The organism is Pseudomonas sp. FBCC-B1565, from assembly GCF_059133265.1.
This window is the reverse complement of record NZ_CP101438.1, coordinates 1,942,464-2,000,134: the sequence shown is the minus strand read 5'-3', so window position 1 is coordinate 2,000,134 and position 57,671 is coordinate 1,942,464. Positions and strand designations below refer to the sequence as shown.

The window sequence follows — 57,671 nt, the reverse complement described above, 5'->3', positions numbered from 1 at the left end:
TGCGGTTATTCAGCGTCATGGCGTCAATCACGCTGGTGCCAGCACTCGACACTTCGCCGTCGGCATTCAGCCATTCACCGGCCACAGCCAGGGTCAGGTCTTTTGAACTGTTGAGCACGCCTTGCGTATTGTCCAACCGCGCTGCCTGAGCACTAATCCCGGCTGCAGCGATCACGCCCTTGATATTGACCAGAGCCTGGTCAATGGTGAGGGTCAGGGCTTGATCGCTGAGCAGTTTGCCTTCGCTGTTGTCCAGGCTTTGTGCAGCCAGGGAGAATGCGTGTTCGCTGGAGATTTCGCCTTGCTGGTTGGCGACCGTGGAAAGGTTTTTGAGTACCAACGCACCGGGGGTGTTGATCAGGCCAGCGGCGTTGTGGAGTGCGCCATGGTTCATGTCCAGAGTCAGGCTCGCCTCACTGCGCAGAGCGCCCTGCTGATTCAACAGTGGACCATTGAGTACTATGTTCAGGTTGCGTTTGGCGTAGACGCTGCCCTTGAGCTGGTTGTTCAGACGGTCGAGGTTCAGTTGAATATCGCCGTTGGCGAGTACCTTGCCACCGGCACTGTTATCCAGCTGACTGCCGTTGAGCATAATGTCCGTGACGCTGGACACTTCACCGGCACGGTTGTCGAGGCTGTCGCCCCCCAAAGTCATGGTTTTGCCGGAGTTGATCAAACCGCTGCGGTTATCGAGTTGGCCGAGGGAAAGCGCCAGCTCACTCTTGCCGGTGACGCGGCCTTTGTTCTGGTTATCGAGACTGGCGGCCGTCAACTGCAACAGGCCGGCGGAAGCAAACAGCCCGGCCTGGTTGACCAACTGACCGGAGATCAACGCCTTCAGGGTGCCGTCACTGGTGAACATGCCACCGGTGTTGTCGAAGCTGGCAGCACTCAGGTCCGATGCCTGCCCGGCGACCATACGCCCGTTGCGGTTGCTGATCAGGCCTGTGTGATCAAGGGTCAGGCGCTTGTCGCCCTGGATCAAACCCTTACCGTTATCCAGTGATACACCGGTCAGTAAGGTGTTAGCGCCGAGGATCTCGCCCTGGCGATTGACCAGGCTTGTGGTGACACGTGCAGTCAGGTCATCGCGTGCACTGAGTTTGCCTTCGGTGTTGTTCAGGCTATTGGCTTGCAGGTCCAACCCGGTCGCGGCGACCAGGCCCTTGGCGTTGTCCAGCGCTTGAGCAATACGTACCAGCAACCCTTGCTCACTGAGCAATTTGCCGCTGCGGTTGTCGAGGCTGTCAGCCGTGAAACCCAGTGCCTGGGCACTGGAGATTTCGCCGCCTCGGTTATCCACACTGGTCAGGTTATTGAGTAGCAACGCACCTGGTGCATGGATCAAACCGCCCTGGTTGTTCAGGTGGCCGCCATTCAGGTCGAGGCTGACGTCACCGCCTGCGAAAATCCGACCGTCGTCGTGCTGGTCCAGGCCGCTGACGCTGGCATTAAGCGTCTGGCCGCTGGTGATACGGCCGCCTTGACTGTTGTCGACCTCACCGGCTTTAAAATCCAGGCTGACGTTACCGCGCATAGTGCCGTGCTGATTGTTCACCGGCCCAGTCAACTGCAGGTTGAGATGGTTGGCGAAGATCGTGCCATGACGATTATCGAGGCTGGCCAGTTTCACGCGCGCGTCACCTTTGGCGGCGAACAAACCGGTCTGGTTGAGCAGTTGACCCGCGATCACCGTGGTCAGCGCGTCGTCACTGATTAGCTTGCCAGCGGTGTTGTCGAGCGTGTTGCTGACAACATCAAGGCGCTTACCCGCAGCGATGTTTCCGCGAAGGTTGCCGATAGCGCTGCCCTTGATCGACAGCGCGTTATCACCCTGAATCTGACCATCATCGTTAGCCAGAGAGCCCACGGCCAACGTGGCGTCAGTCGCCAGCAGTTGACCCTTTTGATTTAGCAGTTGGCCGGCGGTGACCTCAAGACTTCCTGCGCTAAGGATCCGGCCCTGGTTCTGGTTGTCCAGAGTCGACGCGTTCAGTTGCGCATCGCGCTGAGCGCTCAACGTGCCACCCTGGTTGGCCAGGTTGCCCGTGTTGATGGTCAAGTCACGGCTGGCAATCACCGTCTTGCCGCTGTTGTCGATGCTTTGTGCTTTTAAGCGCACATCGCCTTGGGCATTGCGGCTGTTATCCGCATTGACGCCCGCTTCGATGATTCCGTTGTTGGTCAACCGCCCAGCAGCGTCCAGTGTGATGCTGTCCTTGGCCGCCAGGGTTTGCTGATTGGTCAGTGCGCCTTGGGTGGTCACCGACAAGTCAGTACCGGCATACACGGCGCCCTTGGCCTCTACGCTGGCTGCTTTGACCGCCACTGCCGTACCGGCCGAGGTCTGGCCCATGACCACATTGCCCGCCGCATCAATCTGGATATCACCACCGGCGACCATGTCCCCGGACAGTTTCACCCCTACGCCGGCCTCGGTCCCCACCAACCTGACCGCCCCCACATACATGCCGCCCAGCGCCGACGAGTCAATCGCCAGGTCCGGCGCCTTGCTGCCGTCCGCTGCACGCGCCTTGGCGTTCAACGTGCGCGCGTCCACATCGTTGCGCCCTGCCACGATGGTCAGTTTCTTCGCTTGGATCTGCGCGTTGATGGTGGTGGCACGGGTGATGATTTCGAACTGGTCGACGTTGCTAGCATTCAGGCCGGCGCCGTCAATAGCAACGCTGCCCTGGTCGACTTGGTAGCGAGTGATCTGGCCGTTTTCGATTACGGCCTTGCCGGTGGTCAGCGTAGCCTGTGGGGTGTTGATGAAGCCACAACCGTTGCAGGTGACACCGTACGGGTTGGCTACGATCACGTGGGCCGATTGCCCCGCCACTTCCGTGTAGCCACGCAACTGGCTGGGGCTGCCGCCGTTGACCTCGTTGAGGATCACGCTGGCGGCCATACCGTTGAGGTTCTGGTTGCCGAGGATGATCCCGCCCAACTGGGTCGACTGGGTCCGACCGGTCGCGTTGTTGAGGATCACGCCCTGCTGGCCAACGTTGTAATCCTGGAATTTGTTATGCGACAGCCCGTTGCCATTCGGCGCGGCAATATTGACGATCGGTACGCCATTGCCCGCTTGCCCGAGTGTGGTACCCGGCCCGCTCACTGCGATGCCATCCGCTTGAGCCAGCAGCGGCTGCCAGAACATGGCGTTAGCCAGCACCAACGCCAACCCGCGCTTGGGCAAGCCCAGGAAGGTAGAACGGCTTTTTACGGCCGCAGACGGTTGGCGCGCGAGGAAGGCGAACTGGCGAACATCCATGTCGTATCTCGATGCCCAAAGGGCGATAAAAAATTAAAGGAAAAAATCCATGCGGAAATAGATCGGCGCTTCACGTTCCGTGATCGGGTCCGGTCGTTCCAAAGAGTGTGCAAAGGTCACCGTGGCCGCGACGTTCTTGCCGCGTGCAAACAGTTCCAGGGAATTGCTGGTCATGCGCCCATGCTGTTCGGCGTTGTAGCGACCGTGGCGGATCACGCCTTGGTCGTAGCCGAGGCTGGTGCCGTATTCGTTGAACGCCGGCTGCAGCCACGCCCAGGTCACCGGGCGGCTCCAGCGCAGGTCGTTGCGCCAGTAGCCGCCGCTGTCGCCGGCCAGGCTTTGGTCCTTGTAGCCACGAATCGAGGACTGCCCGCCGAGGCTCATGCGTTGCGGGCTGAACAGCACGTCTTCGCTGCGCTGGCCGGTCATCAAACTGCTGAAGCTGAATGACTCGCCCCACAGCTTGAAGGGGTACAGGTAGCTCACCGTCGCGGTGTATTTGCGGTAGCGCGCATCGGCCTGGCCGGGGCGTGGGTTGTGGTTGGCCTGGGCGTCGAACGCGCCAATGCCGTCCTGCATGCCCAGGTCGATGTTAAGGAACGAGCCGCCAATACGCCGGCCATGGTTGATGCCGAACTGGGCTTCGCTGAGGCGGTTGCTGCTCAGGGCGAGCTTGCTGTCTTCGATGAAGTTGTTGGTGCGCAGGTAGGCAACGCCGGTACTGAGGGAGGTCTTGCTCAGGGCGTCGCGGTGGACGACCCGCTCCAAGCGCAACTGGTGGCTTTGGCTGTCACCGGACTGCTTGAAGTTGAAGCCGCTGGCCTGGGCCAGGGAGCGGTATTCAGTCTCGCTGTAGCTATAATTGAGGTTCCACCAGCCAAACGGCAGGTTGTAGTTGAGCATCGAGTTGCGTGAGGTTTTCTGGTGATCGCTGACGGCATCGTGGCCGCCACGCAGGGAGAGTTGGTCAGCCAGGCCCAGCGGGTTATCCCAATCGAGACTGGCGCCCCACTGTTGTTCGCCGGTGCTGCGTTGGCCGCCGTTGTGGCGAGATAGGCCCACGCGCCAAGGTTTTTGCGAGGTGTTTTTGACTAGCACTTCGCTGCCGCCGACGTCCTTGCCCGGGGCCAACTCCATCTGCGCCTGGTTCGATGGCAGGCGGTTCAACTGGTCGACCATCTGCTCGATTTCGCGCAGGTTGAGCAAGTCGCCGGTTTTGCCGGGGAAGGTCATGGCCAATTGGCGATCGGTGATACCGCTGCCCTCCTCGCTCTTCATTCCTTCCAGGCGGCCTTCAATCACCTGCACCTTCAGGTTGCCGCTGGAGAGGTCCTGTTGTGGCAGGTAGGCGCGGCTGGTGACCAGGCCTTTGCCGAGGTAATGGTCGGTGATGACTTTGAGCAACTCGTTGAGCTGCGGCACGCCGAGGCATTGACCGATGTAGGGTTTGAGCAGGCTGTTGCGCTCGCTTTCGGACAGGGCGTCGGCGCCGCTGAGTTCGATGGTGTTGATGGGGAAGCAGCGGGTGTCGGCAGGAACTGATGGTTTGGCTGGGGCGGCAGTTTTGCCGGGCAGGTCTTTGAGTTCTTCGAGGCGGCGTTGCTGCTCTTCGAGCAGGCGGTCCTGACGGTCGCGGATCAGGTCGGTGACCCCGGGCGTGTTTTGCACAGGTGCGGCGTGGGCTAGCCCAGCGGTCCCCAGACAAAAAAAAGCGGACAGCAAGCCGAGCCTGGTCCGACGTACAGAACGCCACATTTCTAGATCCCTCTATATGGCATAGCGCCATTATTCGGCGGCGATGGTATGATGGCGATTTAGTGGCGTCAATTAAATGTACAATTTTGTTCAAATGCCGATACAGGACCCGAGAAAGAATGCCATCGCACAATCATGGCAATTCAAAGGCAGCCAGATCGCCCATCAAGAAAGCGTTGTTGAGATGGGCAGGGAAACGAATCTACTGGGATGAAAGCGCCAGAAATATAGGAGCATTCCTAAAAAAACAGAGACATTTCCTACATGACTAATCGACTGGGCGGTGGTGAAGGTAGCGTTGAATTCAGCCACCAACCCACGCAAAAAAAGCATGCATCGCTGCACGCTTTTCTCGATACTTTACGACCTCAACTCAAGTATTGGCGGCAGACGTCTACGGTGCCGGGGGCAGTCCACTTCCCTCTGAATCGTAGGATCAGAGACGGCTTCATGCGGGTCACGCTGTGCGCTTTGATCACCTCGGCCAAATCCAAGGCAAAAAAAAGCCTGCATCGCTGCAGGCTTCTCTTTATGTCGCTATCTGGCTCCACGACCTGGACTCGAACCAGGGACCCAATGATTAACAGTCATTTGCTCTACCAACTGAGCTATCGCGGAATGCGCCGTATGTTACTGATTGAAAAGGAGAAGTCAAGCTTTCTCTGGCATTCGGCGTGATTAAACCGGATGGCCGGTTGAAACCCTGTGCTCCCTGGCCAGTTCCAGCCAGGCCAGGGCGGCGGGTGGCAGGTGGGCGCTGGCGCGCCAGGCCAGGGCGATGTGCCAGTCGGTGTGGGGTTCGTCCAGGGGGATCAGGGCGATGCCGGGGTGTTGGTGTTTGTGCGCCAGCATGCGCGGTACGAAGGCTACGCCCAGGCCGGCGGCGACCAGGTCGATGATGAAGTCGATCTGCCCGCTGCGAGCGGTCACCTTCGGGTTGACGCCTTTGCGCTCGCAGGCAGCGAGGATCTTGGCGTTGAGGGCAAAGCCGGCTTCGAACAGGATGAACGGCGAATCGGCCAGGTCGGTAAAGTCGATACGTTCAAGGTCGGCCAGCGGATGGCTGATGGGCAGCACGGCCATCAACGGTTCGTTGCGCACCGGCTGGTAGTCGAAGTCTTCGTCCACCGGCAGCAGCAGCGCTGCCAGGTCGACCTCCCCCGCTTCCAGGCACTCGCGCAGTTTTTTGCTGCCGTATTCGGTGAGTTCGATGTCGATGTCCGGGTAGCGGCTGCGGTAGGTGGCGAACATGGTCGCGAACAGCACGCCGCAACCCACCGGCGGCAGGCCGATACGCAGTACGCCGCGCTTGAGGCCACACAGGTCGTTGATCTCGGCCACCAGGTCATTGCGCTCGGCGAGCAGCACCAGGGCGCGACGGTAGGCGATTTCGCCGGCGGCGGTGAGCTCATTGCGGTGGCCGAGGCGATTGAGCAGCGGCGTACCCAGTTCGTCTTCCAGGGTCTTGACCGCCTTGCTCACGCTGGATTGGGTCAGGGACACCACCTCGGCAGCCTGGGAAAAACCACCCTGGCGCACCACTTCGACAAAGGCACGCAATGTTCTCAGGTTCATCAGTATTCCTTTGGCGACTGGCTGCCAGCGATAAAAGTTGTTTTTATCATGCCAGAGAATTGCCTATCCTGACGCCACCTTGCCCGTGGAGCCTCTAATAATGATCATCTCGTCCGCCTCCGACTACCGCGCAGCCGCCAAGCGCAAGCTGCCGCGTTTCCTGTTCGACTACATCGACGGCGGCGCCTACGCCGAACACACGATGCGCGCGAACAGTTCGGACCTGGCCGAGATCAGCCTGCGCCAGCGCATCCTGCGCAATGTCGACAACCTGAGCCTGAAGACCAGCGTGTTCGGCCAGGAACTGGACATGCCAGTCATCCTCAGCCCGGTCGGCCTGACCGGCATGTACGCGCGGCGCGGTGAAGTGCAGGCGGCCAAGGCGGCGGCGAACAAGGGCATCCCGTTCTGCCTGTCGACGGTGTCGGTGTGCCCGATCGAAGAAGTGGCGTCGCAAAGCGCGCAGGCGATCTGGTTCCAGTTGTATGTGCTCAAGGACCGCGGCTTCATGCGCAACGCGCTGGAGCGCGCGCAAGCAGCCGGTGTGACGACGCTGGTGTTTACCGTGGACATGCCCACGCCTGGCGCACGGTATCGCGATGCCCATTCGGGCATGTCCGGCCCGTTCGCCGCACAGCGACGCATGCTGCAAGCCGTCACCAAGCCGCAATGGGCCTTCGACGTGGGCCTGATGGGCCGTCCCCATGACCTGGGCAATATCTCCAGGTACCTGGGCAAACCCACCCACCTGGAAGACTACATCGGCTGGCTGGCGAACAATTTCGATGCATCCATCAGTTGGAAAGACCTGGAGTGGATCCGCGAATTCTGGAAAGGCCCGATGATCATCAAAGGCATCCTCGACCCCCAGGACGCCAAGGACGCGGTGAGTTTCGGCGCCGATGGCATCGTGGTCTCCAACCACGGCGGCCGCCAATTGGACGGCGTGCTGTCCACCGCCAAAGCCTTGCCGCCGATTGCCGATGCAGTGGGCGATGACCTCACCGTATTGGTGGATTCCGGCATCCGCTCCGGGCTGGACGTGGTGCGCATGCTCGCCCTGGGTGCCAAGGCCTGCCTGCTGGGCCGCGCCACCGCCTACGCACTGGCCGCCGATGGCCAGCACGGCGTGGAAAACCTGCTGGACATCTTTGCCAAGGAAATGCGCGTAGCCATGACCCTCACCGGCGTCACGTCCATCGCGCAGATCGACCGCTCGACCCTGGTCTAACCTTGCTGTTCGACAATCCCGCGCGCCTTGAGTTGGGCCAGTTGCTCCGGTGACAAGCCCAAGCGCTGGCCGAGGATGTCGTCGGTATGCTGCCCCAGCCTCGGCGCCGGCCGGTGATACTCCACGGGGGTGCCGGACAGTTTGATCGGGCTGCCGACCATGGCGAAATCCGGGTTCTGCGGATGGGGGATCTTCACCATCAGGTTGCGCGCGATCACCTGGGGTTCTTCCAGGGATTGCGCGATGGAGTTGATCGCCCCCACCGGCACCTTCGAGGCATGGATACATGCCACCCACTCATCGGCACTGCGCCCCAGAAAGTGCGCCGAGAGCAGCGCGACAATCTCTTCGCGATGGGCCACGCGGTCGGCGTTGCGGCGAAAGCGCGGGTCGTCCGGCAGATGCGCCAGGCCGATGCTCTGGCACAGCGCGACAAACTGGCTGTCGTTGCCGCAGGCGATGATGAAGTCACGGTCGGCGGCACGGAACACCTGGTAAGGCACGATATTGGCGTGGGCATTGCCATAGCGCTGCGGCACCTTGCCCGAGGCCAGGTAGTTCATGCTTTGGTTGGCCAAGGTCGCGACCTGCACATCCAGCAACGCCATATCAATGTATTGGCCCACGCCGGTGCGCTCACGGCTGAGCAATGCGGCCTGGATCGCCACGGTGGAATACAGGCCGGTCATCAGGTCGGAGAACGCCACGCCGACTTTTTGCGGGCCGCCGCCGGGCAGGTCATCGCGCTCGCCGGTGATGCTCATCAGGCCGCCGATGCCCTGGATGATGAAGTCGTAACCCGGCTCCTCGGCACGCGGGCCGGTCTGGCCGAAACCGGTGATGGAGCAATACACCAGGCGCGGGTTGAGCTCGGCCAGGGTCGCGTAGTCCAGGCCGTAGCGGGCCAGGGAGCCGGCTTTATAGTTCTCGATCAACACATCGGAACTCGCCGCCAATGCGCGTACCAACTCCTGGCCTTCGGGAGTGGCGATGTCGATGGCCACGGACAGTTTGCCGCGGTTGGTCGACTGATAATACGAAGCCTCGCCAGACGACTCGCCGGTGTCGGTTTTCATCCACGGCGGGCCCCAGCCACGGGTGTCGTCGCCGCTTTTCGGGCGTTCGATCTTGATCACTTCCGCGCCGAGGTCAGCCAACACTTGCCCACACCAGGGGCCGGCCAACACACGGCTCAGATCCAGCACCCGCAAACCTGTCAATGCACCCATTGTTCTTATCCTGTGAGGTTGGGAAATCAGCCGAGGCTCGGCTCTTCATGGCGCAGGGAAACCCCCAGCAGTGCCCGCCGCCGCAGCCACGGGCTGGGGCGATAGCGCGGGTCGTGGGTGAGTTCGCTCATGCGCTGCAAAATCGTGAGCAGGCGCCGTGGCCCGAGGGCATCGCCCCAGGCCAGCGGGCCGTGGGGGTAGCCCAGGCCGAGCTGCACGGCCTGGTCGATATCCTCGACGCTGGCGATGCGCTGCTGGGCAATGTCGCAGGCGAGGTTGACCACCATCGCCAAGGTGCGCTGGGCCACAAAGCCGACGCTGTCGCCGATCACCGTGACGCCCACGCCATCCGCTGCGAGCAAGGCGTGAGCGGCATCGCGCATCGCCGGGGCCGTCAGCGGGTTTTGCATCAGCGTGCGGTGGCGTGACAGGTCCGTCAGCACATCGATGCACAGCGTGCGCGCCGGGTCGGTATCGAAGCGCACGCAGGCGCTGCTGGCATCGCGGCCGTAAGGCGCCAATAGGCACAACGCCTGCGGCGACGGTTGCGCAGCGTGTTCCAGATGGGCGCCCAGGTCGATCACCAGGGCACTCAAGCGCTCGTAGTCTTGGCTGTTTTCCGTGGCGATCCACACCGGGGGCAGCGCTTGCACCGTGGGCACCGCCTGGGGGTGCGGGGCGTTGATGAGTTGGCCGTTTTCATACTGATAGAAGCCGTGGCCGGTCTTGCGTCCCAGGCGACCGCCTACCAGCATCTGCCGGGTCAGGGGCGACGGTTTGTAGCGTGGCTCCTGATAGAACTGGTTGTAGATCGACTCCATCACCGGGTGCGACACGTCCAGCCCGGTGAGGTCCAGCAGCTCCAGCGGCCCCATGCGAAACCCCGCGCCGTCGCGCAGGATGCGGTCGATATCGCCGCGCTCGGCGATGCCTTCCTCCAGCATCTTCAGGGCTTCGGTGCCGTAGGCCCGGCCCGCGTGGTTGACGATAAAACCGGGAGTGTCCTTGGCGCGCACGCCGCGATGGCCGGTGCGCGCCACCAGCGCCAGCAAGGCTTCACCGACCTTGGGCGCGGTGGCCAGGCCATCGATCACCTCCACCACGCGCATCAACGGCACCGGGTTGAAGAAGTGCAGGCCGGCCACGCGCTCGGGGTGCCGGCAACCGGTGGCGATGGCCGTGACGGAGAGTGACGAGGTGTTGGTCGCCAGGATGCAACGCGGGCTGACAATGCCTTCAAGCTGTTGCAACAGGCCGCGCTTGGCGTCGAGGTTTTCCACGATGGCTTCCACCACTAGGTCGCAATCGCGCAGGTCGTCGATGCGCTCGACCACCTGCAAGTTGGCCAACGCCGCGTCCATCGTCGCCTGACTGATCTTGCCCTTGCCCACCAGTTTGGCAAACGTGGTACCGAGGGTGTCACGGGCCGTTTGCGCTGCGCCGTCGCGAGAATCGAACAGGCGCACCACCACACCGGCCTGGGCGGCGATTTGCGCAATGCCCGCCCCCATCACACCGGTGCCCACCAGGCCCAGCGTATTGATAATGTCGGTCATGCTTATTCCCCCCGGTATTGCGGCGTGCGCTTTTCGAAGAACGCCGCAGCGCCCTCCTTCTGGTCCTTGGAGTCGAACAACAATTGGAACGCCTTGCGCTCCAGCACCAGGGCGCTTTCCAGCGGCAGGTCGGCACCGGCCAGCATCACCTCCTTGATCTGCTCCACCGCCAACGGCGGCAGCGCGGCGATCTGCGCGGCCAGTTCCAGGGCGCGGGGCAGTGTCTGGTCGTCGCTGACCATCTCGCTGAGCATGCCCATGGCCAAGGCTTCCTTCGCGCTGACCATGCAGCCGGTGAGCGCAATGCGCATCGCCTGGAATTTACCCACCGCACGCACCAGCCGCTGGGTACCGCCCGCGCCCGGCATCAAACCCAACTTGACCTCCGGCTGGGCAAACCGCGCCGACTCGCCCGCCACAATCAGGTCGCAATGCATCGCCAACTCACAGCCGCCGCCCAAGGCAAAACCGTTGACGGCCGCAATCACCGGCTTGGGGCAGCGGCTGATGGCTTCCCACAAGTATTCGGTGTGGCGGCGGTACATATCGATCGCGCCGGCAGCGGCGAACTCCTTGATATCCGCACCTGCGACGAAGAACTGTTCGCCCCCGGTCAGCACAATGGCGCGCACATCCTGGCGGCGAGCCAGTGCACGGAAATGCTCGGCGAGCGCTTCACGTACCTGGGCATTCAGGGCGTTCTTGACGTCGGGACGATGGATACGCACCACGGCCACGCCATTGTCCTGGACGTCGAGGGTCACCACGGGTGGGTTAGCGTTGGTCACATTCACTCCTGCTGCACTGTTCTTGTTAGTTGGATTACGCTAGTTTCGCTGTGCGAAATAACATTCCGCATTTGTCGATAATCATAAGTATCGACCCCGCAGGTGTAAACGTAAAAACCCGAGCTCATTCTAAAACAGTGACTAACTCGCTGTTTTACTGGGCTTTATCGCATTAAAAAATCACAACCCAAAAAGTTGCTTAGTTTCGCTGTGCGGAATACTATTTTGTTTTGTTGATTTTATAAAAAAATGAGGCTTAACATGCGCCGTCGAAACCCGGACTCGGACAACAACGAAGTCCCAGCAGGCAACAACGCTTTCGAGCATTTGTTGATTGACCCGATGCACAACGAGGAGGAGGAAGACAAGGACCGCCAGTTCGTCACCGCCCTGGCCCGCGGCCTGGAACTGCTGCGCTGTTTCACGCCGAGCGAGAGTGTGCTGGGCAACCAGGAACTGGCGCGCAAGACCGGGTTGCCGAAACCGACGATCACCCGCATGACCCACACCCTGACCCGCCTGGGTTACCTCAGGCACTTGCCCCAGTCGGGCCGGTACCAGTTGGACGTGGGCGTGATGGCCTTCGGTTACGCCATGTTGTCGAACCTGTCGATCCGCGCCGTGGCCCACCCGTTGATGGAGACCATGGCCAAGTACGCCCAGGCGGCCGTCGCGATGGCCACCCGCGACCGCCTCGACGCAGTGTACCTGGACGTGGTCCAGGGTGAAGCCAACATGACCATGCGCCGCCAGGTCGGCACACGGTTGCCGTTGCACTTGAGTTCAGCAGGCCGCGCCTGCCTGGCAGCGATGCCGGAAAACGAGCGGGAGTTCATTCTCGACCACATCCGCCAGCGTCATCTGGAGGACTGGCCGAACATCCGCAAGGGGCTGGAACGCGCCTTCCGGGACTACACCGATTTCGGCTATTGCATGTCGATCGGTGAGTGGCACCGCGATGTCAATGCCATCGCCGTACCGCTGCGACACGCACAACACGGCTTGCTGGCGTTCAACTGTGGCGGACCGAGTTTCCACCTCTCCCGGGAGAAACTCGAAGACGACATCGGCCCCCGCCTCAAGCACATGGTGAACAATATCGAGGCCGCCACCCGTTAGCTGGACCGGTGCATGGCCTCGGCAGATTGACGATAACAGGCCCGCCGGACGGGCCGCTGAGGGCTGCACATGATCCGAGACGCACAAACCCTGCATATCCTGGTGGACGCCATTGCGCAGTTCGTCGATGAAGCGCTGATCCCACGGGAAAACGAAGTCGCCGAGACCGATGAAATCCCGGCCGACATCATCAGCCAATTCCAGGACATGGGCCTGTTCGGCCTGACCATCCCCGAAGCCTACGGCGGCCTTGGCCTGACCATGGAAGAAGAGGTGACCATCGCCTTTGAACTGGGGCGCACCTCCCCGGCCTTCCGTTCGTACTTCGGCACCAACAATGGCATCGGCTCCATCGGCATCCTGCTCGACGGCACCGAGGCGCAGAAGGAGCACTACCTGCCGTTGCTGGCCAGCGGCGCACTGCTTAGTTCGTTCTGCCTCACCGAACCCGACTCCGGCTCCGACGCTGCCTCGCTGAAAACCACCGCCGTGCGCGATGGCGACCACTACGTGATCAACGGCACCAAGCGCTTTATCACCAACGCACCCCACGCCGGAATTTTCACGGTGATGGCGCGCACCGACCCGGCGATTCGCGGCTCGGGCGGTATCAGCGCGTTTATCATCGAACGTGACACACCAGGCCTGTCCCTGGGCAAGCGCGATCACAAGATGGGCCAGCAAGGCGCGCACACCAGCGACGTGATCTTCGACAACGTGCGTGTGCCGGCCAGCCAGTTGATCGGTGGCGTGGAAGGCGTGGGTTTCAAGACCGCCATGAAGGTCCTCGACAAAGGCCGCCTGCACATCGCCGCTGTCAGCGTCGGCGCCGCCGAGCGCATGCTGGGCGACGCGCTGAACTACGCGATCGAACGCAAGCAATTCGGCCAGCCGATTGCCGAGTTCCAACTGATCCAGGCCATGCTCGCCGACAGCAAGGCCGAAATCTATGCGGCGCGCTGCATGGTGCTCGACGCCGCGCGCAAGCGTGACGAAGGCCAGGACATTGGCACCGAAGCCTCCTGCTCGAAGATGTTCGCCACCGAGATGTGCGGCCGCGTGGCTGACCGCTGCGTGCAGATCCATGGCGGCGCCGGCTATATCAGCGAGTACGCCATTGAACGTTTCTACCGGGATGTGCGCCTGTTCCGCCTCTACGAAGGCACTACGCAGATCCAGCAACTGGTGATTGCCCGCAACATGATTCGCGCGGCGCAACGCTAAGCACCACCCATACCCAATGCCCTAACAACTACAACAAGGTATCGCTATGGAAGTCGCCGCATCGGCGGGCGCGTTGTCGCCTGCAAAAAGCAAACTGTGGATTGTCGTGTTCATCTTCTGCTTCCTCGGCCTGTTGATCGATGGCGCAGACTTGATGCTGCTGTCCTACAGCCTCAGCAGCCTCAAGGCCGAATTCGGCCTGACCAGCGTCGAGGCCGGCAGCCTGGGCAGTTTCACCCTGGCCGGCATGGCCATCGGTGGCATTTACGGAGGCTGGGCCTGTGACCGCTTCGGCCGGGTCAAAACCGTGGTATGGAGCATCGTGCTGTTCTCCGTGGGCACGGCGATCCTGGGCATGACCCACAGCTATTGGCAGTTCGCGAGCACGCGGTTCTTCGCCTCCCTCGGCCTGGGCGCGCTGTACGTGGCGTGCAACACGTTGATGGCCGAATACGTGCCGACCCGCTATCGCACCACCGTGCTCGGCACCCTGCAGGCCGGCTGGTCGGTGGGCTATATCGTCGCCACGCTGCTGGCCGGCTGGATCCTGCCCGAGCACGGCTGGCGCTGGTTGTTCTACGTGGCGATCATTCCGGTGATCCTCGCCGTGTTGATGCAACGCCTGGTGCCCGAACCTCAGGCCTGGCTGACCGCAAGGGCCGAGCGCGCGCAGGAGAAAGCCAATGGCACCCGTCACGCCCTGAAGAACAAGCCCGACGGCATGTTCAAGCTGATCTTCAGCGACCCGAAAGCCAGCCGCATGTTCCTGCTCTGGGCCCTGACCGCAGGCTTCCTCCAGTTCGGCTACTACGGTGTGAATAACTGGATGCCCTCCTACCTGGAAAGCGAACTGGGGATGAACTTCAAGTCGATGACCAGCTACATGGTCGGCACCTACGCGGCGATGATATTCGGCAAGATCCTCGCCGGTCTCGCCGCAGACCGCCTGGGACGACGCACCGTGTTCGCCGTCGGCGCCCTGGGCACGGCGGTCTTCCTACCGGTGATCGTGCTGTTCCAGAGCCCGGAGAACATCCTGTGGATGCTGGTGGTGTTCGGCTTCCTGTACGGGATTCCCTATGGTGTGAACGCCACCTACATGACCGAAAGCTTCGAAGCGAAGTTTCGCGGCTCAGCGGTGGGTGGGGCCTACAACATCGGCCGTATTGGTGCGGCAGTGGCACCGGCAGCGATCGGTTTCCTGGCGTCCCATGGCTCCATCGGCATGGGGTTCCTGGTAATGGGCGGCGCGTACTTCATCTGCGGCGTCATTCCTGCGTTGTTTATCCGCGATAAACAGTTCGATCCGCAAAAACAGTAAGCGCGGCGTCCGTTTGCCAAATAACTGGCGTCATTCTTCGGCGACTGTTTTTAGCGATAAAAACAGTCGCTTGATTTGTAAGGCTTTTTATTTAATTGAACGAATGTGGCATGAATCTCGCTCTAACCCTGTTCAAGCAGGTTAAGCGATGACAAGACGTGCGGCAGTGCCCAGGGGTTATAACCCATGGTAAAGCGGTCTAAACTGTAACTCATGTTTTACGGAACTGAAGGAACAGTAAGACGCTTGGCATTCGCCACTCTCATCGAGCCTGTAAGACAGTTGAGTGCTTAGAGGCGAAACGGTTATGAAAACACCTACCCAGACCCATGCAATTGACTTTGACAGTGCCAAATTGCAACGCCTGGGCTTTGGCCAACCCGCCCTCCTGCCGCGCCGCCCCACCACCGTTATCGAACTTCGCCAGCAACTGGGCCAGCAACTGCAAACCAGCCTGGAACCGGAGCGCATTCTCGCGGTGTTCTTCCGTGAGATCCAACGCCTGGTGCCCCTGGACGCCCTGCACTACCGTCACCAAGCCAGCGACCTGCGCCTGGAGTTCGGCCATCGCGGTCATCACTCGATGAGCTACAGCCTGAGCCATGAAGGCGAGCACCTGGGCGAGCTGATCTTTCGGCGCAACCAGCGCCTGCAGGAAGAAGAACTCGGCCAGCTTGAATCCCTGTTGGCGACCCTGCTCTACCCGATGCGCAACGCCCTGCTCTACCGCGCCGCCACCCGCAGCGCGCTGCGTGACCCACTGACCGAGACCGGCAACCGCATCGCCATGGACCAGACCCTGCAACGGGAAATCGACATGGCGCGCCGCCACCTCAATCCACTGTCCTTGCTGATGCTGGATATTGACCACTTCAAGAGCATCAACGACACCCACGGCCACGCCGCCGGCGATAACGTGCTGCGCAATGTGGCGACATCGATCAAGAGCCAGTTGCGTAACGTAGACATGGTGTTTCGTTATGGCGGGGAAGAGTTTCTGATCCTGCTGTCCAACACCGGTCGCGATGCGGCGGCGATGGTCGGCGAACGCCTGCGCCAGGCAGCACAGGCCCAGGATTACTGGGCGGACGGAACACGGATCGAATTGACGGTGAGCCTGGGTTGCTCGACCTTGCTGGCGGCCGAATCTGCCGAAAGCCTGCTGCGCCGGGCCGATAGTGCGTTGTACGTGGCCAAGCGCGAAGGCCGCAACCGCCTGGCGATGGCGGGGTAACCCCCGCCATCTGCTCTGCATCAGGCCTCGCTGGCAACCCGCGCCTGACGCTCACGCATCACCGCAGGGGCTTTTTCTTTCTCCAGACGCATGCAGCTTTCCAGGAACAAATACATGTAGTCATAGCTTTTGCACACAGCCTGGCGCAGTTCTGCCTGCAATGCCTTGGTCGGGTTCATCCCGGCCAGGGTGCAGATGATCTCCAGCGCTTCCCACGGGTGGGCGTCATCGTACTGGGCATGCATCTTCAACCACTTCATCGCACGCTTGCGCTCTTCCTCGGGGAAGGCCGCCGCGTAGACACCGGTGGAACACACCACGGCGGACCACTCACCGGTCGCGCCTTCGATCGCGTAGTTGGTCGCGGCAATGGCCACGATCAGCGAATCGGCAGAACTGGTGTGCCAGCACCAATGGCTGAGGGCGTGCAACTCCGGCGGCACGTCCTGGGCCTGTAACTCGTCCAGGCTCACGCCGTGGGCACGGGCCCAATTGACCCAATAATCGGCGTGGTTGAGTTCCACACGAATATTGCGCATCAGCCAGCGGCGCGCCATGTCCTCCCCAGGATGGCGGGCAAATTTGGTCTTGGTCAGGTTCTGTGCCATGTACAAGGCAAACTGTTCCACCACCGGCCAGCCACCGATCAGGTAGTGGCGCAGGGTCTTGGCGCTGAGCGTGTTGTCGCGCATGCGCTGGTACAGTTCGTGTTCGACAACTCGGCGCTTGCTCTCGCTACAGTCCAGGATCAGTTTCTGAGCCCAGGCGGGGTAACTCGAGGCTTCCATAAGCGGGCCGGTTCTGTTGAATGTGTCGATCACTGTAAGGCTCCTTTTTAAGTGTGATTGTACAGACCAGCAAAGTTTTCAGCGGAATGTGCCGGGCGCCTTGAATAACAGAGGCTGCGGCCGCACAGGTCGACACTGCAAGCTATCAAAGGTAAACAATTGCGGTCGTTCAATCAGGTAGCCCTGAGCGTAATCCACACCAATTTCGAGTAACGCCTGTTCGATGTGCGGTGTCTCGACAAATTCTGCAATTGTGCGCTTACCCATGACATGGCCGATGTGGTTGATCACTTCGACCATCGCGCGGTTAATCGGGTCGTCCAGCATATCCTTTACGAAACTTCCATCGATCTTCAGGAAGTCTACAGGTAAATGTTTGAGATAAGCGAATGAGGACATTCCGGCACAAAAGTCATCCAGCGAGAAATGACAGCCTAAGGCTTTGAGTTCATTGATAAAGCGGATCGCACTGCCCAAGTTTGCAATCGCACTGGTTTCAGTGATTTCAAAACAGATCATGCCCGGCGGAATATTGTATGTATGAAACTTCTCACGCAAAAACCCGAGGAAGTCATCATCACCAATGGTGATGCCTGACAGATTGATCGCACACATGGCCATGGGACGCCCCGGGCGTTCCTGCATGCAGCGGTTGATGATCTTGAACACATTCTCCACCACCCAGCGGTCCAGCGACGTCATCAAGCCATAGCGTTCGGCGGCCGGGATGAAGCTGTCCGGCAGGATGATACGGCCAGCCTCGTCATGCAGGCGCAGCAGGATCTCGATATGCCCATTGCCGCCGTCGGTGTGCCCCAGGGGTGAGATTTCCTGGGCGTAGAGGCAGAACCGGTTCTCCTCCAGGGCCATGTGCAGGCGCTGCACCCAGGCCATTTCGCCAAAGCGCACGGACAGTTCCGAATCGTCGGCGTGGTACACCTGCACACGGTTACGGCCCTTTTCCTTGGCCATGTAGCATGCCATGTCGGCGGCGCGCAGTGAGGTTTCCAGGGTTGTCGGGGTATGCCCAAGGTGCACCAGGCCGATGCTGACGGTGGTCATGAACGGCCGGCCCTTCCATACGAAGTGCAGGCTTTGCACGGTGTGGCGCAGGCTCTCGGCGATTTTTTCGGCCACCGCCGCCGGGCAGTTCTCCAGCAGGATGCCGAATTCATCGCCGCCCAAACGTGCCAGGGTGTCACCTTCGCGCAGGTCCGATTGCAACAACGCACAGATGTGCCGCAACAGCTCATCACCTGCGGCATGGCCACAGGTGTCGTTGACCAGCTTGAACTGGTCGAGGTCGAGGAACATGAGTGCATGCCGCCCGCCCTGCTGCGACCCCGTGGGGTGAAGCACCTGTTCCAGGCGATACTCGAACTCACGACGATTGGCCAGGCCAGTCAGGGCGTCGTGGGTCGCCTGCCAGGACAGGTTGGCGATGTATTGACGCTCCTGGGTCATGTCGTGCAACACCAGCACCGCCCCGGTCACCTTGCCGGCGCTGCGGATCGGCGCGCCCACCAGGGTCACCGAGACCGTACTGCCATCCAGGCGCTGGATGGTTTTCGAGTGCTCGCTGCCGCCGCCAAGCTGGCCCTTGACGATATGTTCGATCAAGGTAAAGCCATCGGGCTGGGCATTGTCATCCAGCAGGTTGAACAGGGCCGCCAGGGGCAGCCCCTGGGCCTGGGCAGAATTCCAGTGGGTCAGCGCCTCGGCCGCCGGGTTCATGTAGGTGATGGCACCGTCGACATCAGTGGTAATCACCCCGTCGCCAATCGACTCCAGGGTGATCTGCGCCCGCTCCTTCTCTTGTTGCAGGGCGTCGGCAAAGGCGTGGCGTTGGGCCAGCAGTTTATGCGTGCGCAACAGCGCCAGCACAATCAGGCCCAACGCCGTGGCCAGGTTGGTGATCACCAGCAGCCGCAGGATCATCCGCGAACCTTCGCCCAGGGCATCGCTGAACGCCTTGGCAGCGGGCGTCACACCTTCGTTGATGGCAGTGATATGTGCCTTCCATTGGCGCACATCGTTGGCGCTGACCTGGTCGCGGCTGATTGCACCGTGCATCTCGCGGGCCAGGTCATCCAGTTGCACCAGATAGCCATCGCCCACGGTCCACAGCTCGATGGCTTTTTCCAGGTAGCTGAAATGGCGGAAGTTGAGGTACAGCCAGATCAGGCTGGAAACGTCATCCGGGTGGTTACCGCCCTTGAGGATGCCCAGGCGCGCGGCAGCAAGATCAGGGGTGGAGCGGTCCAGGGCAATACGCAATTCATGCCCGCCCTGGGGCACGGCGATCGCCTGCTGGTATTTGAGATAAGTGGTTTCGTCGCGGTTGTCGGCATACAGCGTCAGGTAGTAGATCGCATCTTTCTGGCCCTTGGACCACAGGCTTTCGCCAGCCACATAACCACGCACCGCCGAGAGCACGTAGAGGCTGACGCAACCCAACAATGCCTGGAACAGCACCACGGCGATAAAGGGCCAGACAATGCCCAACAACCGTGGCGTTCCGAGAGTCCGCTTTTGCTTCATGAAGCCCCTTGCACATGCACTGCTGGATACGCACGCGAAACACCGCTTCCGATAGCTCAGCCTAGGCTAAATCAACGTACTTGTTGCAAGTGCCCGTAGAGTTTGGCGTACAAACCACCGTCAGCAATCAATTGCTGATGGTCGCCATCCTCTGCAATGTGACCGCCGTCGAACACTAAGACTCGATCTGCCTGCTTAACCGCCGACAGGCGGTGGGCGATGATCAGTGTAGTACGGCCGCTGAGGAAGCGCGCCAGCGCCTGGTGCAGGTTGTACTCGGTGGCGGCGTCCAGGGCGGAAGTCGCTTCGTCGAGGATCACCACTTTCGGTTCGGCCAACACCATGCGCGCAATCGCCAGGCGCTGACGCTGGCCGCCGGAAAACCGCACCCCGGAACGCCCCACCACGCTGTCCAGGCCCATGGGCAACGCTTTGACGGTCGCCTCCAACTGCGCGATTTCCAGTGCCTGCCAGCAGGCCTGGTCACTGCGATCGCGGCCCATGGTCAGGTTGGCGCGCACGGTGTCGTTGAACAGCGCGGGGTGTTGCAGCACCACGGCGACGTGCTCGCGGATGGTCTCCAGGCCGATTTCCTGCTGGGTGGCACCGCCAAAGCAGATAGTCCCGGCCTGGGGCGTGTACAGGCCCAGCAGCAGTTGCACCAGGGTGCTTTTGCCACCGCCGCTGGCGCCGACGATCGCGACCTTTTCCCCCGGCGCGATGGCCAGGTTCAACTGGTCGAGGACCAGGTCTTCGCCATAACCGAAACTCAGGCCACGCACTTCGATGCCGACGGTTTCGCGCCCGGTGAACGGGTCTTCGCCGCCCGCGTATTGCGGCTCATCGGCCCGTGCCAGCAGCTCATTGATCCGCGTCAGCGCCCCGCCCGCCGCATAGTAGGCATATTGCAGGTTCAGCAATTGCTCCACCGGGCCGATCATGAACCACAGGTAACTGAACACCGCGAGCATCTGGCCGATGGACAGGTCGGAAAACAGCACCGTGAGCATGGCCGCCGCACGGAAGATGTCGATGCCGAACTGGAACAGCAACCCGCTGGCGCGGCTGGAAGCATCGGTTTTCCACTGGGAGTGGATCGCGTAGTCGCGCACTTCCTGGGCCCGCTGGCCGAGGCGCCCGAGGAAGAAGCCCTGGCGGTTGCCGGCGCGCACTTCCTGGATGGCGTCCAGAGTTTCGGTGAGTGCCTGGGTAAAGCGGGAGGTGCTGTCGTTTTCCAGCTTCTTCAGGTGTTTGACGCGTTTGCCCAACTGCACCGTGGCGTAGATCACCAGCGGGTTGAACAGCAGGATCAGCAGCGCCAGTTGCCAATGCATCCACACCAGGATCGCCGACGTGCCCACCAGCGTGAGCATCGCCACCAGGAACCGGCTGAGGGTTTCGCCGACGAATTTATCCAGGGTATCCAGGTCGGTGACCAGGTGGGTGGTGACCGTGCCACTGCCCAGGCTTTCGTATTCGCCGAGGGAAATACGCTTGAGCCGTTCGATCAGGCGCACGCGGATGCGGTACACGATGTCCTTGGCCAACCGCGCAAACAACCGCGCCTGCACCACGTTGAACACCAGCGCGCCGCAGCGCAGGAACAGCGTCACCAGCAACATCAGGCCGATATAGCCGGCGGCCTTCTGCCAGCCCAGGGGCAAGGCGTGGTTCATCACTTTGAGTGCGGCATCGCCACGACCCAGCAGCACTTCATCCACCAGCAACGGCAACAGCAGAGGAATGGGCACGCTGCACAGGGTCGCCAGCACGGCGACGCCATTGGCGATCCACAGGGACTTCTTGTGGCGCAGGGCCAGGCGGCGAATTTCCGCCCAGGTCAGGCGGTCAGTGCGTTGAGGTTGCTCATGCACAGGTGGCTCGCTCCAGCCATCGGCCCAGTAGCGGCGATAGCTCGGACAGCGGCTGGTAACCGTTGGTCAGCAACGCCAACTGGCCATTGCGCTCGGCCAGCAGCGTGGGGAAACCGGCGATGCCCAGGTCCTGCACCCAGATAAAATCGGCCGCTGTGGCGGCGTGCTGCTCGGCGCGGTCAAATTCGCCGGCAAACTCGATGCGCGGGATACCCGCCTGCTCGGCTAGCTCCACCAGCACACTGGCGAGGGTCACATCGCGACCTTCGACATAAAACGCACGCTGGATCAGCCCCAGCAGCTTCCACGCGCAATCCGGCGCCAGGCTGCGCGCCGTGACGATGGCGCGGCACGCCGGCTCGGTGTCATACACAAAACCGTCGGGCAGTGCGCCGTCACGCTTGAACGGCTGGCCGGTGGCGTCGGTCACCGCCTGCCAGTGCTCCAGGATGTACCGTCGCGTGGTCGGCTCCAGCGCCGCGCCGCTGCCGGTGCGCAAGCCGCCCACCACCAGATGCAGCTCCACGCCGGCCGCCTGGGCCTGCTCCACCAACGCCTCGGCCACCGGGGCAAAGCCCCAGCACCAGGAACACATCGGGTCCATTACATAGAGCAGGCGCGCGGACATGGCTCAGGCCTCGGAAGGAGTTTGCTTGTAATTGAAGCCAATCGGGTGCGGCATGTTACGGGCCTTGGCCAGCTCGATCTGCTTCTGGCGGTCAATCGCACTGCGGCGGGTCTTCTCCGGCAGCTTATCCCAGCAGTGCGGGCAGCTGATGCCTGCGACATAGTGCTCGGAGGCGCGGTCCTCAACACTCACGGGTGTGCGGCAGGCATGACATTGATCGTAGTCGCCTTCGCTCAGGTCGTGGCGCACGGTGACGCGATTATCGAAAACAAAGCAGTCACCCTGCCATTTGGTTTCTGCCTGCGGCACCTCTTCGAGGTACTTCAGGATGCCGCCCTTGAGGTGGTAGACCTCATCGAAACCCTCGCTGAGCATGTAGCTCGAGGCCTTCTCGCACCGAATGCCGCCGGTGCAGAACATGGCGACCTTCTTGTGCTTGGCCGGGTCGAAGTTGGCTTTGATGTAGTCGGGAAATTCGCGAAAACTGGTGGTTTTCGGGTCGATTGCGCCTTCAAAGGTGCCGATCGACACTTCGTAGTCGTTGCGAGTGTCGATCAACAGCACTTCCGGGTCGCTGATCAGCGCGTTCCAGTCCTGCGGGTCGACGTAGGTGCCGACCTTCTTGTTCGGGTCGACGCCTTCGACGCCCAGGGTCACGATCTCTTTCTTGAGCTTGACCTTGGTGCGGTAGAACGGCTGGTCGTCGCAGTAGGATTCTTTGTGGTCGATGTCGACCATCCGCGGGTCGTTCTTCAGCCAGGCCATCAAGCCATCAATGCCTTCGCGGCTGCCGGAAACGGTGCCGTTGATGCCTTCTTCGGCGATCAGCAAGGTGCCTTTGATGCCGTTGTCGACCATCGCCTGCAGCAGTGGCTCGCGCAGGGCGACGTAATCTTCAAGGGTGACGAACTTATACAGTGCCGCCACGACAATCGGTTGAGTCATGGGTGTTCTCTCCAGGTGGCTACCCTCGTAAGGGGTGAACCGGATGCAAAAAAAACGCGCCGGCTAGGCGGCGCGTTGCGGATTCTAACAAATGCCCGGTGTCAGAGACACCCGATCATCAATCATGCCCGCCGGCGCAGGTCGGCGAGGCCGGGGCTGCGTCGATTTTCGCCCATTCATCAGGCGTGTAGGTATGCAGCGCCAGCGCATGAAACTCGCTCATCAGGTCACCCAGGGTGGCGTAGACCTTCTGGTGGCGCTTGACGCGGTTGAGCCCCTCGAACTGCGGGCTGACCAGCACGGCCTTGAAGTGGGTCTGCAAGCCACGGCTGTGCATGTGGCTTTCATCCAGCACGCTCAAGTGGTCGGTGCCCAGGGCGGCAAGCGCCGTTTCGATACGCTGTTGCATGGTCATTCCTGCTTACTTCTTCTTGGCCGGTGCGGCGGCTTTAGGTGTCAGCTCGTTGGTCATGTCTTCCAACAGCTTGTTCACCACCGGCACGGCGCTTTCCAGCTTGGCCTGGGTCATCTGGGCCGATTGCTGGGTCAGTTGCGGCATTTTTTCCAGGACTTTCTTGCCCAGTGGCGACTGGTAGAAGGCAACCAGGTCCTTGAGCTCGGATTCGCTGAAGTTGGTGGTGTAGAGCTTGACCATGTCCGGCTTCAGCTTCGGCCAGCCGATGGCCTGGTCGAGGGCGGCATTGGCCTTGGCCTGGTAGCTGTCCAGTACGGACTGCTTGGCGGCAGGCGCCTTGGTCTGTTCGAAACGCTGGGCGAACATTTGCTGCACTTGCATGTACACCGGGGTACCCAGCTTGTCGGCATGGGCCAGGGTAAGGAAGGCTTCGGCACTGGCGTTGTGGCTGGCGGTATCGGCAAGAACCTGGCCGCTGGCGCAAACCAGAGCAACCGCGGTACAGATGGCACGAAGACGAGTCATCGAGTTTCCTTTTCTAGCAGGCGAGGTAAGACCCCAAGGGCGCCCATTCTGCGCCTAAAAAACCTTGGGGCTCAACCCCGGGCCTTGTCGGACAAGGATTGCCCGATGAAAAGTCTTTCAGGGGAACCCCCAAGGCTGATCACAGCCTAAACTGCGCAAACGAACCTGAAGGAGTGTGCCCGATGAGCCGTATCGAAACCGACAGCCTGGGAGAAGTCCATGTCCCGGATGACGCTTACTGGGGCGCCCAGACCCAACGCTCGCTGGTGAACTTCGCCATCGGCGAACAGCGCATGCCTTTAGCGGTATTGCATGCCCTGGCCCTGGTCAAGAAGGCGGCGGCACGGGTCAACGACCGCAATGGCGACCTGCCCGCCGACATCGCCCGCCTGATCGAACAGGCCGCCGACGAAGTGCTGGCCGGCCAGCACGACGACCAGTTCCCCCTGGTGGTGTGGCAGACCGGCAGCGGCACCCAGAGCAACATGAACGCCAACGAAGTGATCGCCGGTCGCGCCAACGAACTGGCGGGCAATAAACGCGGCGGCAAGAGCCCGGTGCACCCCAACGATCACGTCAACCGTTCCCAGAGCTCCAACGACTGTTTCCCCACGGCCATGAGCATCGCCGCCGTGCAGGCGGTGCATCAACGCTTGCTACCGGCGATTGCCAGCCTGTCCGGCGGGCTGGCGGAGCAAGCCGCCAAACATATGAAGCTGGTGAAGACCGGGCGCACCCACATGATGGATGCCACGCCGATCACCTTCGGCCAGGAGCTTTCGGCATTCATCGCTCAACTCGACTACGCCGAACGTGCGATCCGCGCCGCCCTGCCCGCCGCATGCGAGCTTGCCCAGGGCGGCACCGCCGTGGGCACCGGGCTCAATGCGCCCCATGGCTTCGGCGAGGCGATTGCCTCGGAGCTGGCGGCGCTGTCGGGCTTGCCGTTCGTCACCGCGCCGAACAAATTCGCCGCTCTTTCCGGCCACGAGCCGCTGGTAACGCTGCACGGCGCGCTGAAAACCCTGGCCGTGGCCCTGATGAAAATCGCCAATGACCTGCGCCTGCTGGGCTCCGGCCCGCGCACCGGGCTGGCCGAGGTGAAATTGCCGGCCAACGAACCGGGCAGCTCGATCATGCCGGGCAAGGTCAACCCGACACAGTGCGAAGCACTGTCGATGCTGGCCTGCCAGGTGCTGGGCAATGACGTGACCATTGGCATTGCCGCCAGCCAGGGCCACTTGCAGTTGAATGTGTACAAGCCGGTGATCATCCACAACCTGCTCGAGTCGATCCGACTGCTGGCCGACGGCTGCAACAACTTCCAGGAACACTGCGTGGCCGGGCTGGAGCCCGACCCGGTGCAGATGGCCGAGCACCTGGAGCGTGGGTTGATGCTGGTCACCGCGCTCAACCCGCACATCGGCTACGACAAATCGGCCGAGATCGCCAAGAAGGCCTACGCCGAAGGGTTGACGCTGCGGGAGGCCGCGCTGGAGCTGGGCTACCTCACCGATGCGGAGTTCGACCAGTGGGTTCGCCCCGACGACATGCTGGGCGCCTAGCCTAGGATGCCATGCGCAACCGCCGGGCCTTGAGCCCGGCGAGCAACGACGGCGCCAGCGCCACGGTCGCCGAGCCCAGCACCACCACCAACGCCCCGGCATAGCCCAGGGCGTTGATCTCTTCGGCCTGCACATAGTCGGGCCACAGCCAGGCCGCCAGGGCCACCGCCACAAAGGTCACCAACGGCGTGAGTGCCAGGGTCGCACTGACCCGTGAGGCCTCCCAATGGGCCAGCGCTTCGGCAAAGGCGCCGTAGGCCACCAGGGTATTCATGCAGCACCCGAGCAACAGCCAGCCTTGCAGCGGGCTCAGGTCCAACGCCTCCAGCGGATGCGCCCAAGGCGTAAGCAATATGGCGCAGGACAGGTAGATCACCATCATCACCTGCAGCGAGTTCCACACCGTCAACAGTTGTTTCTGGCCGAGGGCATAGAACACCCAGATCGTGGTGGCGAGCAGGATGGTCAGCACGCCGGCGGTGTAGGCGCCGAGCGAGGTCAGCAGTTCTTCCAGGCGCTGGTTGAAGAACAGGCCGAATCCCAGGATCAGCACCACCAACCCCAACCCCTGCCCCAGGCTGAAGCGCTCCTTGAAGACGAACACACTGGCGACCATCAAAAAGATCGGCCCCATCTGTACCACCAATTGCGCAGTGCCGGGGCTGAGCAATTTCAGGCCCACCAGGTACAGCACGTAGTTGCCCACCAGCCCGCACACCGCCATCGCCACCAGCCAGCCGCCCTTGGGGCCGAGTACCTTGCGGCTGGGCAGACGTTTGGTCAGCGCCAGGTAGATGAACAGGCAACTGCCGGCCACGATCAGGCGAAACCAGGTGACGGTGATCGGGTCCATCACCTGCAGCACCTGCTTGAGTTTGATCGGCAGAATGCCCCACAGGAACGCGGTCAGCAGGGTCAGGAGAAAACCATAGACCCAGCGGCCGGAAGAGATGTGCATGAGTACCCCAGAAGCCGGAGGAAGTGGAGCCGCATTCTAGGGGCACCCGATGCACTTTGTGTAGCGAACACTTAACTTGCCGATCAGCGCACCGCTTCGAACAACCCGGTGGCCCCCATGCCGCCGCCCACGCACATGGTGACGATGCCGTAACGCAGGTTGCGTCGCTGCAACTCACGCACCAGGTGCCCCACCTGCCGCGAGCCGGTCATGCCGAATGGATGACCGATGGAAATCGAGCCGCCGTTGACGTTGTACTTGGCATTGTCGATTTCCAGGCGATTGCGCGCATACAGGCACTGCGAGGCGAACGCTTCGTTCAGCTCCCACAGGTCGATATCCGCCACCTGCAAGCCCTTGGCCTGGAGCAACTTGGGCACCGAGAACACCGGGCCAATGCCCATCTCGTCCGGCTCGCAACCGGCCACGGTGAAGCCACGGAAAAACGCCTTGGGCTTGAGCCCCAACGCCAGGGCTTTTTCCAGGCTCATCACCAGGGTCATCGAGGCGCCGTCGGAGAGCTGCGAGGAGTTGCCCGCCGTCACCGAGCCATCTTCGGCAAACACCGGCTTCAAACCTTGCAGACTCGCCAGGGTAGTGTCCGGGCGGTTGCAGTCGTCACGGTCAACCACGCCATCAAGAATCTGCACTTCACCGGTGTGCTTGTCCTCGACCTTGTACTTGACCGCCATCGGCACGATTTCATCGTTGAACAGCCCATCGGCCTGGGCCTGGGCGGTGCGCTGCTGGCTTTGCAGGGCGTACAGGTCCTGTTCTTCGCGGCTGACGTTGTAGCGACGCGCGACGATCTCGGCGGTCTGGCCCATGGGAAAATAGATACCCGGCACCTGCTCTTTGAGCAGCGGGTTGATCAGGTTGTCGGTGTTGACGCTTTTCATGGTCAGGCTGATGGACTCGACACCGCCGGCGACGATGATATCGCTGCAGCCCGACGCAATCTGGTTGGCCGCAATGGCAATCGCCTGCAAGCCCGAGGAACAGAAGCGGTTGAGGGTCATGCCGGCCACGCCGGTGCCCAGTTGCGAGAGCACCGCCACATTGCGCCCGATGTTGTAGCCCTGGGCGCCCTCGTTGGAGCCGGCGCCGACGATGCAATCCTCCACCGTCACCGGGTCGATGCCGTTGCGGGCGAGCAGCGCGTTGACGCAATGGGCCGCCATGTCATCCGGGCGGGTCTGGTTGAACTTGCCGCGAAAGGACTTGGCCAGGCCGGTTCGCACGCTGTCGACGATCACTACTTCACGCATGGGCTACCTCGATCTTGTGGTTGTTGGATCGAGCATAGATCCCACCCTGCGCCATCGCGACGATCATTCACCCCATAGATACAAAACCATGGCGGCCCGGCTCACCGTGGCGAGCAGGCTTGTTGTGGTGGGTCGGTTTGTTGTGGTGAGTCGGCCTGTTGTGGTGAGCAGGCTTGCCCTGCGTTGGGGCGCGAAGCGGCCCCGAATCAGGCACCGCGGTTCTTCAGGCACGACTGAGTTGGCAGGTTTTAGGGCTGCTTCGCAGCCCAACGCGGGGCAAGCCCGCTCGCCACAACGAGCTGCATCATTATTTCTTTTTCTTTTTGTCGTGCTTGTCGGACTTGGCGAACGCCTCTTCCAGCGCCAGGTTGATCGTGCGCAACACCTTGACCCGCGCCCAGCGCTTGTCATTGGCCTCCACCAGGGTCCAGGGCGATACCTCGGTGCTGGTGCGATCGACCATATCGCCTACCGCCGCGCGGTAGTCGTCCCATTTGTCGCGGTTGCGCCAGTCGTCTTCGGTGATCTTGAAGCGTTTGAAAGGGATTTCCTCGCGGGCCTGGAAGCGCTCCAGTTGCGTGTCCTTGTCGATGGCCAGCCAGAACTTGACCACGATCACACCGGCATCGCGCAGTTGCTCTTCGAAGTCATTGATCTCGCCATAGGCGCGCATCCAGTCGGCAGGGGTGCAGAAGCCTTCGATGCGCTCCACCAGCACGCGGCCATACCAGGAGCGGTCGAACACGGTGAACATGCCGCGTGCCGGAATCTTCTGCCAGAACCGCCATAAATAAGGCTGGGCGCGCTCGTCTTCACTGGGCGCGGCAATCGGCACGATGTGGTACTGACGCGGGTCCAACGCCGCTGCCACCCGGCGGATCGCCCCACCTTTGCCCGCCGCGTCGTTGCCCTCGAACACCGTGATCAAGGCGTGCTTGCGCATGCGCTTGTCGCGCATCAGTCCGGAGAAGCGTGCTTGTTCGGTGATCAGTTGTTCTTCGTAATCGTCCTTGTCCAGGCGCTGGGACAGGTCGAGGCTGTCCAACAGGCTCTTCTTGTCCACCGAGGCGATCAAGGGCGCCGGGTTCATGCCGCTGGCCTTGCCCTTGGGCAGCTTGAGCGCATTCTGCAGGCCTTCGAGCAGGAGTTTGCCCACGGTGAGGCTGCGGTAGTTGCTGTCCACGCCTTCGATCACATGCCACGGCGCATAGTCGCGGCTGGTGCGGCGCAACACTCGCTCGCCGAAGTGCACGAATTTGTCGTAAGTCTCGGATTGCTGCCAGTCCAGCGGGCTGATGCGCCAGCTGTGCAGGGGGTCATCGGCCAGGGCCTTGAGCCGCGCTTTCATCTGCTTTTTGGAGAGGTGGAACCAGAACTTGAAGATCAGCGCGCCTTCATCGCAGAGCATCTTTTCCAGGCGTTCGGCGCCGGCGATGGCCTGGTCCAGGCGGGCGTCCTTGATCTGCCCATGCACGCGGCTTTGCAGCATCTGGCTGTACCAGTTGCCAAAGAAGATGCCCATGCGGCCTTTGGCAGGAAGTTGGCGCCAGTAGCGCCAGGCCGGCGGGCGCGCCAGTTCTTCGTCGGTCTGCTGGTCGAAGGTGCGCACTTCGATCAGGCGCGGGTCCATCCATTCATTGAGCAGCTTGACCGTCTCGCCCTTGCCGGCGCCTTCGATACCGTTGATCAGGATAATCACCGGGAAGCGCTTCTGCTGCTGCAACTCGTACTGCACCTCCAGCAAGGCTTCTCGCAATGCAGGCACTTCGGCCTCAAAGGTATCTTTGTCGATGGCGTGACCGATTTCGGCGGATTCGAACATGGGCAGCTCCGTTTCAAGATGGCTCAAGACTAGCGGATTGGGCAACAACACGCGGGAGGAAATTCCACCGGCGCTTGCCGTGCGTCAATTCAACGTCGGTTGATCGGCTAGAATGGCGGCCTTGTCTTTACCGAGCCGCCCATGAACCCCATCACCCACGCCCAGCTCGACTGGGATGACCAAGGTCGCCCGCACTCGCGAATCTTCGACGATGTGTACTTTTCCGATAAGTCGGGCCTTGAAGAAACCCGCTATGTGTTCCTCGAACAGAACCGCTTGCAGGAGCGCTTTGCCGCGCTGCCCCCCGGTGGGCGGCTGGTGATTGGTGAGACCGGGTTCGGCACGGGGTTGAATTTCCTCTGCGCCTGGCAACTGTTCGAACAACACGCGGTAGCCGGTGCGCGCCTGCATTTCGTCAGCGTGGAAAAGTATCCGCTGAGCCATGCCGACCTGCGACGCGCCCTGCTGCTCTGGCCCGAACTGCACCCCTTCGCCGAACAACTGCTGGCGCAATACATTGCCATCCATCAGGGCTTCCAGCGGCTGGTGCTGGATAACGGCCGCGTGACCCTGACCCTGCTGGTCGGTGATGCCCTGGAGCAACTGCCGCAACTGGATGCGCAAATCGACGCCTGGTTCCTGGACGGCTTCGCCCCGGCGAAAAACCCGGATATGTGGACCGCCGAGCTGTTTGCCGAGCTGGCACGCCTGGCGGCGCCGGGCTCGACCATCAGCACGTTTACCAGCACCGGCTGGGTACGTCGGCTGATCAACGCCGCCGGGTTCAAGATGAAACGTACGCCGGGCATTGGCCACAAGTGGGAGATCCTCCGTGGGGAGTTTCTCGGTTGGCCGGCCGACACACCGGTACCGGCCGCGACCAAGCCGTGGTTCGCCAGGCCGCCCGCCCTTGCGGGTGAGCGTCACGCACTGGTGATCGGCGCCGGCCTGGCGGGCTGCGCGACAGCGGCCAGCCTGGCGGCCAGGGGTTGGCAGGTCAGCCTGCTGGAGCGCCATGACGGTGTGGCGCGGGAAGCCTCCGGCAACCCCCAGGGCGTGCTGTACCTGAAACTGTCGGCCCACGGCACAGCCCTGTCGCAGTTGATCGTGGCGGGGTTTGGCTACACCCGCCGGGTGCTGGAGCACCTGCATCGCGGCGTCGACTGGGACAGTTGCGGCGTGCTGCAGCTGGCCTTCGACGCCAAGGAAGCCCAACGCCAGGCGCAACTGGCCGCTGCTTTCGCGCCAGACTTGCTGCACCTGCTCGACCGCGACCAGGCCCAGGCCCGCGCCGGTGTCGCGCTGGCGCACGGTGGGCTGTTTTTCCCCGAAGGCGGCTGGGTGCACCCACCGGCATTGTGCGAATGGCAAGCACACCAGCCGGGCGTGACCCTGCTGCCCTACCACGATGTGCTCGACCTGCGGCATGTCGACGGTCAGTGGCAAGCCTGGGACGCTGAGCGCCTGCTCGCCAGCGCCAGCGTGGCGATCCTGGCCGGCGCCGCCGAGGTCCAGCGCTTCGCCGACCTGCCCCTCAAGCGCATTCGCGGGCAGATCACCCGTTTGCCGCAGACCGCCTACAGCCAGGCCCTGGCCACGGTGGTGTGCGCCGAAGGCTACGTCGCCCCGCCACGCCTGGGCGAGCACACCCTGGGCGCCAGTTTCGACTTCAAGAGCGATGACCTTACGCCCACCGCCGCTGAACATTCCGGGAACCTGGAGCTGCTCCAGGGCATTTCCGAAGACCTGGCCCAGCGCCTGGGCGCCGACAGCCTGGCGCCGGAAGCCCTGGAAGGCCGCGCCGCGTTCCGCTGCACCAGCCCGGACTACCTGCCGATTGTCGGGCCATTGGCTGACCGCCAGGCGTTCGACCAGGCCTACGCCGCGCTGCGCAAGGACGCCCGGCAAGTGCCTGGCGCCGCCTGCCCGTGGCTGGACGGGTTGTATGTCAACAGCGGCCACGGCTCAAGGGGGCTGATCACCGCCCCGCTGACTGCGGAGCTACTCGCCGCCTGGCTGGACAACGAGCCGCTGCCGGTGCCGCGCGCGGTGGCTGACGCCTGCCACCCCAACCGTTTCGCCGTGCGGGCGCTGATCCGCACCACCACCGGCAAGGCCGAATGATCAACCGGCCGGGGCCTCACACACGGGGCCCAGCCCTTCGGTTCTGATGGCGTCCTCGGTCAAGCGCTCGATCAGCACGCTTTCAGCCTGCTCCCGTTCACTGAGGACGGTGTGCATGCGACTCCGGTAATCGGCATCGCTCAGTACCAGGCTTTGTTCGAAGATGTCATTGAGGCGCTCATCATAGGGCGTGTTCAAGGCCTCGAAGCGAGCTGCATGGGCACGCTTGAGGTAGTCGGTCCAGAACGGCAGCTTCTTGAGATACGTCATCAGCTCGGGGGACAGCTCGGCCAGCGTGACTTCGGCCTTGGCTTCATCCAGCGCCAACTGAGTGACCTCCCCCAGCCGCGAATAGCGCATGTGTCGAGGCTGGCCGGGCAAATAGAATTCGCCGACCAGGCCTGTGCGGAACGCCAGGCTGACCTCCAATGGATCGGCGGCAGGATGCAGGCCACTGTGACGGCGCGCAATCGCCTCCAACTGCTCCAGGCGAAACAGGCCACGACCCAGTTTCAACAGCGGCTTGGGCGTCAGCGCACGCCCCTGGATGAGGGCCTTGGCATCGCTGATTTCCACCAGGACTTCCAGGCTGCTGAAGTTGACGGCGGCGGCATCGTCACAATTGATCGGCGTGGCGGCCCGGTCGAATACTTCCTCACGCAGTTCGCTGTTCATCGCGGCAGCCTCCAGCACCCGCCAGACGCGGCGCTGCAGGTCCTCACGCACGAACTCGGCGTCTTTGGTGCCGCCCAGTTCCGCGAGCAACTTGAACAGGGCGTCCGACCGGTGATCGTCCTTGAGGCCCGTCCACGTGAGTTTCTTCGCCGCATAGCCCGCCATCCGTTCGTCCGCCAGCCACAGTTCGCGTGCGCTCTGCTCGTTCAAGCGGGCAATGTCATCTTCCAGGAACCCCATGCCCGGACCGTACGCCTGCCGGTAGTTTTTCAGGGCCAGCTGGCTTTGCGCGGATAACGGGTTGTGCCGCAAGTTGACACCCTGGGCAAAGTTTCGCGGCACGCGTAACAGCCAATCTGGCAGCACGCTGATGTCATTGGCGCGCAAATTGATATGTTCAAGATAAGGCAGGCGCCACAGGTCCTTGGGCAGTTCCTTGAGTCGGCAGTTGCGCAACACCAGGCTACGCAGCGCGAACATACGGCTGATATCCGGCGGGTCCAGCAGCGGGTTATCCGTCAGGCTCAACACCTTCAGGCGCGTCAGGTCGGCCAGCTTGGCACGGGTGTATTCGGTGAGCTGGAGTTTGTTGTTGGTCAGGTACAACCGCTCCAGGCCCGGCATGTGCGACAGGGCTTCAGGTAGCCGGGTCATCTGGTTTTCACCCAGTTCAAGGGTGCGCAGCCCCTTGAAGTGGCTGAGGAAATACGCCACATCGTCAGTCAGGTTCAAACGGCGCAACGACAAATGCTCGACGTGATCGAAGCGTACCTGGGCGGGCAATGTCGGCAGAGGGCCGATGACCATATCATCGAGCAACAGCCCAGGAACCTGGCTGGCGTGCTCATCGGGCAGGGTCGACATCCGTCGCCAGCACTTTTCGATGCTCTTCGCCGCCTGGTGGCGGCTCAATCGATAGTCCCACAGGGGGTCGGCCTGCACGATACTGGCAGACTTCTCGGCACGCCAGCGTTTGAGTGCCGTGTGCAGCGCTTCAAACTCCTGCTCGCGCGCCTGGACGGCCTTGGCACGCGACAGGTGATCATGGCCCGCATCGCGCAAGAAATCGTTGACCTGCGACGGACTGAGCAAGGGATAGAGCTTGTTGACTTTACGCACCAACGCCGCCGGGAAATGCCCTGCCTCGGCGCGCGCCGCCTCGGTACAGATCAGCGGCTCTTCGTCCAGCAGCCCGCGTTCCGGCCACAGGTAACGGGCGACCCTGTCACGCTCATGCACCGTGGTAGCACGCAGGCGGCCGCGCAGGTCGGCGGCCTCGTTCTCGGCCTGAAGCTTCAATGCAATGCGCTGGCGTGGCAGCAGGCTATCGAAAAGCGCCGTGTACAAGCCGTCCGCGCCTGTCGCGACCGGCCCGAGGGCCTTGCCGTTTTGATCGAATGCCTGATACCCCTGGGGCATACTGACCAGGGTCCTCTGCGTTGCGGCTGGTGACGCGCCCGCCTCGGCCAGCACCTCCCCGCTCAGGGTTTGCCTGCGCACCTGCAACGCCAGGTCTCGGGGCCAGCCGGGCATTTGCTGCAGCATACCGACGGCCACGCGTCGGGTGCCGTCCCCCGCCAATTCCGGCCAGTACAGGCCCATCAGTGCGCGGTCCTGCTCCAACAGGTCCACCGTCTCGCGCGCCCGCTGGGCAAGCACCAGCGGTACATGGCCGGTGGTGCGCAAATACCGGCGCTCCCATAATGTGGCCTGTGAGTACAGCTCCCACGCCATGCGGGGCGGCAGTTGTTTGAAGCGCTCGCACAACGGCACCAATTCGTTCAGGGCAACACCGGCGTAATAGGTGTACAAATGGTCGAACACGGCTTGATGCCGGCTACGCAGCGTGTCCAGCAGACGACGCTCCAGCGTACTGCGCATGTCGTCTTCCGCCACACCCTTGCCCAACAGGTCGCCACGTTCCTCGTCGCTCAAGTGCTCCAGCAAGGTGTCCATGACCCGCCCGTCCCTCAACTCCTTGCGGGTGATATGGATGCTCAGGTCCTCATAATCGAAAGGTGCTGTTTCCGGATGCCTTTCCAGCAGTTCGCCCTCCTCGTCCAGCACCTCGAAAAAACGCCCTTGGGGCCAGCCTGGCACCAGCGGCAATGCAAACAATTGCGCGCGTGCGGTACTCGCATCGGGACGTTCACCACGCTCCAGGTACTCCATCAGCTCACGAACCCTGTCGTTTTGCTTATAGCGCAGCACTGCGTCATGAAAACGCTCGGGTAACGGCTCGTAGGCACTGCCCAACGCCTGCAGGTGTGGCAGGGTCATTCCTGTGAGGGTCGCCAGGTTCGACAATGGCTCAGCGGGCAATTCGTCAAGGCTTGGATCCAGTCGCCTGAGGCTGTAGACGGGGTCTTCCCATTGCAAGGGGCGCTCGTAGACATGCTGCCAGCCACCACGGAAGTTGTGCTCCAGCGGCGGGCGATAAGCCTGCGGACGCCGTGGATGGATGACCCGCCACTTCTGCAATCGGGTATCGAACGCAACCGAATAGTGGTTTCCCCCCATGCGGATGTAGGAGCGGCCGTTGACTTGGTACACCCCTCGAGAACTGGCCACGGCCTGGCGTGCGACCGGCTCAGGCTGTCGATAGGCATTGAGCCTTGGCCGCCAGAGTTTCTGGCCCTGATCGGCAGTGTTGACGGCTTCGAACTTCTCGAAGAACTGCGCAGACGTTGTCAGGGTGCGCTTCAACGTCCCCACTACCCGCCCGCCCGCCACGAACAACGCCATGGCCGCGATATTTTCAGCCACATTCACCAGATGCTTGAGGGCCTCGGTATGCTCATCGTGCTGCCAGTCCTCGACGGCCTCGAACACTTCACCCAACAGCTGTCCGACGGCGACCCCGAGCATCAACTGCCCCAACACCGGCACCACCAACGACGCCACATTCAGCAGGTCCAGCCCCAGGTCCAGATAGCGCTGCATGCGCTCTTCACTGGCTTGCTGGTCGACCTGGGCCTTGGGTACCGCCAGTACCAGCGCGTCCAACTGTATCTTGCCGACAAATGCCTGAAAGAAGAACCCGGTCAGGCTGGTCGTGACGGGTAAGGCACGCAGCTGGCCAACCTTGCGCGTCATGTCGAACGAGTCGAAAAAATCCAGGCGGTTGCCCTCATCCACGTACCCTTCGAAAAACGTCCGGTAGCTCTTGATTTGCAGCTTCAAGGACAAATACACCTTGAAGTCTTCCAGCGTCGGATACTCGTACCAGGGCCTGGAGGGCTCGTTCGGCATGTAGACAATAAAGGGGCCGGTATCCAGGCTGCCCGGTGCGCTGTCGGAAAACACCAATACACTCCACACGCAGGTGCCATCGATGTTCAAGCCCTGCCAATTGATCAGGCCGTTGCCCGGCAGCTTGCTCTTGAGCTCACTGGCCGGACGGTCGAACCCGATCAGCTTGAGCAACCGTGCGTAGGTCCCGGCTTCGATATGCCCCTTGCACAAGGCAATATGCAGATCCATGCGCATGTCCATGAGTTTGCCCAGGCCAATACTGACGGCAACCTGGTTGTAGGAGCTGACTTCCTCTTTGCTTTTCGGGTCGGGCAGGTCGAAGACCTCTTCGATGTGCTTTTGATAGAGCGCCCCCAGGTCCAGCTCCCGGCAATAACCGACAAATTCAGGCACCGTCATCCCCACCATCGGCTGCCTGGTGGCCGCAGAGCGCACTACAGCTGCGACGGACATGCCCCCGGGCTCAGCGCGCTCTGCAGAGAAATTCTGCATCGCCGCATGCAGCAGGCTTTGCTTGGTATAGGTAACGGTCTGGAGCAAGCCGCCGCCCAGGTCCGGGCTCACCCCAGTGAGCTTGCGCCTGGGCAACTCCAGCAGGTCTCGCCTGACATCCGGCGACTCCACCCCTTTGGCCCGCAGAAAATTGGTCAAGCGCTCTGCGCAGTATTGATCCAGCGGTTCCAGGCGGCTCAACAGGTAACGGACATTCTCACGAATCACCTTGCTGTCGATATGCGTCTGTTCAAGGGCGGTGAGTGTCGAAGCGTCGGCTTCAACCAACCAGTGCGGCACGGTTTTGCGCAAAACCTGCGCCTTGTCCAGGTCGGCGGTGATGTCGAGCAATGCCCTGTCCAGTTCATCTTGAGTCGCTCCTGCGGCGACCTCACTCAAATCGCGTTTTTGCGTCATCGGCATGTTTCCTCAGCCAGCTGAACATGACGCCAAACGATAAGCCTGGACCGGGCCGCATCCGGGTATCTGTCTACCGCCCTGCAACCACCTTCATCCGCTTATAACCGATTGATCTAAAACTCCACGAATAGCCCCGTGTCAGTTTCTGGGTACGCGCCCTGTCGGGCGTATTGAGTTTTATGCTCCCCAACGGAAAAACCGGTAAGGAATTTATGTGCGGATTAGCTGGAGAATTACGTTTCGATGCCCAACCTGCCGACCTGGCAGCGATTGAACGCATCACCCATCACCTGGCCCCGCGAGGCCCAGACGCCTGGGGCTTTCATGCCCAGGGGCCGATAGCCCTGGGCCATCGGCGCCTGAAAATCATGGACCTGTCGGACGGTTCAGCCCAACCGATGGTCGATTCGCACCTGGGCCTGAGCCTGGCGTTCAACGGCGCGATCTATAACTTCCCGGAATTGCGAGAAGAGCTGGAAGCCCTGGGCTACGCCTTCTATTCCGGCGGCGACACCGAGGTGCTGCTCAAGGGGTATCACGCCTGGGGCGAGGCACTGCTGCCCAAGCTCAACGGCATGTTTGCCTTCGCGATCTGGGAACGCGATGCCCAGCGCCTGTTCATTGCCCGCGACCGCCTCGGCGTGAAACCGTTGTACCTGTCGCGCGCCGGCCAGCGCCTGCGCTTTGCCTCGGCCTTGCCGGCGCTGCTCAAGGGTGGCGATATCAACCCGATCCTCGATCCGGTCGCCCTGAACCACTACTTGAATTTCCACGCCGTGGTACCGGCGCCACGCACCTTGCTGGCGGGCATTGAAAAACTGCCACCCGCGAGCTGGATGCGCATCGATGCCAGCGGCAAGACCGAGCAGAAGACCTGGTGGACCCTGCCCTATGGCCCACGCGAAGATGAAAAAAACCTGAGCCTGGAAGACTGGACCGACCGCGTGCTCGACAGCACCCGCGAAGCCGTGGCCATCCGTCAACGTGCTGCGGTGGATGTGGGGGTGCTGCTCTCCGGTGGTGTCGATTCGAGCATGCTCGTCGGCCTGCTGCGTGAAGTCGGCGTACAGGATTTGTCGACCTTCTCCATCGGCTTTGAAGACGCCGGTGGCGAAGCCGGCAACGAGTTCCAGTACTCGGACCTGATCGCCAAGCACTACGGCACGCGCCACCATCAATTGCGCATCGCCGAAAGCGAGATCATCGAGCAACTGCCGGCGGCCTTCCGCGCCATGAGCGAGCCGATGGTCAGCCATGACTGCATTGCTTTCTACCTGCTGTCGCGGGAAGTGGCCAAGCATTGCAAGGTGGTGCAAAGCGGCCAGGGCGCCGATGAGCTGTTCGCCGGTTACCACTGGTACCCGCAGGTGGACGGTGCTGCCGACCCCTATGCGGCCTATCGCGATGCATTTTTTGACCGCAGCTATGAAGACTATGCCGCTACTGTCGCGCCCAAATGGCTGACCGCCAACGACGCGGCAGGCGACTTCGTGCGCGAACATTTCGCCATGCCCGGCGCCGATGCGGCGGTGGACAAGGCCCTGCGCCTGGACAGCACAGTGATGCTGGTGGACGACCCGGTCAAACGTGTCGACAACATGACCATGGCCTGGGGCCTGGAAGCACGCACGCCGTTTCTCGACTACCGCTTGGTCGAGCTCTCGGCCCGCGTGCCGGGTAAGTTCAAGCTGCCCGACGGCGGCAAGCAAGTGCTCAAGGAAGCGGCGCGCCGGGTCATCCCGAGCGAAGTCATCGACCGCAAGAAAGGCTACTTCCCGGTGCCGGGCCTCAAGCACTTGCAGGGCGATACCTTGAACTGGGTACGCGAACTGTTGCTCGACCCGAGCCAGGATCGCGGCCTGTTCAACTCCGCCGCGCTGGACCGCTTGTTGACCGACCCGCAGGGCCAACTGACGCCGTTGCGTGGCTCCAAACTGTGGCAACTGGCAGCGCTGAACCTGTGGCTCAGCGAACAAGGAATCTGATTGATGAAACCTCTCGCAGCGGCCTATAGCCAACGCTTGCTCAAGGGCCAGGCGCCGACCTACGAGCGCCTGCAGGCGCGCCTGGCGGAAGACGGCAGCCCCCTGGGCGCCGAGCCGATTGCGGTGCATTGCGGCTGGGGCCGGTTGTTGATCGGGCATACCTTCCCCGACCCGGCCAGCCTGGCCCAGGAACTGCTCCATGAGCAGCCGGGTGAGCGTGATATCGCGTTGTATGTGGCGGCGCCCCAGCAGATCCTGGGGATTGATCCCCAGCAGCTGTTTCTCGACCCCTCCGACACGCTGCGCCTGTGGTTCAGCGACTATCGCCCGGCTACCCGGGTGTTTCGCGGCTTCCGTATTCGACGGGTGCAGACCGAGGCCGATTGGCTGGCGGTGAATCAGCTGTACCAGGGGCGCGGCATGCTGCCGGTCGACGCCGAACGCCTCACACCGCGCCATCAAGGCGGCCCGGTGTACTGGCTGGCAGAAGACGAAGACAGCGGCGCGGTGATCGGCAGCGTGATGGGCCTGAATCACCAGAAGGCGTTTCATGACCCGGAAAACGGTTGCAGCCTGTGGTGCCTGGCGGTCGACCCGCAATGCACGCGACCCGGCGTGGGCGAAGTGCTGGTGCGCCATCTGGTGGAGCATTTCATGAGCCGTGGCCTGAGCTACCTGGACCTGTCGGTGCTGCACGATAACCGCCAGGCCAAGAACCTTTACGCCAAACTCGGTTTCCGCGCGCTGACCACCTTTGCGATCAAACGCAAGAATGGGATCAACCAGCCATTGTTCCTCGGCCCTGGCCCGCAGGCGGGGTTCAACCCCTATGCGCGGATCATTGTCGAGGAGGCCCACCGGCGCGGTATCGATGTGCAGGTGGATGACGCCGATGCCGGCTTGTTCACATTGAGCCATGGCGGGCGACGTGTGCGTTGCCGTGAGTCGTTGAGCGACCTGACCAGTGCCATCAGCATGACCCTGTGCCAGGACAAAAGCCTGACGCACAAGGTGTTGAAGGCCGCCGGATTGAAACTGCCCGCGCAGCAACTGGCGGGCAGCGCGGATGACAACCTGGAGTTCCTCGATGAGCACCAGCGCATCGTGGTCAAGCCGCTGGATGGCGAGCAAGGCCAGGGTGTGGCAGTGGATTTGCAGAGTATCGAGGAGGTGCAGCAAGCCATTGAAGCGGCGCGGCAATTCGACAGCCGTGTGTTGCTGGAGAGTTTCCACCAGGGGCTGGACCTGCGCATCCTGGTGATCGGCTTCGAGGTGGTGGCCGCCGCGATCCGCCGCCCGGCGGAGGTGACTGGTGATGGTCATCATTCCATCGGTGCGCTGATCGAAGCCCAGAGCCGCCGCCGCCAGGCTGCGACCGATGGTGAAAGCAAAATCCCCCTGGATGGCGAAACCGAACGCACGCTGAAAGCCGCTGGCTATGACTACAGCAGCATCCTGCCCCGTGGCCAGGTCCTGTCCGTGCGCCGCACCGCTAACCTGCACACCGGCGGCTGCCTGGAAGACGTCACCGCCATCCTGCACCCCACGCTGGTGGACGCCGCCGTGCGCGCCGCCCGCGCCCTGGACATCCCCATGGTGGGCCTGGACCTGATGGTGCCCGCCGCCGACCAACCCGAGTACGTGTTTATCGAAGCCAACGAACGGGCCGGCCTGGCCAATCATGAACCGCAACCGACCGCAGAAAAGTTTGTGGATTTGCTGTTTCCCCATAGCTGAACGATCCGACCTTAGGAGTCTTTATGAGCCGAACCATCCCCGAACCGGATCTGAACTACCTGCAAAAAGTGCTGCTGGAAATGCTCGCCATTCCCAGCCCCACTGGGTTTACCGACACCATCGTGCGCTACGTCGCCGAGCGCCTGGAAGAACTGGGCATCCCCTTTGAAATGACCCGGCGCGGCACCATCCGCGCCACCCTCAAGGGCCAGAAAAACAGCCCCGACCGTGCAGTTTCGGCACACTTGGATACCATCGGCGCCGCCGTGCGCGCCATCAAGGACAACGGCCGCCTGAGCCTGGCGCCGGTAGGCTGCTGGTCGAGCCGCTTTGCCGAAGGCAGCCGCGTCAGCCTGTTTACCGACAACGGCGTGATCCGTGGCAGCGTGCTGCCGCTGATGGCCTCCGGGCATGCGTTCAATACCGCTGTGGATGAAATGCCGGTGAGCTGGGACCATGTGGAGTTGCGCCTGGACGCCTACTGCGCGACCCGTGCTGACTGCGACTCCCTGGGCATTGGCATCGGTGACTATGTCGCCTTCGACCCACTGCCGGAATTCACCGAGAGCGGGCACATCAGCGCCCGACACCTGGACGACAAAGCCGGCGTCGCGGCGTTGCTGGCCGCACTCAAGGCCATCGTCGACAGCGGCGAGCCGTTGCTGATCGACTGCCACCCGCTGTTCACCATCACCGAGGAAACCGGCAGTGGCGCAGCGGCCGCCCTGCCCTGGGACGTCAGTGAGTTCGTCGGCATCGACATCGCGCCGGTCGCCCCCGGCCAGCACTCCAGCGAACACGCGGTGAGCGTGGCGATGCAGGATTCCGGCGGGCCGTATGACTATCACCTGTCGCGGCATTTGCTGCGCCTGGCGTCCGACCACGAGTTGCCGGTGCGCCGCGACCTGTTCCGCTACTACTTCAGCGACGCCCACTCGGCTGTCACCGCCGGCCACGATATCCGCACCGCGTTGCTGGCGTTTGGGTGCGATGCGACCCACGGCTACGAACGCACGCATATCGACAGCCTGGCGGCGCTGAGTCGTCTATTGGGCGCCTACATTCTCAGCCCGCCCGTGTTCGCCAGCGATGCACAGCCGGCACAGGGTTCCCTGGACCGGTTCAGTCACCAGATCGAGCACGAGACGCAGATGGAGAGCGACACGCGAGTGCCGTCGGTGGACAGCCTGGTGGGCAACAAGTCCTGAGACTGGCAACTACGGTCCCGGCGCAGTAGGATCGCCGGGATCCATCACCCGAGGCTTGTATGCTGATTCCCTACGATGCACTTGAAGTCGACACGCTGACGCGCCTGATCGAAGACTTCGTGACCCGCGACGGCACCGACAATGGCGACGACACGCCCCTGGAAACCCGCGTGCTGCGCGTGCGTCAGGCGCTGACCAAGGGCCAGGCGCTGATCGTGTTCGACCCGGAAAGCGAGCAGTGCCAGTTGATGCTCAAGCACGACGTGCCCAAGCATCTGTTCGACTGACGTCAGAGATTGGGCACCGGCACCGGATGGGTGCTGGGGTCCTGGCGATCGCGGATTTTCTGATGCACCTCCGCGCGATGCACATGCACCCCGGCCGGCGCTTCAACGCCGAGTTTCACCTGGGTACCGTTCAACTCGAGGATATGCACGGCGATGTCATCGCCGATGGAGATGACTTCGCCTATGGCGCGGCTTAAGACCAGCATGGCGGTTGTCCTTTTAACAGTGAAAGGACCTCGACCATGCGCGCAGGCTGTGCTGCGCATCAATGGCTTGCCGTGAAATCAGGCACTACTTACATGTGTAGGTAAAATACCTGACAGACCACTACCCGATCAGCCCTTGGCAGCCTGTGCCTTGGCGCGCATTTTGTCGGCCATGCTGGTCATTTCGTCATACAGCAATTGCGGGTTCTTCTGCTTCAACGCCCATGCCATGCGCCCCTGCTCGTGGGGCAGGATCATGAACTCGCCCTCCGCGACCCGCTGATAGATGTAGTCGGCGATATCCGCCGCCGAAATCGGCGAGCTTTCCAGCAGCTTGCCCACCTGGGCCTTCATGGCGGGGGTCGGCCCACGGAACGAATCCAGGAGATTGGTCTGGAAGAACGATGGGCACACCACATGCACACCGATTTCCTGCTGCTTGAGTTCCACCAGCAGACTCTCCGACAACGCCACCACACCGGCCTTGGCCACGTTGTAGTTACTCATGGCCGGCCCCTGCATCAGTGCAGCCATGGAGGCGATGTTGATGATGCGGCCCTTGCTCTTTTCCAGCAGCGGCAGGAACGCCTTGCAGCCCTTGACCACGCCCATCAGGTTGATTGCGATCTGCCAGTCCCAGTCCTCCAGGGACAACTCGGCAAAGAAGCCGCCTGACGCCACGCCCGCGTTGTTGACGATCACATCGATACCACCGAGCTTGACCTCACAGGCCTGGGCGAATGCGGTGAGCTGGCTGTAGTCGCGCACGTCGCAGCGCTGGATAAAACCTTCGCCACCGGCCTCGCGCACCAACCTGAGGGTTTCTTGCAGGCCGGGCTCGCTGACATCCGACAAGGCCAACTGCCAACCCTCACGGGCCCAGCGCAGAGCGATTTCACGACCCAGGCCGGACCCGGCGCCAGTGATCATCATGCGATTTTGCATAGGAAGCTGCCTTGTGGTTCACGGAAGAAGTGATCGGCAGTGTAGCGAAGGTTTTTCCTGCCCCCATCCACCATCAGAGTGATGAATGCCCCTGGCAAACCGTGGGCCGGGTCGGATGTTTGCGTATAGCCTAAGTTCAATATTTTTCAACTAATAGGTTTTAGTTGCGAGCGCATTAAAAGAAATAAGCACGTTTGCGAAATGCTTTAAAAAAATACTGAATTTTCTGCGAGGGGCCATAGTCGGAGTTGTTAAGGCGTCTGTCTTTAATATGCGGGCCTATCGTTAAACAACCGGTCTTTGCAGAAGGCCAATAAGGAAAAAAACCATGAGCCTCATTCTGATCATTATCCTGATCCTGCTGCTGGTCGGCGGTTTGCCAGTGTTCCCTCACTCACGCAACTGGGGTTACGGCCCGTCGGGTATCCTGGGCGTTGTCCTGGTGGTGCTGCTGGTACTGTTGTTGCTTGGGCGTATATAAACGCCAGGCAAAAAAAAGAGGCCCTTTAAAGGGCCTCTTTTTTATGGCCGATTAATTAGTCCGGCTTGCCGTTGACTACACCCGCGGTGTTATCCAACAGACTCTTGGTGGCCGTCTGCAGGAACGACTCAAGTTTCTGCTTCAGCGCCGCCTCGTCCGGCGACTCGGGGATCACTTTACCGGTCGGGTTGGCGCCCAGTTCGTATTCCCACAACTTCGGTGGCATTTCCTTCGGCAGCACCAGAATGCGGTCTGCGGTCACCAACGCCACGGTCTGATCGCTGCCCGATGGCTTGATCACGCCAAAACCCTTATCGCCTTCCGGCAGGTTCAACAGGTCACGGCCCCAGCACTGGTGCAGGGTATCGCCACCCAGGCGGCCCATGATGGTTGGCACGATGTCGATCTGGGTGCCCACGGTGTGGTCACGCTCGCCGAACTTTTCCTGCATGCCTGGCGCGATCATCAGCATCGGCACGTTGAAACGGCCCAGGTCCATTTCGGTGATCTGCTGCTCGTTGCCGAAGCCATGGTCACCCACGATCACGAACAGGGTTTCCTTGAAGTACGGCTCCTTGCGGGCCTTCTCAAAGAACTGGCCCAATGCCCAGTCGGAGTAGCGCATGGCAGTCAAATGCTCGTTGAGGCTGCCACGGTCGGTGACTTTCTCTACCGGCAATGGCGTCGGCAACGCATACGGCGTGTGGTTGGACAGGGTTTGCAGCAACGCATAGAACGGCTTGCCGCCTTCACGCGCCTTGAGCTCTTCCAGGCCACGGTTGAACATATCCTGGTCGGACACGCCCCACGTCGGGTCGGAGAACACCGGGTCGACGAAGTCATTGCGACCGATGAAGTTGGTCATGCCCTGGTTGCTGAAGAAGCCCGACTGGTTGTCCCAGGCGAAATCGCCGTTGTACACATACACGTCGTCAAACTTGCGCGCGCTGAGCAACTGCGGCAGGCCCGACAGCTTGTGGCTGCCTTCGGGGGTCTGCATCAGGTATTCGAAGCCCGGCAGGTTCGGGAAGCACGCCATGGTGGCGAACATGCCCTGGTGGGTATGGGTGCCGTTGGAGAAGAAACGGTCGAACAGCAGGCCTTCCTTGGACAGTTTGTCGAAGTACGGCGTGATGTTGCCTGGACGACCCAAGGCGCCGACCGAGTGACCGGCGAAGCTCTCCATGAGGATCACGACCACGTTCTTGATCGGCAGGGTCTTCTCGGCCGGCGGCATGTAGTCGCGGCGCACGGCAGCGATGTCGGTATCCACCAGCTTCTCTTGCGGCAGCACCAGCATGTCACGCACGGTCTGGGTAGCCAGCGGCTGGTCGAGGGTGGCCTTCCAGATGTTGGAACGGTCTTCGCCGAAGCGGGCCTTGGCCGCCGCAATCAGTGACAAGGTGCCATTGAGGCCCAACTGGTTGGCGAAGTTGGAGTCGGTGGTGTACACATCACCCCAACGCAGTGGCGGGCCTTGGCGCAGGGTGCCACGGATGGCGACCACGGCGATCAGCAGGCAGACCACGAACACCGCGATACGCGTGTACCAAGGCGCCACCTGGCGCGTGCCGATGCTGCCACCGCTGAACGGGCCACGCGGACGTGTGGCGCGGTCGGCGCCTTTGAACGCCATGCTCAGGATCAACGTACCCACGGCCCAGGCCAGCAGGTAGCGCACCACCGGAAAACCGTACCAGAGCATGCTCATCACGGTCTTGGGGTCTTCCTTCACATACTGGAAGACCAGGCCGTTGAGGCGCTGGTGGAACTCGCGGTAGAAGTCCATCTCCATCAGGCCCAGGAACAGGGCAATGCTGGACGCGACGGTCAGCCACAGACGGAAGAACCCACGCGCGGCCATGGCGCGGACGCTGAACAAGGCCAGCAGCAGCGGGACCAACGCATACATCACGAAGCGGATGTCAAAGCGCGTCCCATTGCCGAACGCTTCGAGGAAGGTCGAGGCCGGCGTGTCGAGGATCATTTCGCGGTTGTACACCAGCAGCGCCAGGCGCAGCAGGGAGAACATCACCATCATGACCAGTGCGCAGAGCAGCGTGTACGCCAGATGGGATTTGACGGTCGGTTGCAGCAGGCGATTAGAAGCTCGCTGCTGACTCAGGGCGTCCGGGTTTGCCATGTCGTTTCAGGACCCATTGGAAGTTTAAGTGACGAAGTAGTGCAGTGGCGCGAATGGTGCCCGATCAACGGCGGCAAGGCTATTAATTACTGAACGTGCACCGGCGCTCCGCCTTTAGCGGCTCTTGGGTTAGGGCCTTGGCAGGAAGATAAAGCCGGCGAATTGTCTTGGACGGGATGTGAAAATTTTGTGCAGCGAATATTTCGAAACACAAAATGAATTGAAGGGAAAAGCCATGGCCTGGCAGCTGTCGAGCCGGGGTTCGACAGCTGCCAGGTCGGGCGCGCGATCAGATCCGCACATTACCCCGTGGCCCGGCAATCGCCCAGATGATCAGGCCCAGCACCGGCAGCAGCAGGATCAACAGGATCCACAACACCTTGGCGCCCGTGCTTGCGCCGCTTTTGAACACGTTGATGATCGCCCAGATATCCAGCGCGAGGATGATCAGCCCGATCAAGCTATTGAACGTGGAACCCATGGTGTCGCTCCTAAGTGAGGGCATGCCCTTGTAGGATAGTCAGCCCTGGCGGGGGTTCCGTTTTATTTCAGACGTGAACGGCGACTTTCAGCGCTTCCAGGGACGGTTCGCCCTTGATGCCCACTTCAGCGCACAGCTCCAGCACGCGCGGCAGGTCGTTGCCGTAGACCAGCACCGCCTGGATTTCGTCATCGAGCAACTGGCTGAAGTTGAGCAATACGTAGCCGCCATCCTCGGGGCTGAGGGCGCTCATCTGGATCTGGATGCGGTTGAGTGCGGTCAGGTCTTCGGTCTTGGCCAGTTGCTTGGGCTTGAGGTTGAACGCCACGCCGGGGCCGAACGACGCGACGATCTGCGCGAACAGGTCACCATAGGTGTCGGCCTGGAACAGTACGGTGTCCGGCAGGCTGCCGACCACCACCCACTCACCGAGTGGGATGGGGAAGGTGTCGTCGTAGTTGATATCCGGGTTGGCCGCCAGAAACGCGGCCGGGTCGGCGTAGGCCTGGGCTGCTTCATCGGCGATCCGCGCCACCTCGTCCTCGCCCATGACGCCGGCGCTGATTTTGCTGATGAGTTCGACGAGGGCGGTTTTCATGGAAATGATCCTGTAGCGGGCTGGCTTTTGAGGGCGCGTAGCCTACACCAGTTTCTGCAACTGCGCCGCCGTATCCACCGCGCCCATGGTCTGCGCGGCAGCCAGTGCGGTGGCGCCATTGGCGTCGGTGGCCTTGGGGTTGGCGCCCTGCCCCAGCAGGTAATCGACCATCGCCACGCGGTTGAACATCGCCGCCATCATCAACGCCGTACGGCCGTCGGAAGACGCGGCATCCACCGGCGCGCCCCCTTCGATCAGCGCCTTGACCACGTCCAGGTTGCCCTTGAACGCTGCACCAGCCATCGGCAGCTGATTCTTGTCGTTGGCGATCTGCGGATCGGCCTTGAACTCCAGCAGCACTTTTACCGCCTCGGCGTGGCCGTGGTAGGCCGCGAGCATCAGCAGGGTGTCGCCGTTATGGTTGCGAAAGTTGGCCGGCAAGCCTTTGGCCAGCAGCGCAGCGAGCATGGCGGCGTCGCCTTTACGGGCAACGTCGAAGACCTGTTCGGCAAATTCGGCAGCTTCGTCTTCGGTCATTTGTTTGGCTTGGTCTGACATGTGGGGCTCCTTGTCTGGTGCTTTATATGGCGCCCAGTGTCGCGAGGGAGTTCCCCGCTGTCATGGCTTTTTTGTCAAAAGCGGCCATAGGCAGAATCAATAGCGCTCCTTTAATAGCGGAAATGCCCACCCTGGATCTGCGCCAGCAACTGCCCGGTGACCGGCACATAACTGTCCGACCCCGGCAGCCAGGCATAGACCGGGTCATTGCCGGCCTTGTCCGGGTCGAAGGCTTCCTCCTTGAGCCGCACCTTCTGGTATTTGAAGGTGCCGGTGGTTTCCATCTTCACCTTGATCCGCAGGAACAACGGCACGGCATAGTGCGGCAACTGACCATGAGCGAACTGCAGCAACTCGCGCATGTCCAGGGCAGCCAGCGATTCGCTCGGGGTGATGGCGACCATACCGGCGCGGCCATTGGTGTTTTCGATTTCCACGCCATAGGCCACGACTTCAGCGATCTGCGGGTGTTGCAGCAGGATGTTTTCCACTTCGGTGGTCGAGACGTTTTCTCCCTTCCAGCGATAGGTATCGCCCAGGCGGTCGACAAACTGTGCATGGCCGAAGCCGATGCTGCGCACCAGGTCGCCGGTATTAAAGTAGCGGTCGCCCTTCTCGAACACATCCGTGAGGATCACCTTGCGGTTTTTCTCCGGGTCGGTGTAACCGTCATAGGGAGACTTTTCATCGATCCTGGCCAGCAACAAGCCCTGCCCGCCGGTCTTCACTTTGTGCATGAAGCCATCGCTGCCACGGATCGGCTCACCGCTGTCGTGGGCGTAGTCCACCAACGCCCAGTGCTGCAGGCAAAAGCCGACGGTGTTGTCGAAATTCAATATGTTGGTGAAACCGATATTGCCGTCGCTGGCGGCGTACAACTCGCAGACATGCTCCACGCCGTAACGCGCCTTGAACTGTGCCCACACACCGGGGCGCAGGCCATTGCCAACCATCTTGGTCACGCGGTGGTCACGGTCGTTTCCGGTGGCCGGCTGATCGAGCAGATAGCGGCACAATTCGCCGACATAACCGAGGGTGGTCGCTTTGAATTTGCGCGCATCCTCCCAGAACTGGCTGGCGCTGAACTTGCGCCGGATAGCGAACCCGGACGCGCCGACAATCGCCGAGCCCCAGCAGACGCAGAGGCCGGTGGCGTGATACAGCGGCAGGGTGCAATAAAGAACATCCTCCGGCCCCATGTCCAGCGCAATGCTGCCGAAGCTGACCGCGGTCTTGGTCCAGCGGCCATGTTTCATGATGCCGGCCTTGGGCAGCCCGGTGGTGCCGGAGGTATAGATATAGAAGCAGGGGTCGTTGAAGAAAATCTGCGCGGTACTCGGCGGGTTGTCCACCGGGCATCCGGCGCTGGCTGCCATCAGGTCACAGTAACCGTCGGGCAGCGCATTGACCTGCTGGTCCGCGACAAACCAGGTCCGTTCCACAGGAATGCTCACCTGCTCACGTACCGCGTCATAAGAAGCCACCAATTCTGCACCGGCCACAATCGCCACCGGGTTCACCAGGTTGAGGCTGTGCAGCAGCGCCGCCTGGGTTTGCGCGGTATTGAGCATCGCGCAGATGCCGCCCAGCTTGGCCACGGCCAGTACGCTCAGCAGCAACTCGGGACGGTTTTCAATAAAGATCGCCACTACGTCGCCCTTGCCGATGCCTTGGGCTTGCAGATGGTGGGCCATGCGGTTGGCCTGTTGGTTGGCTTCGCTGTAGCTGACTACGCGGTCGCCGTACAACAAGGCCGTGCCATGCGGGTTACGCAGGGTGGCTTGTTCAAAATGCCAGCCCAGGCCACAGGGCTGCGCGGGGTCGGTGACATTGGCGGCCCGCATGCCGCGCACCACGCGTGGCAAAGCGCGAACAATGGCCGGCACCTTCCGCAGCATCATGCCCCAGGTAATCATGTCGTTTTGCGCGTGGCTCATGGGAACATCCTTTTTCTTATTGTGCGTAAACCTTGCAGAAAAGTACGTCAGGCCCTCTTCGGCTGTACACGCAGGATTTGAAAAGTTTTGTATCCCGATAAGCGAGCGCTGAAAAAAGGAATTTAGCCAGGCAGAGGGAGTCTTTATGAGTAATGGCCTGCATGCTCGACCCTGCCAAGCAACGCAAAATGCAGGATGCATGATGGCCATTCATGCAAATTGCACGAATTCGAAAATTTAGAGTTTTTATAAACTATTGATTTATAACGATATTTATTTAAATCACTAGCTGGCACAATCACTGCACCTATCTCTCCATGCTTGCCAACTTGAGCCAACGGAGCTGATAGACATGAGCCTGATCCAAGATAAATTCGCTTCAGTATTCTCCAACTACGATGTCACCACCCAGCCTCGTCCAGATGGCGGCATCCTGCTGACCCTGCGCAACAGCGAGGGTAAACAGGTCAAGCGTTCGATCTCATACCAGCAATTGCACACTGCCGACCAGCTGACATGGGTTATCAGCGCCATTCGCCGCGACCTGGCAGAACAGGCCAGCGAGCTGCCGCAGATTTCGATGCTGCAAAGCCAGAACCGCTTTGCCTTGCCGACCTACCACTCGGCTTAAGCTCCAGATACCCAAAAGGGCCGCGACGCCTCTAGCGTCGCGGCCCTTTTTCATGGGTTCAACACAGCCCTTGTCGGCTGGCTTCGTTGACGGCCTGTACCCGATTGGTCACTTCCAGCTTGCAGTAGATATTGCGCAGGTGGAACTTCACGGTTGCTTCGGACGTGGCGCGTATCTGGCTGATCTCCCAGACGGTCTTGCCTTCCGAAGCCCAGCGCAGGATTTCCAACTCCGCCGGGGTCAGTGCCTTGCCCGCCAGGTTCAAACGTCGCCTGATTGCATTAGGCACTGAATACGGCGGTAGATACGATTCCTTGGGGCCGCTCATTAGATCCTCTCCTTTTTCCTGGCTCATGCCGCACCACCTTCGGATTCCTCCTATTGACAGGTGACATAAACATTGATGCCGCAGAGGGTTACATAACGAATGGTATTAAGGCGCAGGCCCGCGCATAAACATCCGGGCCTTACAGAAGTTTAAGTTTCTTCCCACAGCAACTTCCAACCTTCAGGGGTTGTAGTTTTTGATAGGTGGGGATTAGTCGTCGAGGCCGGGGAAACGACTGGCAATATCGTCCTCGGTGAACTCCGGTATACATTCTTCAGCCGTACTGCACAGGCGCAGCGTGACGAAGTGCGGGTTCTCACCCATATCAATCCAGTGCGCCATACCGGCCGGGATCACCAGCAGGTCGTTTTTCTCACAGCGCACGGCGTATACGTAATCGCCTATGTGCAGGGAAAACAGCCCCTGGCCAGCAATGATGAACCGCGCGGTATCTTCGCTGTAGCGGCGCTCAGCAAGAAAACCCGCACGCACTTCGGCCTTCTGGAGATGATCCTCCGTCACCTTGAGCACCCGCGCATCTGCGTAGCCCAAGGCCTGAATCTGCGCCTTGTACGCCGCAATCAATTGCGCATCTGTGGCCCCCTTCTCGATGGGGACAGGCTGCCAACGCTCAAAACGCACGCCGTGTTCGGCCAGGGTCGCAGCAATATCCTCGTAGTGGGTGAGGACCTTGTTCGGGGTGTCCGGTGAAGCAACGGAGTAGACGGCGACATAGCTCATTGAAGGGTTCCTTGGTTCTGCTCGTGCAATCGAAGACCGATGATAAGGGCGGCGGCCAGGGCCGCGACGCTCGCGATGCTGAACGTCAGGGTCGGCCCCAACAGGTTCCAGCTGTAGCCGGCATACAGCGCACCCAGCGCACCGCCGGTACCGGCCAGGGCGGCGTAGAGCGCCTGGCCCTGGCCTTGTTGCCGGTCACCAAAACTGCGTTGCACAAAGGCAATCGAGGCCGCATGAAAGCTGCCGAACGTGGCGGCGTGCATCACCTGCGCCAGCAACAGCACCCAGAAATACTCGGCAAACGACCCTAGCAGCAACCAGCGCAGCGCCGCCAACAGGAAACTCGCCAGCAGTACCCGACGTACCGAAAAGCGCGTGAGGATGCGGCTCATGCCGAGGAACATCAACACTTCCGCCACGACCCCCAGGGCCCACAGCATGCCGATCACACTGCGGCTGTAACCCAGGTGTTCCAGGTGCAGCGTCAGAAAGGTGTAATACGGACCGTGGCTCAGTTGCATCAATGCCACGCAGGCATAAAACGCCAGCACGCCGGGGCTGCGCAATTGCTTGAGGAAGCCGTCGCCCACCAGACGATTGCCGTGGGTGGTGGGCTGCGCATTCGGCACCCACAGGCTGGCGCCGATAATGCCCGCCATGATCACCACGACCACCACCGGGTAGATGTCCAGGCTCAGCCAGTCGAACAGGCGGCCCATGATCACCACGGTGAGGATAAACCCGATGGAACCCCACAGGCGGATCTGGCTGTAGCGCGCCGTCTGCTTTTGCAGGTGCGCAAGGGTGATCACTTCAAACTGCGGCAGTACCGCGTGCCAGAAGAACGCATGCAGCGCCATGACCAGGGCCAGCCAGGCGTAGGTGTGGCTGACGAAGATCAGCGAAAAACTCGCCAGGGTGCATACCGCGCCAAAACGCACGATGGCCAGGCGCCGGCCGGTGTAATCGCCCAGCCAGCCCCACAGGTTGGGCGCCACGCAGCGCATCAGCATGGGAATGGCCACCAGCTCGCCGATGCGCGCGCTGGAGAACCCCAGGTGATCGAAGTACAGCGCCAGGAACGGCGCAGTCGCCCCCAGGAGGGCGAAGTAGAACAGGTAGAAGCTGGAGAGGCGCCAGTATGGGAGAGATGAGGTCATGCTAGATGGGGCTGCTTCGCAGCCCAGCGCGAGCAAGCTCGCTCACCACAGTCACAGCTGGCCCAGCACCGGCGTACTCACGCGCACATCGGCGTTTTGCCCGCGATTGCGCAACAGGTGGTCCATCAACACGATGGCCATCATCGCTTCGGCGATCGGCGTGGCGCGGATGCCGACGCACGGGTCGTGGCGGCCTTTGGTGATCACATCCACCGGGTTGCCGTGCACATCGATGGAACGGCCCGGCGTGGTGATGCTCGACGTGGCCTTGAGCGCCAGGTGCGCCACGATCGGCTGGCCCGAGGAAATACCGCCGAGGATGCCGCCCGCGTTGTTGCTGAGGAAACCTTGCGGGGTCAGTTCGTCGCGGTGCTCGGTGCCACGCTGGGACACACAGGCAAAACCGGCGCCGATTTCAACGCCTTTGACCGCGTTGATGCTCATCAGCGCATGGGCGAGTTCCGCATCCAGGCGGTCGAAGATCGGTTCGCCCAGGCCCGGCTTCACGCCCTCGGCCACCACGGTGATCCTGGCGCCGACGGAATCCTGGTCGCGGCGCAACTGGTCCATATAGGCTTCCAGTTCCGGCACCTTGTCCGGGTCCGGGCTGAAGAAGGCGTTGTCCTCGACGCTGTCCCAGGTCTTGAACGGGATTTCAATCGGGCCCAGTTGGCTCATGTAGCCACGGATCACGATGCCCTGGGTGGCCAGGTATTTCTTGGCGATGGCACCGGCGGCCACACGCATGGCGGTTTCGCGGGCCGAACTGCGGCCGCCGCCACGGTAGTCGCGCTCGCCGTATTTGTGGTGGTAGGTGTAGTCGGCGTGAGCCGGGCGGAACAGGTCCTTGATCGCCGAGTAGTCCTTGGACTTCTGGTCGGTGTTGCGGATCAGCAGGCCGATGGAGCAGCCGGTGGTGCGGCCTTCGAACACCCCGGAGAGGATCTCGACTTCGTCGGGCTCCTGGCGCTGGGTGGTGTGGCGGCTGGTGCCGGGCTTGCGGCGGTCGAGGTCACGCTGCAGGTCTTCCAGGGACAGCTCGAGGCCTGGCGGGCAGCCGTCGACAATGGCGACCAACGCCGGGCCATGGCTTTCGCCCGCGGTGGTGACAGTGAACAGCTTGCCGAAGGTATTGCCGGACATGCAGGGCGCTCCGTGAAATCAGTTGAATCAAGTCAACCGTAATAACTTAAGGCGGCCAGTATACGCAGGCTAACCGAGTAGTTCATCCTCGAAACCTTACCGGTAGACCTTGGTCCAACCGGCACCTTCCTCATGATGGCGCGATGATGCTGCGAGTTCTGCTTTTGACCCTCACCCTGTTTTCCAGTGTTGGCTTCGCCGCCTCCCCTGTCGTGCTGCAAAGGCCCATCAGCCTGGACACCGGCAGTGGCGAGCTGTTTGGCTCACTCTTGTTGCCCAAATCCGATAAGCCAGTCCCGGTTGTACTGATCATCCCTGGCTCCGGCCCTACCGACCGCAACGGCAACAGTGCCGACGGCGCGCGCAACGACAGTCTCAAGCGCCTGGCCTGGGTGCTGGCGCGGCACAACATTGCCAGCGTGCGCTACGACAAGCGCGGCGTCGCGGCCAGCCTGGCGGCCACGCCGGATGAGCGCAACCTGACCCTGGATGCCTACGTGGCCGATGCCGTGGCCTGGGGCAAGCTGCTCAAGGCCGACACACGCCTGGGCCCGTTGATTGTGCTGGGTCACAGCGAAGGTGCCTTGGTCGCGGCTCTCGCCGCGCCGCAACTGGACCCGGCCGGCGTCATTTCGTTGTCCGGCAGCGCACGCCCGGTGGACCAGGTGATCCGCCAGCAGTTGGCCGATCACCTGCCCCCTGCCCTGTTGCTGCGCAGCAACGAGATCCTCGATCACCTCAAGGCCGGCCAGGTGGATGCTGATGTACCCGGCCCGCTGGAAGGCATTTTCCGCCCCAGTGTGCAGCCGTACCTGATCAGCCTGTTCCGTGCCGACCCTTCGGCCGCGTTCGCCCAGTTGCGCATGCCCGCGCTGATCATCCAGGGCACCAACGATATCCAGGTGGGTGTGGGCGACGCCCAGCAATTGAAAAAGGCCAAGCCCGACGCACAGCTGGCGGTGATCGAAGGCATGAACCACGTGATGCGCATCGTGCCCAACGACGTGAAGCAGCAATTGGCCTCGTACAACGATCCGCAACTGCCCCTTGCCGCCGAGCTGGGCAGCCGCGTCGTGCGCTTTATCGACGGACTTCAACCCCGTTAAGCGACAATTTGTCTCCAGTCCTGGGAAAAACGGCCGATAAGCCCTGGGTCGACAGCAAAAAGACTGTCGGCTCGCTGGGCTTGGACAGGATCGCGCCGCATGACAACCACTGAAGCAACACCGGAATCCACCGCCGATACCCCGGCTGAAAAAACCGAGGCCGTCGACGCGGCGCCCTTGCCGTGGGCGGAGGTCCAGGCCGAGCATTTCAAGATGCTGCGCCTGGCGCCCCTGGCCACCGACCGCGCCACCGGCGTGCGACCGTTGCGCTTCGTGCAGTTTGGCTACGCCGAGCGCAATGACAAACACCACAGCCTGCTGCGCATGGTGATCCAGCTGCCAGGGCAGCGCGTGCGCCGTGAGCAGAACCACCTGGACATCTGGGTCGACCACGACAAGCACCGCGTGCACTTCGGCCCGGGCAACAGCCTGGAAATCGAACCGGCCAACCGGGGTATCGGTCGCTTCCTGGTGGCCCAGGGCGCCGCGTGGGCGAAGAAGAAGTGGTCACACTACCGCGTCGACGGCGTCGACCTGGCCAACAAAGATGCGTTGAACGAGGCCACCCGCCTACGCCGTGATCACTTCCTGCGCATCCAGGGCTTTGATGTGGCCTACGCCGATGTGCAGCACCTCAAAGGTAATGTGCAGCCGGGCAAGGTCGGCGATGTGCTGGACAGTTGGAACACCGAGAAGGTGCAGTTCGTGGAGATTCTCGAAGCCGCGCAGATGCTGCAACAGGCCGAGCAGAACCTGGCGGAGCAGGAAGTGAAACTGCGCAAGGAAGAGGAAAAGGTCACCAAGTTCAAGCGTGAGGACAGCGGGTTGCGCTTTACCATCACCTGCCTGGTGGCGTTTACAGTGTTTCAGGCGGGGTTGTTGATCTGGATTGCTACACACCGCTAGGCGCCCTGTTTATTGGGCGCCCCGCGGGTAACGATTAAACTCGGGCGGCAAACACCGCCTGATGTTGACGGCATTGCTCAGCCGTCAACATGAACACCCCATGCCCACCGCGCTGGAAGTCCAGCCAGGCGAAGTCCACTTCCGGGTACAACGCCTCGACGTGCACCTGGCTGTTGCCCACTTCCACGATCAGCAAGCCCTTCTCGGTCAAGTGGTCTGCCGCTTCGGCCAGCATGCGCCGTACCAGGTTCAAGCCATCGTCACCACAGGCCAGGCCCAGCGCCGGTTCGTGTTGGTACTCATCCGGCATGTCGGCGAAATCTTCGGCATCCACATACGGCGGGTTCGACACGATCAGGTCAAAACGCTGGCCCGGCAGGCCGTCGAAACCGTCACCCTGCACGGTGTAGACGCGCTCATCGACGCCATGGCGCTCGATATTCTGGTTGGCCACTTCCAAGGCTTCGAAGGACAGGTCGCCCAGCACCACTTCGGCGTCCTGAAACTCGTAGGCGCAGGCAATACCGATGCAGCCGGAGCCGGTGCACAGGTCGAGGATGCGGGCGGGCGGCTGGGCCAGCCAGGGTTCGAAGCGGTTTTCGATCAGCTCGCCAATCGGCGAACGCGGGATCAGCACGCGCTCGTCGACAATGAACGACATGCCGCAGAACCACGCCTCATTCAATAGGTACGCGGTGGGTACGCGCTCATGGATGCGCCGATGCAGCAAACGTTGCACATGGGAGACTTCCTCTTCCTCCAGATTGCAGTCTAGATAACTGTCGGCAATTTCCCATGGCAGGTTCAAGGCGCCGAGCACTAATTGGCGGGCTTCGTCCCAGGCATTGTCGGTGCCATGCCCGAAAAACAGGTCTTCCCCATGGAAACGGCTGACAGCCCAACGAATATGGTCGCGCAACGTGCGCAGGCGGGATGTGATCACGGGGACAAGCTCCTGGAAAAAACGACTGGCGATTCTAACAGCCTTCACCTGTACCGACGATGTACGAAAACCTGCGCCCATCCGTCGGATTTCATCCAAATTGCCATCATTGCGTTAAACAGGCCCACCTCTTGACATGGCTGCACGTCAACAACGGCGTACCTTACGATGGTAGCGATTCACAGAACCGCTCAGCCAGTGGACAATGTCGCAAAAGCCCCCCTCACAGGAGCCCCAGAATGTCCGTTCCAAAGACGATGTTTCAACTCAGCGGTCGTGGTTACGCAGCAGCGAACCTCAGCCATGCGACCCTCGTGATCATCGACGCCCAGAAGGAATACCTCAGCGGCCCGCTCGCCCTCTCGGGCATGGACGCGGCCGTTGGTAACATCAAGCAACTGGTCGCCGCAGCGCGCAACGCCGGGCGCCCGATCGTCCATGTGCGTCACCTGGGCACCGTTGGCGGCTTGTTCGACCCTCAAGGCGAACGGGGTGAGTTCATCCCGGGCCTCGAGCCTGAGGGCGACGAAACCATCATCGGCAAACTGCTGCCCAGCGCATTTCACGGCACCGGCCTGGAAAAACACCTGCAGGACCTCGGTTCCCTGGATCTGATTGTCTGCGGTTTCATGAGCCACTCCAGCGTCAGCACCACCGTGCGTGCCGCCAAGAACCTGGGCTTTCGCTGCACCCTGGTGGAAGACGCCTGCGCCACCCGCGACCTGCCTTACAAAGGCGGCATCCTCAGCGCCGAGCACGTACAGCAGACCGAAATGGCCATCATGGCCGACAACTTCGCCACCCTGGCGTTGACCAAAGATCTGATCTGATCGACCTTCTGATGAGCGGTGCGGCAATGTTTATTGCCCCGCTCATCCGCAAAGCCTTTTCATTTGGCGCATTTACCCCTCGTCCCGGAACAACCTGTGTATTGTCCGGTCGAAGGGCCGATACCCTGGAGGAAAGGTCGGAATGAAGATATCCGATGGTTTTGATGCTCGTCGCTTGCGCCCCAAGGGCCCGAGCAACTGGCGTCTGCGCCTGGTGGCCGGCATCGCCGCGCTGCTGGCGATCGTAGGTCTGCTGTTGGCCGGCGCTGGTGGTGCCGGTCTGTCTGGTCACTCGCCGGCCCTTGGCGAGCTGAATGCCAGCCCTGGTGGCTCGGCTATCCTGCTGGGGATCGGGCTGCTGGTACTGTGGCTGGGCGTATGGTTGTGGCGGCGCAGCCGTCGGAAAATGCGCCAGCCGTTGTCGCTTAATATCGCTTCGCACCTGATGAAAAAACACGACTGATGGCGCTTGGATAGCGTTTCCTGCGCCCCGGCCGCCGCGATTTAGGTAAACTGCCCGCCCTTCGCGGAGGCTGACATGCAAGACGACGATTTTTCCCTGTTCAAAAACGAGCTGCGCGGCGTCAAGCCGATCAAGCACGACCGCGCCGACACCGGCAAACCCAAGGCCGACCGCGCGCAGATCGCCAAGCTGCGCCAGGCCGCGACCGTGCGAACCGATGCCACCACCGTGGACGGCCTGTCGGACCAGTTCG

47 protein-coding genes and 1 tRNA gene (2 of these 48 cut by a window edge) are annotated in these 57,671 nt (G+C 61.7%); 18 read left to right on the top strand and 30 right to left on the bottom strand.

Annotated features, from left to right (window positions below; all coding sequences use genetic code 11):
• The 4 genes from NL123_RS09460 to NL123_RS09445 form a co-directional block, all read right to left on the bottom strand.
• Nucleotides 1-3,274, bottom strand: partial view of a two-partner secretion domain-containing protein gene (locus NL123_RS09460; protein ID WP_494357629.1) — the 5' portion only. Its footprint begins 10,409 nt before the window's first position; the window shows 3,274 of its 13,683 coding nt (coding positions 1-3,274); its start codon is at nucleotides 3,272-3,274; its stop codon lies off the left edge, out of view.
• A 33-nt stretch (nucleotides 3,275-3,307) separates the two neighbouring features.
• Nucleotides 3,308-5,029 (bottom strand): ShlB/FhaC/HecB family hemolysin secretion/activation protein, encoded by a 1,722-nt coding sequence (locus NL123_RS09455; protein ID WP_494357628.1) that lies wholly within the window; start codon nucleotides 5,027-5,029, stop codon nucleotides 3,308-3,310.
• A gap of 542 nt (nucleotides 5,030-5,571) precedes the next feature.
• Nucleotides 5,572-5,647 (bottom strand) — tRNA-Asn (locus tag NL123_RS09450).
• Between the two features lie 60 nt (nucleotides 5,648-5,707).
• Nucleotides 5,708-6,604, bottom strand: a complete 897-nt coding sequence (locus tag NL123_RS09445) for a LysR family transcriptional regulator (protein ID WP_494357627.1) — start codon at nucleotides 6,602-6,604, stop codon at nucleotides 5,708-5,710.
• 100 nt (nucleotides 6,605-6,704) lie between these two features.
• Between NL123_RS09445 and lldD the strand changes: the two genes are divergently transcribed.
• Nucleotides 6,705-7,835, top strand: a complete 1,131-nt coding sequence (lldD, locus tag NL123_RS09440; RefSeq protein WP_494357626.1) for an FMN-dependent L-lactate dehydrogenase LldD — start codon at nucleotides 6,705-6,707, stop codon at nucleotides 7,833-7,835.
• Here the strand turns inward: lldD and NL123_RS09435 are convergent.
• Genes NL123_RS09435 through NL123_RS09425 form a run of 3 tightly spaced genes read right to left on the bottom strand, consistent with a single transcriptional unit; the run spans nucleotide 7,832 to nucleotide 11,408 of the window.
• Nucleotides 7,832-9,064, bottom strand: coding sequence for a CaiB/BaiF CoA transferase family protein (locus NL123_RS09435; protein WP_494357625.1), 1,233 nt, complete (start codon nucleotides 9,062-9,064; stop codon nucleotides 7,832-7,834). The genes lldD and NL123_RS09435 overlap by 4 nt on opposite strands.
• Nucleotides 9,065-9,090: 26 nt before the next feature.
• On the bottom strand, nucleotides 9,091-10,620 hold the full coding sequence (locus NL123_RS09430) for a 3-hydroxyacyl-CoA dehydrogenase (RefSeq protein WP_494357624.1): 1,530 nt from the start codon (nucleotides 10,618-10,620) through the stop codon (nucleotides 9,091-9,093).
• Between the two features lie 2 nt (nucleotides 10,621-10,622).
• Nucleotides 10,623-11,408: an enoyl-CoA hydratase gene (locus NL123_RS09425; protein WP_248483266.1), complete on the bottom strand. Its 786-nt coding sequence runs from the start codon at nucleotides 11,406-11,408 to the stop codon at nucleotides 10,623-10,625.
• Nucleotides 11,409-11,657: 249 nt separating this feature from the next.
• On the opposite strand from NL123_RS09425, the gene NL123_RS09420 reads away from it, so the two are divergent.
• From NL123_RS09420 to NL123_RS09405, 4 genes are all read left to right on the top strand, one after another.
• The gene (locus NL123_RS09420; RefSeq protein WP_248483268.1) at nucleotides 11,658-12,527 is read left to right on the top strand and encodes an IclR family transcriptional regulator; all 870 of its coding nucleotides are present in this window, start codon (nucleotides 11,658-11,660) and stop codon (nucleotides 12,525-12,527) included.
• A gap of 69 nt (nucleotides 12,528-12,596) precedes the next feature.
• The gene (locus tag NL123_RS09415; RefSeq protein ID WP_248483270.1) at nucleotides 12,597-13,751 is read left to right on the top strand and encodes an acyl-CoA dehydrogenase family protein; all 1,155 of its coding nucleotides are present in this window, start codon (nucleotides 12,597-12,599) and stop codon (nucleotides 13,749-13,751) included.
• 46 nt (nucleotides 13,752-13,797) lie between these two features.
• Nucleotides 13,798-15,072, top strand: coding sequence for an MFS transporter (locus NL123_RS09410; RefSeq protein WP_310864003.1), 1,275 nt, complete (start codon nucleotides 13,798-13,800; stop codon nucleotides 15,070-15,072).
• A 307-nt stretch (nucleotides 15,073-15,379) separates the two neighbouring features.
• Complete coding sequence (locus tag NL123_RS09405; RefSeq protein ID WP_494357623.1) at nucleotides 15,380-16,306, top strand: GGDEF domain-containing protein; 927 nt, start codon at nucleotides 15,380-15,382, stop codon at nucleotides 16,304-16,306.
• A gap of 20 nt (nucleotides 16,307-16,326) precedes the next feature.
• Here NL123_RS09405 and NL123_RS09400 read toward each other — a convergent pair whose 3' ends face one another.
• The 7 genes from NL123_RS09400 to NL123_RS09370 form a co-directional block, all read right to left on the bottom strand.
• The gene (locus NL123_RS09400; RefSeq protein ID WP_494358288.1) at nucleotides 16,327-17,094 is read right to left on the bottom strand and encodes an iron-containing redox enzyme family protein; all 768 of its coding nucleotides are present in this window, start codon (nucleotides 17,092-17,094) and stop codon (nucleotides 16,327-16,329) included.
• A 78-nt stretch (nucleotides 17,095-17,172) separates the two neighbouring features.
• Entirely contained in the window at nucleotides 17,173-19,635 is a 2,463-nt protein-coding gene (locus tag NL123_RS09395) for an EAL domain-containing protein (RefSeq protein WP_248483278.1), read from the bottom strand.
• A 71-nt stretch (nucleotides 19,636-19,706) separates the two neighbouring features.
• On the bottom strand, nucleotides 19,707-21,509 hold the full coding sequence (locus tag NL123_RS09390; protein ID WP_494357622.1) for an ABC transporter ATP-binding protein: 1,803 nt from the start codon (nucleotides 21,507-21,509) through the stop codon (nucleotides 19,707-19,709).
• Nucleotides 21,502-22,104, bottom strand: coding sequence for a DsbA family protein (locus NL123_RS09385; RefSeq protein ID WP_494358287.1), 603 nt, complete (start codon nucleotides 22,102-22,104; stop codon nucleotides 21,502-21,504). The genes NL123_RS09390 and NL123_RS09385 overlap by 8 nt, the downstream gene beginning before the upstream one ends.
• A gap of 36 nt (nucleotides 22,105-22,140) precedes the next feature.
• The gene (gene trhO, locus NL123_RS09380) at nucleotides 22,141-23,082 is read right to left on the bottom strand and encodes an oxygen-dependent tRNA uridine(34) hydroxylase TrhO (RefSeq protein WP_033900937.1); all 942 of its coding nucleotides are present in this window, start codon (nucleotides 23,080-23,082) and stop codon (nucleotides 22,141-22,143) included.
• A gap of 118 nt (nucleotides 23,083-23,200) precedes the next feature.
• Nucleotides 23,201-23,497 carry a BolA family protein gene (locus tag NL123_RS09375; RefSeq protein WP_185703844.1) on the bottom strand — a complete coding sequence of 99 codons (297 nt, stop codon included), beginning with the start codon at nucleotides 23,495-23,497 and terminating at the stop codon, nucleotides 23,201-23,203.
• A 6-nt stretch (nucleotides 23,498-23,503) separates the two neighbouring features.
• Complete coding sequence (locus NL123_RS09370) at nucleotides 23,504-24,022, bottom strand: DUF2059 domain-containing protein (RefSeq protein WP_058424992.1); 519 nt, start codon at nucleotides 24,020-24,022, stop codon at nucleotides 23,504-23,506.
• A gap of 182 nt (nucleotides 24,023-24,204) precedes the next feature.
• Between NL123_RS09370 and NL123_RS09365 the strand changes: the two genes are divergently transcribed.
• The gene (locus NL123_RS09365) at nucleotides 24,205-25,587 is read left to right on the top strand and encodes a class II fumarate hydratase (protein WP_494357621.1); all 1,383 of its coding nucleotides are present in this window, start codon (nucleotides 24,205-24,207) and stop codon (nucleotides 25,585-25,587) included.
• A gap of 1 nt (nucleotide 25,588) precedes the next feature.
• On the opposite strand, the gene NL123_RS09360 is transcribed toward NL123_RS09365, so the two are convergent.
• The 3 genes from NL123_RS09360 to pap all read right to left on the bottom strand — a co-directional run bounded on the left by NL123_RS09360 (nucleotide 25,589) and on the right by pap (nucleotide 29,635).
• The gene (locus tag NL123_RS09360) at nucleotides 25,589-26,545 is read right to left on the bottom strand and encodes a DMT family transporter (protein ID WP_179028367.1); all 957 of its coding nucleotides are present in this window, start codon (nucleotides 26,543-26,545) and stop codon (nucleotides 25,589-25,591) included.
• Between the two features lie 83 nt (nucleotides 26,546-26,628).
• Nucleotides 26,629-27,813 carry a thiolase family protein gene (locus tag NL123_RS09355; protein ID WP_494357620.1) on the bottom strand — a complete coding sequence of 395 codons (1,185 nt, stop codon included), beginning with the start codon at nucleotides 27,811-27,813 and terminating at the stop codon, nucleotides 26,629-26,631.
• A gap of 307 nt (nucleotides 27,814-28,120) precedes the next feature.
• A complete protein-coding gene (pap, locus tag NL123_RS09350) occupies nucleotides 28,121-29,635 on the bottom strand; it encodes a polyphosphate:AMP phosphotransferase (protein WP_494357619.1) in 1,515 nt (504 codons plus the stop codon).
• A gap of 141 nt (nucleotides 29,636-29,776) precedes the next feature.
• Between pap and mnmC the strand changes: the two genes are divergently transcribed.
• Nucleotides 29,777-31,759: a bifunctional tRNA (5-methylaminomethyl-2-thiouridine)(34)-methyltransferase MnmC2/FAD-dependent 5-carboxymethylaminomethyl-2-thiouridine(34) oxidoreductase MnmC1 gene (mnmC, locus tag NL123_RS09345; protein ID WP_494357618.1), complete on the top strand. Its 1,983-nt coding sequence runs from the start codon at nucleotides 29,777-29,779 to the stop codon at nucleotides 31,757-31,759.
• Here mnmC and NL123_RS09340 read toward each other — a convergent pair whose 3' ends face one another.
• A complete protein-coding gene (locus NL123_RS09340) occupies nucleotides 31,760-36,598 on the bottom strand; it encodes an NEL-type E3 ubiquitin ligase domain-containing protein (RefSeq protein ID WP_494357617.1) in 4,839 nt (1,612 codons plus the stop codon).
• A 215-nt stretch (nucleotides 36,599-36,813) separates the two neighbouring features.
• Between NL123_RS09340 and NL123_RS09335 the strand changes: the two genes are divergently transcribed.
• From NL123_RS09335 to NL123_RS09320, 4 genes are read left to right on the top strand one after another with little or no spacing between them, the layout of a single operon-like run.
• Nucleotides 36,814-38,586, top strand: coding sequence for an N-acetylglutaminylglutamine amidotransferase (locus NL123_RS09335; protein WP_494357616.1), 1,773 nt, complete (start codon nucleotides 36,814-36,816; stop codon nucleotides 38,584-38,586).
• A gap of 3 nt (nucleotides 38,587-38,589) precedes the next feature.
• Nucleotides 38,590-40,323, top strand: a complete 1,734-nt coding sequence (ngg, locus tag NL123_RS09330) for an N-acetylglutaminylglutamine synthetase (protein ID WP_248483291.1) — start codon at nucleotides 38,590-38,592, stop codon at nucleotides 40,321-40,323.
• 23 nt (nucleotides 40,324-40,346) lie between these two features.
• Entirely contained in the window at nucleotides 40,347-41,531 is a 1,185-nt protein-coding gene (locus tag NL123_RS09325) for an osmoprotectant NAGGN system M42 family peptidase (protein ID WP_015885092.1), read from the top strand.
• Between the two features lie 59 nt (nucleotides 41,532-41,590).
• Complete coding sequence (locus tag NL123_RS09320; protein ID WP_003192759.1) at nucleotides 41,591-41,818, top strand: YheU family protein; 228 nt, start codon at nucleotides 41,591-41,593, stop codon at nucleotides 41,816-41,818.
• Nucleotides 41,819-41,820: 2 nt separating this feature from the next.
• Here the strand turns inward: NL123_RS09320 and csrA are convergent, their stop codons facing one another.
• Nucleotides 41,821-42,024 (bottom strand): carbon storage regulator CsrA, encoded by a 204-nt coding sequence (gene csrA, locus NL123_RS09315; RefSeq protein WP_071492768.1) that lies wholly within the window; start codon nucleotides 42,022-42,024, stop codon nucleotides 41,821-41,823.
• 129 nt (nucleotides 42,025-42,153) lie between these two features.
• Nucleotides 42,154-42,969, bottom strand: a complete 816-nt coding sequence (locus tag NL123_RS09310; protein WP_071490757.1) for an SDR family oxidoreductase — start codon at nucleotides 42,967-42,969, stop codon at nucleotides 42,154-42,156.
• A 328-nt stretch (nucleotides 42,970-43,297) separates the two neighbouring features.
• Here NL123_RS09310 and NL123_RS09305 point away from each other — a divergent pair, with 328 nt between their 5' ends.
• Nucleotides 43,298-43,450 (top strand): DUF3309 family protein, encoded by a 153-nt coding sequence (locus NL123_RS09305; RefSeq protein ID WP_015885095.1) that lies wholly within the window; start codon nucleotides 43,298-43,300, stop codon nucleotides 43,448-43,450.
• A gap of 55 nt (nucleotides 43,451-43,505) precedes the next feature.
• On the opposite strand, the gene NL123_RS09300 is transcribed toward NL123_RS09305, so the two are convergent.
• The 5 genes from NL123_RS09300 to NL123_RS09280 form a co-directional block, all read right to left on the bottom strand.
• Nucleotides 43,506-45,593, bottom strand: coding sequence for an LTA synthase family protein (locus tag NL123_RS09300; protein WP_248483295.1), 2,088 nt, complete (start codon nucleotides 45,591-45,593; stop codon nucleotides 43,506-43,508).
• A 289-nt stretch (nucleotides 45,594-45,882) separates the two neighbouring features.
• A complete protein-coding gene (locus NL123_RS09295; protein ID WP_003192770.1) occupies nucleotides 45,883-46,074 on the bottom strand; it encodes a PLDc N-terminal domain-containing protein in 192 nt (63 codons plus the stop codon).
• Between the two features lie 67 nt (nucleotides 46,075-46,141).
• Entirely contained in the window at nucleotides 46,142-46,672 is a 531-nt protein-coding gene (locus tag NL123_RS09290; protein ID WP_071492765.1) for a hypothetical protein, read from the bottom strand.
• Nucleotides 46,673-46,714: 42 nt separating this feature from the next.
• Entirely contained in the window at nucleotides 46,715-47,230 is a 516-nt protein-coding gene (locus NL123_RS09285) for an ankyrin repeat domain-containing protein (protein WP_494357615.1), read from the bottom strand.
• Between the two features lie 110 nt (nucleotides 47,231-47,340).
• Nucleotides 47,341-49,167: a long-chain-acyl-CoA synthetase gene (locus NL123_RS09280; protein WP_494357614.1), complete on the bottom strand. Its 1,827-nt coding sequence runs from the start codon at nucleotides 49,165-49,167 to the stop codon at nucleotides 47,341-47,343.
• 352 nt (nucleotides 49,168-49,519) lie between these two features.
• Here NL123_RS09280 and NL123_RS09275 point away from each other — a divergent pair, with 352 nt between their 5' ends.
• Nucleotides 49,520-49,798, top strand: coding sequence for a DUF3509 domain-containing protein (locus NL123_RS09275; RefSeq protein ID WP_003172952.1), 279 nt, complete (start codon nucleotides 49,520-49,522; stop codon nucleotides 49,796-49,798).
• A 58-nt stretch (nucleotides 49,799-49,856) separates the two neighbouring features.
• On the opposite strand, the gene NL123_RS09270 is transcribed toward NL123_RS09275, so the two are convergent.
• The 4 genes from NL123_RS09270 to aroC form a co-directional block, all read right to left on the bottom strand.
• On the bottom strand, nucleotides 49,857-50,126 hold the full coding sequence (locus NL123_RS09270) for a response regulator transcription factor (RefSeq protein ID WP_058424620.1): 270 nt from the start codon (nucleotides 50,124-50,126) through the stop codon (nucleotides 49,857-49,859).
• Between the two features lie 210 nt (nucleotides 50,127-50,336).
• Nucleotides 50,337-50,867: an acireductone dioxygenase gene (locus NL123_RS09265; RefSeq protein WP_494357613.1), complete on the bottom strand. Its 531-nt coding sequence runs from the start codon at nucleotides 50,865-50,867 to the stop codon at nucleotides 50,337-50,339.
• On the bottom strand, nucleotides 50,864-52,027 hold the full coding sequence (locus NL123_RS09260; protein ID WP_494357612.1) for an MFS transporter: 1,164 nt from the start codon (nucleotides 52,025-52,027) through the stop codon (nucleotides 50,864-50,866). Before NL123_RS09260 ends, NL123_RS09265 begins: the two co-directional genes overlap by 4 nt.
• 51 nt (nucleotides 52,028-52,078) lie before the next feature.
• A complete protein-coding gene (gene aroC / locus NL123_RS09255) occupies nucleotides 52,079-53,170 on the bottom strand; it encodes a chorismate synthase (protein ID WP_179040850.1) in 1,092 nt (363 codons plus the stop codon).
• 143 nt (nucleotides 53,171-53,313) lie between these two features.
• Between aroC and NL123_RS09250 the strand changes: the two genes are divergently transcribed.
• Both NL123_RS09250 and NL123_RS09245 read left to right on the top strand, forming a co-directional pair.
• On the top strand, nucleotides 53,314-54,276 hold the full coding sequence (locus tag NL123_RS09250; protein ID WP_248483305.1) for an alpha/beta hydrolase: 963 nt from the start codon (nucleotides 53,314-53,316) through the stop codon (nucleotides 54,274-54,276).
• A 99-nt stretch (nucleotides 54,277-54,375) separates the two neighbouring features.
• The gene (locus NL123_RS09245) at nucleotides 54,376-55,182 is read left to right on the top strand and encodes a hypothetical protein (RefSeq protein ID WP_248483307.1); all 807 of its coding nucleotides are present in this window, start codon (nucleotides 54,376-54,378) and stop codon (nucleotides 55,180-55,182) included.
• A 34-nt stretch (nucleotides 55,183-55,216) separates the two neighbouring features.
• Here the strand turns inward: NL123_RS09245 and prmB are convergent, their stop codons facing one another.
• A complete protein-coding gene (gene prmB / locus NL123_RS09240; RefSeq protein WP_248483309.1) occupies nucleotides 55,217-56,125 on the bottom strand; it encodes a 50S ribosomal protein L3 N(5)-glutamine methyltransferase in 909 nt (302 codons plus the stop codon).
• A gap of 239 nt (nucleotides 56,126-56,364) precedes the next feature.
• On the opposite strand from prmB, the gene NL123_RS09235 reads away from it, so the two are divergent.
• The 3 genes from NL123_RS09235 to NL123_RS09225 form a co-directional block, all read left to right on the top strand.
• Nucleotides 56,365-56,955: a cysteine hydrolase family protein gene (locus tag NL123_RS09235; RefSeq protein WP_025855010.1), complete on the top strand. Its 591-nt coding sequence runs from the start codon at nucleotides 56,365-56,367 to the stop codon at nucleotides 56,953-56,955.
• Between the two features lie 142 nt (nucleotides 56,956-57,097).
• Nucleotides 57,098-57,418, top strand: coding sequence for a hypothetical protein (locus NL123_RS09230; protein WP_058424627.1), 321 nt, complete (start codon nucleotides 57,098-57,100; stop codon nucleotides 57,416-57,418).
• 75 nt (nucleotides 57,419-57,493) lie between these two features.
• Nucleotides 57,494-57,671: the start of a Smr/MutS family protein gene (locus NL123_RS09225; RefSeq protein ID WP_058424628.1), read on the top strand. It continues 380 nt past the right edge of the window; the window shows 178 of its 558 coding nt (coding positions 1-178); it begins with the start codon at nucleotides 57,494-57,496; its stop codon lies off the right edge, out of view.

What these genes read in the sequence shown, in the direction of transcription:
- NL123_RS09455 (WP_494357628.1), bottom strand. Translation starts at nt 5,029, where the DNA reads ATGTGGCGTTCTGTACGTCGGACCAGGCTCGGCTTGCTGTCCGCTTTT.
- NL123_RS09445 (WP_494357627.1), bottom strand. Translation starts at nt 6,604, where the DNA reads ATGAACCTGAGAACATTGCGTGCCTTTGTCGAAGTGGTGCGCCAGGGT.
- lldD (WP_494357626.1), top strand. Translation starts at nt 6,705, where the DNA reads ATGATCATCTCGTCCGCCTCCGACTACCGCGCAGCCGCCAAGCGCAAG.
- NL123_RS09435 (WP_494357625.1), bottom strand. Translation starts at nt 9,064, where the DNA reads ATGGGTGCATTGACAGGTTTGCGGGTGCTGGATCTGAGCCGTGTGTTG.
- NL123_RS09430 (WP_494357624.1), bottom strand. Translation starts at nt 10,620, where the DNA reads ATGACCGACATTATCAATACGCTGGGCCTGGTGGGCACCGGTGTGATG.
- NL123_RS09420 (WP_248483268.1), top strand. Translation starts at nt 11,658, where the DNA reads ATGAGGCTTAACATGCGCCGTCGAAACCCGGACTCGGACAACAACGAA.
- NL123_RS09415 (WP_248483270.1), top strand. Translation starts at nt 12,597, where the DNA reads ATGATCCGAGACGCACAAACCCTGCATATCCTGGTGGACGCCATTGCG.
- NL123_RS09410 (WP_310864003.1), top strand. Translation starts at nt 13,798, where the DNA reads ATGGAAGTCGCCGCATCGGCGGGCGCGTTGTCGCCTGCAAAAAGCAAA.
- NL123_RS09405 (WP_494357623.1), top strand. Translation starts at nt 15,380, where the DNA reads ATGAAAACACCTACCCAGACCCATGCAATTGACTTTGACAGTGCCAAA.
- NL123_RS09400 (WP_494358288.1), bottom strand. Translation starts at nt 17,094, where the DNA reads ATGGAAGCCTCGAGTTACCCCGCCTGGGCTCAGAAACTGATCCTGGAC.
- NL123_RS09395 (WP_248483278.1), bottom strand. Translation starts at nt 19,635, where the DNA reads ATGAAGCAAAAGCGGACTCTCGGAACGCCACGGTTGTTGGGCATTGTC.
- NL123_RS09385 (WP_494358287.1), bottom strand. Translation starts at nt 22,104, where the DNA reads ATGTGTTCCTGGTGCTGGGGCTTTGCCCCGGTGGCCGAGGCGTTGGTG.
- trhO (WP_033900937.1), bottom strand. Translation starts at nt 23,082, where the DNA reads ATGACTCAACCGATTGTCGTGGCGGCACTGTATAAGTTCGTCACCCTT.
- NL123_RS09375 (WP_185703844.1), bottom strand. Translation starts at nt 23,497, where the DNA reads ATGACCATGCAACAGCGTATCGAAACGGCGCTTGCCGCCCTGGGCACC.
- NL123_RS09370 (WP_058424992.1), bottom strand. Translation starts at nt 24,022, where the DNA reads ATGACTCGTCTTCGTGCCATCTGTACCGCGGTTGCTCTGGTTTGCGCC.
- NL123_RS09365 (WP_494357621.1), top strand. Translation starts at nt 24,205, where the DNA reads ATGAGCCGTATCGAAACCGACAGCCTGGGAGAAGTCCATGTCCCGGAT.
- NL123_RS09360 (WP_179028367.1), bottom strand. Translation starts at nt 26,545, where the DNA reads ATGCACATCTCTTCCGGCCGCTGGGTCTATGGTTTTCTCCTGACCCTG.
- NL123_RS09355 (WP_494357620.1), bottom strand. Translation starts at nt 27,813, where the DNA reads ATGCGTGAAGTAGTGATCGTCGACAGCGTGCGAACCGGCCTGGCCAAG.
- pap (WP_494357619.1), bottom strand. Translation starts at nt 29,635, where the DNA reads ATGTTCGAATCCGCCGAAATCGGTCACGCCATCGACAAAGATACCTTT.
- mnmC (WP_494357618.1), top strand. Translation starts at nt 29,777, where the DNA reads ATGAACCCCATCACCCACGCCCAGCTCGACTGGGATGACCAAGGTCGC.
- NL123_RS09340 (WP_494357617.1), bottom strand. Translation starts at nt 36,598, where the DNA reads ATGACGCAAAAACGCGATTTGAGTGAGGTCGCCGCAGGAGCGACTCAA.
- NL123_RS09335 (WP_494357616.1), top strand. Translation starts at nt 36,814, where the DNA reads ATGTGCGGATTAGCTGGAGAATTACGTTTCGATGCCCAACCTGCCGAC.
- ngg (WP_248483291.1), top strand. Translation starts at nt 38,590, where the DNA reads ATGAAACCTCTCGCAGCGGCCTATAGCCAACGCTTGCTCAAGGGCCAG.
- NL123_RS09325 (WP_015885092.1), top strand. Translation starts at nt 40,347, where the DNA reads ATGAGCCGAACCATCCCCGAACCGGATCTGAACTACCTGCAAAAAGTG.
- NL123_RS09320 (WP_003192759.1), top strand. Translation starts at nt 41,591, where the DNA reads ATGCTGATTCCCTACGATGCACTTGAAGTCGACACGCTGACGCGCCTG.
- csrA (WP_071492768.1), bottom strand. Translation starts at nt 42,024, where the DNA reads ATGCTGGTCTTAAGCCGCGCCATAGGCGAAGTCATCTCCATCGGCGAT.
- NL123_RS09310 (WP_071490757.1), bottom strand. Translation starts at nt 42,969, where the DNA reads ATGCAAAATCGCATGATGATCACTGGCGCCGGGTCCGGCCTGGGTCGT.
- NL123_RS09305 (WP_015885095.1), top strand. Translation starts at nt 43,298, where the DNA reads ATGAGCCTCATTCTGATCATTATCCTGATCCTGCTGCTGGTCGGCGGT.
- NL123_RS09300 (WP_248483295.1), bottom strand. Translation starts at nt 45,593, where the DNA reads ATGGCAAACCCGGACGCCCTGAGTCAGCAGCGAGCTTCTAATCGCCTG.
- NL123_RS09295 (WP_003192770.1), bottom strand. Translation starts at nt 46,074, where the DNA reads ATGGGTTCCACGTTCAATAGCTTGATCGGGCTGATCATCCTCGCGCTG.
- NL123_RS09290 (WP_071492765.1), bottom strand. Translation starts at nt 46,672, where the DNA reads ATGAAAACCGCCCTCGTCGAACTCATCAGCAAAATCAGCGCCGGCGTC.
- NL123_RS09285 (WP_494357615.1), bottom strand. Translation starts at nt 47,230, where the DNA reads ATGTCAGACCAAGCCAAACAAATGACCGAAGACGAAGCTGCCGAATTT.
- NL123_RS09280 (WP_494357614.1), bottom strand. Translation starts at nt 49,167, where the DNA reads ATGAGCCACGCGCAAAACGACATGATTACCTGGGGCATGATGCTGCGG.
- NL123_RS09275 (WP_003172952.1), top strand. Translation starts at nt 49,520, where the DNA reads ATGAGCCTGATCCAAGATAAATTCGCTTCAGTATTCTCCAACTACGAT.
- NL123_RS09270 (WP_058424620.1), bottom strand. Translation starts at nt 50,126, where the DNA reads ATGAGCGGCCCCAAGGAATCGTATCTACCGCCGTATTCAGTGCCTAAT.
- NL123_RS09265 (WP_494357613.1), bottom strand. Translation starts at nt 50,867, where the DNA reads ATGAGCTATGTCGCCGTCTACTCCGTTGCTTCACCGGACACCCCGAAC.
- NL123_RS09260 (WP_494357612.1), bottom strand. Translation starts at nt 52,027, where the DNA reads ATGACCTCATCTCTCCCATACTGGCGCCTCTCCAGCTTCTACCTGTTC.
- aroC (WP_179040850.1), bottom strand. Translation starts at nt 53,170, where the DNA reads ATGTCCGGCAATACCTTCGGCAAGCTGTTCACTGTCACCACCGCGGGC.
- NL123_RS09250 (WP_248483305.1), top strand. Translation starts at nt 53,314, where the DNA reads ATGATGCTGCGAGTTCTGCTTTTGACCCTCACCCTGTTTTCCAGTGTT.
- NL123_RS09245 (WP_248483307.1), top strand. Translation starts at nt 54,376, where the DNA reads ATGACAACCACTGAAGCAACACCGGAATCCACCGCCGATACCCCGGCT.
- NL123_RS09235 (WP_025855010.1), top strand. Translation starts at nt 56,365, where the DNA reads ATGTCCGTTCCAAAGACGATGTTTCAACTCAGCGGTCGTGGTTACGCA.
- NL123_RS09230 (WP_058424627.1), top strand. Translation starts at nt 57,098, where the DNA reads ATGAAGATATCCGATGGTTTTGATGCTCGTCGCTTGCGCCCCAAGGGC.